Genomic DNA, 57,671 nt, shown 5'->3' with positions numbered 1-57,671 from the left:
TCCACATTGATTCTGTTTTCGGTGCCTTCCAATTGTGATTGCAGTTCCAAAAAGTTTTGACTGGCCTTCAAATCGGGATAACGCTCAACGGTAACCAACAATCTGGATAAAGCTGAGGATAGACCCGTTTGTGCCTGTTGGAACTCAGCCAACTGTTCTGGTGTAATATTGTTTGCATCAATATTTGTGGATGTAGCTTTGGCTCTTGCCTCAATAACATCTGAAAGCGTCTCTCGCTCAAAATCGGCAGCGCCCTGGACCGTTTTGACCAAGTTGCCTATCAAATCGCTTCTACGTTGGTAGGAACTCTCCACATTGGCCCATTGTTTCGTGGCCTGTCCTTTCATGTTGATGAGGTTGTTATTGGTCCTTACATACCAACCCACAATGATTACCCCTAAAATCCCAAGGACAATAATGGCTATGATACCTTTTTTCATTTTTTATTGGTTAAAGTGTTTACAGTTGATCTTTTATCTTGAGAAGCTCTGCTTTTACTTTTTGAAGCTTCTGAATTACTTCAAAATTGGAAAGGGTCTTTTGTTTTTCTTCCTTCAAATGCGTTTTGGCACCTTCCAAAGTGAATCCTCGTTCCTTTACCAAATGATAGATCAATTGAAGGTTCTGGATATCCTGAGGCGTGAACTTGCGATTTCCCTTTGCATTTTTCTTAGGTTGCAATACATCAAACTCCTTCTCCCAAAAACGAATCAATGAGGTGTTCACCCCAAAGGCTTTGGCCACTTCGCCAATGCCGTAATATCGTTTTTCGGGCAGATCTATGTGCATTAATCCAGTGATTGGTTCTCTTGGTTGGCCAATCGGAGCATGTTGTCAAACTCTTCGGCAGATAAACTTCCATAGTAGAAGTTGATAGGGTTGATTCGCTCTCCGTCCTTGAACACTTCGTAGTGAACGTGTGGTGCCTGGGAACGTCCCGTACTGCCAACAAAGCCGATAAGGTCTCCCCTTTTCACCTTTTGGCCAACGGTAACATTGTATTTACTCATGTGCCCGTACAACGAAATGTACCCATACCCATGATCAATACGTACATGCTTTCCATAACCGGAAGATCTATTGTCGGCCCGAACCACTTTTCCGTCACCTGTGGCATATATGGGTGAACCTCTGGGAGCTGTAAAATCCATTCCCCAGTGCATTTTACGTGCCTTGGTAAATGGGTCGGAACGCCAACCGTAACCAGATGCCATCCGTGTTAAGTCTTCGTTGCTTACAGGTTGTATGGCCGGAATGGAAGCCAAAAGTTTTTCTTTTTCCTCAGCCAATTTGGCAATTTCGTCCAAGGATTTGGATTGGATCACCATCTCTTTTTGGATGATGTCCAAACGTTTGGTAGCATCGATAATTATTTCTGAATTATTGAAACCTTCAAGGTCTTTATATCTATTGATACCGCCAAAACCAGCTCTTCGTTGTTCCTCGGGTATCGGGTTCGCCTCAAAATATAAACGGTAGATATTGTTGTCCCTTTCCTCAATATTGGAAAGCACCTGCTCCATTTGGTCCATTTTCCTGTTAAGGATGTCGTATTGCAGTTCATAATTGCGAACCTCACGTTCAAGAGAAAGCTCTTTGGGGGTATTGACCCATCGCGTATTCAAAAGAATAATGAGTCCAAGGAAACCGAATAGGGCGGAACCCAGCAAGAACAAGAAAATATTCCTGTATCTTTTGGACTTCTTCGGCTCGATCTTTCTGTACGAAAGGGTATCCGGATCGTAATAGTACTTTACTTTAGACATGAATGGATTTTATCCTATTTTTGCTCACTCATTTTAATCAGAACAAACAAATATAAAAATTGTTTTGCTTAAACTGTTAAATTTAAGAAAACCCTAGGAATTCAATGACATCCCAAGAAGTTAGAAACCAGTTTTTAAACTTTTTCAAAGAAAAGAACCACAAGATAGTACCATCTGCGCCCATGGTGATGAAGGACGACCCAACCTTGATGTTCACCAATGCCGGTATGAACCAGTTCAAGGAGTACTTTTTGGGGAATTCCGTTCCTAAGAGCAAACGCCTTACCGATACCCAAAAATGTTTAAGGGTAAGCGGAAAGCACAACGATCTCGAAGAAGTGGGGAAGGATACCTACCACCACACCATGTTCGAGATGTTGGGAAACTGGAGCATTGGGGATTATTTTAAAAAAGAAGCTATTGCTTGGGCTTGGGAATTGCTCACTGAGGTCTATAAAATTGACAAGGACAGTCTTTACGTTTCTGTTTTTGAAGGAAGCGAAGATGATAATCTCCCGCTCGATCAAGAAGCATATGATCTGTGGAAGGCCATTGTTCCTGAGAACAGAATTATCAAAGGGAACAAAAAGGACAACTTTTGGGAGATGGGCGACCAAGGTCCCTGCGGCCCCTGCTCGGAAATCCATGTGGATATCCGCTCCAAAGAAGAAAAAGCTAAAGTTGATGGCGCTTCCTTGGTAAACCAGGACCATCCACAAGTGGTGGAAATCTGGAACTTGGTTTTTATGCAGTTCAACCGTAAGGCGAACGGCAGTTTGGAGCCACTTCCCGAAAAGCACATCGATACAGGCATGGGTTTTGAACGCCTTTGTATGGTGCTTCAAGGCAAGCAATCCAATTACGATACCGATGTGTTTACCCCACTCATTCGAGAAGTGGAAATCATCACAGGGAAAAAATATGGTAAGGATGAACAGACCGATATTGCCATTCGCGTAATTTCGGACCATGTTCGGGCTGTGGCATTTTCCATTGCTGACGGGCAATTGCCGAGCAATACTGGTGCCGGTTACGTAATCCGAAGGATTTTGCGCCGAGCCATTCGTTATGGATTTACCTTTTTGGATACCAACAAACCTTTTATTTACAGATTGGTGAAGGTGTTGAGCGAACAGATGGGCAAGGCATTTCCAGAATTGAAAGAGCAACACCAACTGATTGAAAACGTCATCAAAGAGGAAGAAAGCTCTTTTTTGGGCACTTTGGAGCAAGGTTTGGTGTTATTGGATTCCGTGATCAAATCATCAACAGATAAAACCATTGAAGGTGAAAAGGCTTTTGAACTATACGATACCTTCGGCTTTCCTATAGATTTGACTGCACTTATTTTGGAAGAGAAAGGCTATCAGCTGGACACAGAAGGCTTTGAAAAGGCATTGAAAGCACAAAAGGACCGTTCCCGGGCGGCGTCAGAAGTATCCAAGGACGATTGGCATATAGTGATGACCGACGCCGAGCAGGAATTTATCGGTTATGATAGTTTGCAAGCCAACGTAAAATTGGTCAAGTATCGTAAAGTCACCAGTAAAAAAGAGGGTGATCAGTATCAATTGGTGTTCAATTTGACCCCTTTCTACGCCGAAGGAGGTGGACAGGTAGGGGATAAGGGCTATCTGGAAGCTCCAAATGGCGATGTAACCTATATTGTAGACACCAAGAGAGAGAACAACGAGATTGTCCATTTTGCTAAATCGTTACCGAAAGAAGTTTCAGGAACCTTTAAGGCGGTAGTGGACGAAAAACAACGCAGAAGAACGGAGAGCAACCATACTGCTACGCACTTATTGCATCAGGCATTGCGGGAAATTTTGGGTACCCACGTAGAACAGAAAGGTTCCGCGGTACATTCCAAATATCTACGTTTTGACTTCTCTCACTTTTCCAAATTGACCACGGAAGAACTTCGGGAAGTGGAAAATTTCGTGAATGCTCGTATCGATGGACACCTTCCTTTGGAAGAAAGCCGGAATGTTCCTATGCAAGAGGCTATAGAGCAAGGTGCCATGGCGCTCTTCGGGGAAAAATATGGTGATACGGTACGGACCATCCGCTTTGGGCAATCCATTGAGCTTTGTGGAGGAACCCATGTAAAGAACACGGCTGATATTTGGCACTTTAAAATTGTTTCAGAAGGCGCTGTTGCCGCTGGAATCCGACGAATTGAAGCCATTACGTCTGATGCTGTTAAAGAATTTTACTTCAACAATAACCGAATGCTCTTCGAGATCAAGGATATATTGAAGAACTCCCAAGACCCGGTAAAATCCGTTGCTAGTCTACAGGAAGAGAATGCTGCCCTTAAAAAGCAGGTGGAGCAATTATTGAAGGACAAAGCCAAAGGACTCAAAAACGAGTTGATAGCCGAATTGCAAGATTTGGGGGGTGCCAAATTCTTGGCGAAAAAAGTGGATTTGGATGCAGGTGGCATTAAAGATCTTGCCTTTGAAATGGGCGGTCAGGTAGATAAGCTCTTCCTGTTGATGGCTTCTGAAAATGATGGTAAGGCTGTATTGTCTTGTTATATCTCCAAGGATTTGGTGGCTGAAAAGAATTTGAATGCCGGGACCATTGTCCGTGAACTGGGCAAATATATCCAAGGCGGTGGAGGTGGACAACCGTTCTTCGCCACAGCGGGGGGTAAAAATCCTGCGGGAATCCCCGAAGCCCTAGAGAAGGTGAGGGAATATTTGAAATAATTTTCTGAGAATTCCTTTGTCACATCGAGCGCAGTCGAGATGTGGTGTCATGTTGTTCTCGACTGCGCTCGAACTGACATTTTTAGCAAATCAAATGGAACTACAAACAAAGATACCTTTAACGCCCAGCGATAATCACATCGATTATCAAAGTAAGTTGGTGCTGTTAGGGTCTTGTTTTGTGGAAAATATAGGCGCAAAACTGGACTACTTTCAGTTTCAACGCTTGCAAAATCCCTTTGGGATATTGTTCCATCCGTTGACCATAGAGAATTTGGTGCAAAGGGCCTTTAAAGGGGAAAATTATCAGCAAGCGGAAATTTTTGAACAGGATGGGATTTGGCGTTGTTTTGATGCCCATTCCGATTTGCGTTCAGATAATCCAGAAGCCTTCTTGCATCTGCTTAATCAAAAGTTGAAGGAAACCAAGGAAAGTCTGGAGACAGCATCCCATATCATCATCACCTTGGGCACCGCTTGGGTGTACGAGCATAATTTATCAGGTAAAACGGTTGCCAATTGCCATAAGGTTCCGCAAAAGCAATTCACTAAAAAGTTATTGAGCGCAGCCGAAATTGAGTTGAGTCTTCAAAACATAATAAGCTTGATTCAAAGAGTGAATTCCAGTGCGCAAATCATATTTACGATTTCACCTGTTCGTCATATCAAAGATGGTTTTGTGGAGAATCAAAGGAGCAAGGCTCATTTAATAACTGCTGTTCACTCCGTTTTGTCATCTCGCGCGCAGTCGAGAGAACGGCACTACTTTCCATCCTATGAAATTATGATGGACGAGCTTCGTGATTACCGTTTTTATGGTACGGATATGGTGCACCCCAATCAGTTAGCAGTAGATTACATTTGGGGAAAATTTAAATCGGTCTGGATTTCTTCAAAATCAAATGCCGTGATGGATAAGGTGGACGCCGTTCAAAAAGGATTGTCGCACCGTCCGTTCAACCCCGATTCCGAAGGCCATCAAAAGTTCAAAACATCGCTCCGAGCAAAAATTACGTATCTTCAAGAAAGGTTTCCTTTTATGAAATTTGAATAAATGAAGAGAATATTAATAGGAGCGGTTATAGCGTTAGCCTCGGTTTTGATCTATAGATCCTGTGCCGATGACCGCGAACAAAAAACCATATTAGAAGAGAGTTCCATGCTCATTCAGCAGGAATTGAAGAATGTATCCAAATTGGTGGTTACCGAAGGGCATTTTGCAGAGGTGTACAATTACAAGGATTCTAAAGATCTGTTCGGTCCGTTGATCACTGCCCATAAAAAAGCACTGGTGGTAGTTAATGCCGATGTGACCATTGCCTATGACCTGTCGCGAATCAATTATGATGTGGACGAAGAGAACAAGATGCTGACCATTACCCAAATTCCAGAGCCCGAAATCAAGATCAGTCCCGATTTTGAATATTACGATGTAACGGCGGATTATTTGAATCAGTTCAACGCCAATGATTATAATGCCATTAAACGGAATGTGAATGCATCATTGATGAAGAAAATAGAGGCTTCCTCACTTAGATCTAACGCAGAAAATCGTTTGGTGAGCGAACTGTCGCGAATCTTGGTACTGACCAATACCATGGGTTGGACCCTGGTGTACAACAATACTCCGGTTGAAAATTCGGAACAGTTGAAAACTTTTTTGGATTAATCTGTCACATTTCTAGATTTGATGCGTCTATAAGATACATCAATCAATCAATACCATGTTTAAAAGAGTACTGCTAACCGCCCTTTTATCCACTTTTCTATTTTCCTGTCAACAAAAGCCCGAATCGGATATCAGTTATGAAATTTCTTCCGTAACGGTGGACAGCATCCCGCAACTTAAAATAAAAATGACATTGGCCGCCGATAAGGACGGGACCACAACCTTATCTTTTCCCGATGAAGCTTGGGGCGAGGAAGGCCTCTACAATTCGTTGGGCAAAATGCAATTGTTGAATGTGGAGGGAGCCGTGGAAAAGGACGCAGATAGCAGTCGTATTGTTCTGATGCATCCCAAAAATGTGAAAAAGCTGGTTTTTGAGTATCATCTAAAACAAGATTTCGATGGGGATATAACTACCAAGGAAATCTACCGTCCCATCATCAACAACGATTATTTCCATTTGTTTTCGCATAATATGTTCATGATTCCAGAGGATGCTTCGGATAGTGATGTTATGGATATTCTGCTTGATTGGACTTTCTTGCCGGAAGAATACACCGTCCACAACAGTTTTGGTAGCAAGGAAAAGGTGCAGTTGCTTAAAAGCCAAAACATTGGATTGTTCGGTAGTGCCATCTTTGTCGGAGGCGATTTTAGGGTATTCCATGGTGAGATAGCAGGGAATAAAATCAGTTTGGCCACAAGGGGCGAATGGATTCCATTTACGGACGAAGAAGTTTTTAAGGTTTTGGAAGAGACCCTCACGTACCAACGTAATTTTTGGAACGATCACTCACAGAAATATTTCACGGTAACCATGCAGCCATTCCCACAGGAGAACGGAAGCAGTTTTCAAGGAACCGGGCTTACCAACTCGTTTGCGACTTCAGTTTCGAACAATGATCACACGGATATAGGTCAAATGGTATATCTCTTCAACCACGAATTGATGCACAATTGGATTGGGCACACCATCAAGAACGATAACGAAGAGGAACAATATTGGTTCAGCGAAGGGTTTACCGAATATTACACGTTCAAAAATATCGCAAAGAACAAGATCAATGGATTGGATGGCACTTTTTTTATAGAGGAACTGAACAGGACCATTCGGGATTTGTACGCATCATCCGTAGCAGAGGCACCAAATGTAGAGATCAATTACGATAATTTCTGGACCAACTATGAGTACTCCAAATTGCCGTACTGGCGTGGGGCTATTTTCGCTTTTTATCTAGATCAAAAAATACAACGGATCAGCAGTGGCTCAAAAAGTTTGGATGATGTGATGCATCAGATTTATACTGATGCCATTGAAAAGGATCAAAAAATGACCCATGATTATTTTATTGGGGTGATGGATACGTTTTGGGACAATGATTTTGAAACCGTTTTCCAAAAACATATCGAGGAAGGTCAAAAAGTAGATTTAGCGGCTCTGTTTGATGAACTCAAATTGGAATACAGCCCGGAAAGCGATATTTATGAACTTGGGTTTGAATTTACCGAGGACAGAAAGGGAATTGCCAACGTAGTCGAGGGTAGCCAAGCATGGCAAGCCGGTGTGCGCGAAGGCGACAAAGTGTTTTCTCGTAGCGTTTGGCAAGGACAAATTGATCATGAAGTAGAATTGGGCCTAGAACGTGATGGGGAAAAGTTGAATATTACTTTCTACCCAGTCACCAAAGCAGCAGTACCCCAGCTGAAGTCGACTCCCGAAAATGTTGAAAAACTAGGGTTTTAACTTACCAAGTTCGCATCGACCAATTGGAGGCCGTCATCAATTAAATGGCCTACTTTGGGATTGTCCCGTTTAATATGTTCCAAGTGGTCCAAAATCTCTTGTTGAAATTCCAGATTGTTGTCTTGCTTGGCCAATTCATACAATTCCACGGACAATAGCCAATCTTTCGGATGATACTTTTTTAATGCTTGGAATACTTTGTTTCTAGAAATGGTAGTGTTCTTTCCTTCCCTAAAATGACGTATTTGTTCGTAAAGAAGTTCAAGTTGTGCACGCGTTTCATCTTTTTTCGATTTGATGGTGCTTCCGGTTACTTTATGCGTAATCAGGTCAAAACTGTTAAGGTCAGCAGGGCCGTTGTAGGCCGAAACAATGTGTTGTCCCACAGCCATATGGTATAATCCCCATTCAGGTTGGAACAGCACTTGGTCGTTATGGGTAACCGTGCAATTCTCAAATGTGATCAGAATGATTTTTCCCATCAAATTCCTAGTTCCGGTGATGATGGTTCCTTCCACTTTAATGCCGCCTTCAAACTCAAGAACAATTTGCTCCCCTTCATAAATTTTATAGGCTTTGAGGTCACGAGGCCCCATATCTTCGATGGCGATGTTGATGCCTTTCAATTTACCGATAGGGGAACCGAAGCCATCCTTATGGTGGGCAATGCTATGCCCCACCAATTCTTTTTCGCGGTACGCCAGTGCGGTACCTCCTGTAGTCTGAATGTAAATGGGCTTGCCATCATTTTCAATGACATTGCTGAACTCTCCCGAGATTTGAAGTCCAGTGCTCAGTTCGATGGTTCCTAGCGCTTGGGACCCAATCAACTTTTTGATGCCGGATAACCCGCCTGTTCGAACGGCCATGGTATTGGCAAAATCTTCGAGGACTTGACTCAAAAAGGCAAAATCGGGGGTTACGAATAATTGGGGTTGGGGTTTGGTGATGTCAAACTCGGTACGCGCCGCTTCAATGGAGTAGGGAATCTTCTTCACCTTGTCCGTCATGCACCACGCACTTTCCCCAATGGAGGAAAGCAATCCCGCCCCATAAATTTTTGGGTTGTCCACAGTGCCTATCAAACCATATTCCACCGTCCACCAATGTAGATTTCGAATAAGTGCCATTTCACTGGGTTCGCCCATATTTTGCTGCAGATGCTCGATGTGTTTTTCCGCTTCCTCAATTTCATCTTGAGGGGTGCCATTTGCTTCTTTAATGATAGAAAGATGCCGCACCGCATTGTACAGTTCGTAATCCTTGGCGCTGGATATGGCCTTGCAACCAATCTCCCCAAACCTACGTAGGTATTCTGCATATTCTGGATTGGCTATGATAGGAGCATGTCCTGCTCCCTCATGAATAATGTCCGGTGCAGGTGTGTACTCAATATTTTCAAGCTGACGAATGTCCGAAGCAATCACCAAAACATTGTATGCTTGGAACTCCATAAAGGCAGAAGGCGGGATAAAACCATCTACGGCAACCGCAGCCCATCCAATTTCCTTTAGGATACGGTTCATGCCGTACATGTTCGGGATATGATCTATGGAAATCCCAGTCTTTTTTAATCCATCCACATACGATGTATGGGCTACTTGGCTGAGGTAATCCACATTTTTCCGCATCACATACCGCCAAACTGCTTGGTTTATGGCAGTGTACTCCTCATAATTCTGTGGTTTGATGAATTGCTTGAGGTGCTTTGGAAGTTTGTCCAGTATGGGATTGGATTCGTAGCTCATAGATTAATTTTTGTGCGAATTAAAGATACGAAATAGAGAATGGAAATTCTCTTAAGGAAAGTTAAGGGCAATAAAAAACCGCCCATTGGGCGGTCTGTATTTTAGTTGGAGGCCACCGTCATTTGTGGTGGATACTCCTCAAGGATCTGCGCAACAAATTCTTGGATGCGTTGTTCCTTTTTCTCAATATTCGAGGTATTGTTCAGTGTGCCTACACCACGACCTTGCCATACCAATTCCTTTTTGTTGGCATCGATAACGTCAATGTACAAAGAACCTTCGGTGCGGGTGCTCACATTGTTGCCGCCCCAGCCCCAGCCCCAACCGGGACCCCAGGCCCAAGGACTATAGAAACCGCCCCAGCCCCAGCCGTAGTTGTTGTATACATCGACACGTTCGCGTTCCTTGGTAAAAATGCTGATCAAAACATCTGGGTTGTCGGATTTCACAAATCCGCGGGAACCCAATTCAGCCTCGATCGCCCTCAAAATTCTTTTCTTGTCCAAATCCGAGATTTGGGCCTTGTCTATCCCTGTTTTATAAAAAGCATAGCTTTTGTAGGTATTGAAGTTGGCTTTTTGATCATAATCAGAGACAACCCTCACAGAGCTGCAAGAAGCCAATAAGCCAAAGGAGAAGGCAATGAGTGCTAAGTGTCGTAATCTTTTCATAGTACATTTTTTTTTAAATTCTTGAGATGTAATCAATTAAGCCACAAATATTATGCCGAAAAACTAATTTTGGGTGTTCGTTTTTGAATTATATCCATAGGGGCAATGTCGACAGCCACTCTCACAGCAATACCCGCGTTTAAGGAGGTATTTTTCGGTAAACACCCGGTACCCTTGTTCCGATAAGTAATAATCACCCTCTTCCAAGGGAATGCGTTCTTTCATGTAAGGCACTGATTTTGCTATCTAAATGTAAGGCTTTCAAAAGAAAAGGACGAAAGTTTTAACCTTTTCAATACAAGGTTATTCACCGAAAATGTTAATCTTATTTTCAATCGGGTCAAATTTTCGGGCTTTTTTGAAGTTATATTTGTTGTGAACCTATTGATAACGAGCAGGTGATATTAGTCTTTAAACATTTCTTCTATAAAAATTATGTGGGCCTATCCCTTTGGCCGTTCATATTCCTAAAGGAAGATTCCCTTAAGGCCGATGAGGTGCTCATCAACCATGAGCGCATCCACCTAAAACAACAGCGCGAACTGTTGATTTTACCGTTTTATATCCTATATATTTCTGAATGGCTTTTTCGAACAGTACTTTATCTGGATAGTTATCGTGCCTACCAGAACATCAGTTTTGAACGGGAGGCGTATGCGAATGAAAAGGATATGCAGTATCTTTCCAAACGGAGATTTTTTGGATTTTTGCAGTACCTGACCCGTTAATTATCTGGATTGAACATAACCAATGATCATATTGATATGCCCCTTCTGCGTGAAAAGGGCATCGACCTCTATTTAAAACGGGAGGACACCATTCATCCCCATATCTCTGGTAACAAATACCGAAAGCTCAAATACAATCTACGTGAAGCCAAAAAACAAGGAAAAGACACTTTGCTCACCTTTGGTGGGGCATATTCCAACCACATTGCGGCTACGGCCTACGCTGGACATAAACAAGGGTTAAAGACCATTGGCGTGATTCGCGGCGAGGAATTGAAAGGTAAATGGCAGGATAATCCTACCCTTAATCTGGCCCACGAGCATGGCATGCAATTCCATTTTGTGTCCCGAAGCGATTACCGGCTCAAAAACGAAGCAGCTTCTTTTGAACGGTTAACGGATACATTTGGGGATGTCTATATGTTGCCCGAAGGGGGCACGAATGCCTTGGCGGTAAAAGGTTGTTCCGAAATCTTGACGGAGGAGGATAAAAAGTTCGATTACATCTGCTGCGCTGCCGGAACAGGGGGCACCTTGGCAGGATTGATCAATGCCGCGCAACCGCATCAAACGGTTTTGGGGTTCCCTGCGTTAAAGGGTGATTTTTTAATCGAAGAGATTCGTACATTTGTTCATAACGACCGTTGGCGACCGGTAACCGACTATCATTTTGGAGGTTATGCCAAAGTGGACCAACAGTTGATAGATTTCATCAACCTCTTTAAAAGTAAAACAGGGATACCCCTGGACCCCATATACACGGGAAAAATGCTTTTTGGTATTTTTGACCTTGTAAAAAAGGGTGTGTATCCACCTGAAACCCGAATTTTGGCCATTCATACGGGTGGTCTGCAGGGAATTAAGGGGATGAACCAAATACTGAAAAAGAAAAATTTACCGTTATTGGACGTATGATCAGGCGAATAGGATATGTATTGATTGTGGCTCTTTTGCTCTCTAGCTGTGGTGCCAAAAAAAGAAGGTCGACTCAAAAAAAAGGTGCTCCCGTTGTGGTAAAGACGGAAAAACCGACGACTAAAACTACGAACGATCTTGATACCGAAGAGACCCTCGACCTTTTTCCCATGCCAGAGGATACCGGCCGCTTTGAACGCTTCCCCATCTCTGACACCGAGGATTATATTGACAATTTTGCCGAAATTGCCCAATACGAGATGCGTGCTTTTGGCATTCCTGCCAGTATCACGTTGGCGCAGGGCATTTTGGAAAGTGGCTCCGGTCGCGGGGAATTGACCCTAAAAACCAACAATCATTTTGGTATTAAATGCCATACAGGCTGGCAGGGCGAGTTCGATTTTCATGATGACGATGCCAAAGGGGAGTGTTTCAGAAAATACAACCACCCTATGTACTCATTCCGAGATCATAGTATATTTTTATCCACCCGCTCCCGCTATGCCTTTTTGTTCAATTATCGAAGAGATGATTATAAAAAATGGGCACACGGATTGAGACAGGCTGGCTACGCGACCGACCGAAAGTATCCAGAAAAATTGATTGCCATTATTGAACGCTACGACCTGCACGAGTACGATGAGGCCGTTGTAGAAACTGGTCTGTCCACGGTACGCCAACCCAAGCAGTACGATGTATTCACCCACACCGTGGAAAAAGGCGATACGCTCTATGCGATATCTAGGCGGTACGATATTTCGGTGGATGAGCTTCGTAGACTCAACAACTTGAACGATAATATTATTTCTATCGGACAGGTGCTGAATATTCGGGTTTCGCAATAAGGACTTGATTTTTGGAAGGTTTGATCTCTGGATGGTTGGATTATATTACGTCGTACTTCCTTCTTTGTATTTTTGTCTCGTACGGAACGCTTAATTGTCATCCCGAGCGAAGTCGAGGGGTGCTTAACTGGATTTTTGACACCATGTCGTTCTCGACTGCGCTCGAACTGACATAGGATTTGTGCCCTGAGCTGAGTCGGAAGGTGCAAGACAAAATCATTTCCCAAAAAGTTTTATCCTCATTACCTTTGCGTAGCGCAAGTCTAATCGGATTTGTTTTGTCACATCGAGCGCAGTCGAGATGTGATGATGCGGTTCTCGACTGCGCTCGAACTGACATAGGATTTGTGCCCTGAGCGGAGTCGAAGGGCGCTGAACAAAATATACTAAAATAGATTCCTGTGTCCGCACGGGAATGACACAACACAAATATGATCTACCAACGAAGTAGTGCCCTGTTCGCAGAGGCCAAAAAATACATTCCCGGAGGCGTAAACTCACCAGTACGAGCTTTTAAAGCCGTAGGGGGCGACCCTATTTTTATCAAGGAGGCCAAAGGGGCTTACCTGTACGATGAGGACGGCAACCAACTTATCGACTACATTGCTTCGTGGGGGCCGCTAATTTTGGGCCATGCGTATGAGCCGGTGATCAATGCGGTAATCGAAAAGGCCAAAAAAGGAACTTCCTTTGGAACGCCCACCGAAATTGAGACGGAACTTGCCAAACTGGCGGTGTCCATGGTGCCGAACATTGACAAAATCCGTTTTGTGAACAGTGGTACCGAAGCCTGTATGAGTGCAGTGCGCCTCGCTCGCGGGTACACGGGCAAGGACAAGATCATCAAATTTGCAGGTTGCTACCATGGCCACTCCGACTCCTTTTTGATACAAGCGGGAAGCGGTGCCGTAACTTTTGGTAGCCCCAATAGCCCTGGGGTAACGCAGGGCACGGCCAAGGACACCTTATTGGCCGATTACAATGATTTAGAAGGCGTAAAAGCCTTGGTGGAAGCCAATAAAGGCGAGATTGCCGCCATTATTTTGGAACCCGTAGCGGGAAACATGGGCTGTATTATCCCCAAGAATGAATTTATACAAGGATTGCGCGACATCTGTACTCAAGAAGGCATTTTGTTATTGTTTGATGAGGTAATGACCGGCTTTCGCCTCGGTAAAGGAGGCGCACAGGAAGCCTTGGGCATTGATGCCGATATTGTAATGTTCGGAAAAGTAATCGGGGGCGGATTGCCCGTTGGGGCGTTTGCGGCCCGAGCCGAGATCATGTCACATTTGGCGCCCGAAGGACCCGTGTACCAAGCAGGCACCTTAAGCGGAAACCCCTTGGCCATGAGTGCCGGACTGGCCATGCTCACCGCCCTGAACAACCAGCCTGAAATTTTTACCAGCTTGGCCGAAAAAACGGAGTATTTGCACAAGGGCATTGCCACGGTACTGACCAAAAAAGTCGTAACACACCAAATTAACCGCTACGGCAGTATGATCTCTGTACACTTTACGGACGAACCTGTGGTGGACTTTACCAGCTCGGCGAAAGGCAATAACGATACTTTTAAGAAATACTTCCATGGCATGTTGGAGAACGGTGTGTACTTACCGCCCTCTGCGTTTGAAAGTTACTTTTTAAACGATGCGCTTAGCTATGCTGATTTAGATAAGACGATTGAAGCAGTGGGGAAGGTGTTTTAATTAGGACTTTGTAGACATCAACAATTCCCGAACGTCCACATCCAGAATCTTTGCGATTTGTCGTAAAATAGGAATACTGGGCTGCTTTTTATTGTTGCAATAATTGGTGACCACTACGTAGCTTTTGTCTAATTGCTCCGCAAGCCACATTTGGCTTCTACCCTGTTGTTTTAATACCTCTTTGATTCTGTTCATAAGAAAAAACAATACAGGAACATATTACTTTGTAATATATATGTTTAATGTATTGTAATCTGTTTATTTAGAGTATAGCAAAATACAATACAAAAAAGTATTGTAAAATATTATAATATGATATATATTTATGTTGTATTATAATAATTTTATTGTGATTGACAAGTCCCAAATCATACATCTGATACAGCAAGATTTAAAACACAGCCAACTCACCGAAGCCTTACGAAATTTAGGTTTGGATGATGGTGGACTGTACACTTTGGATTTGATGTCGCTGGTTGCCCAATTAATGCAAGTGCCGTCAGAGCACATGGAAAACTTTGCCGAAATCTATGGTAGTTGCTTGGATAAAGCTGCCGAGTATCCAGTTACCTATTTGGGAGAACATCTTTTGCCTGTTGCTGAAGCATGTTATTTTAGGCTTATGGGTGGTAAAGATGATTGAAGTGGTGGGTAGTGTGCTTTGAAAACATCCAAATAGGGAAAGAGATTAACACTTTTAATTACCGCTAAACCTGGTTATCATTTTTTGATTTATTAATTCTTCAAAAGGACCTGATTTCGAGATTGAAGAATGGCTTGTTGTTGCAGAGTTAGTACCAAATTCCGAAATTGTTTCTTTTAATATATCAACCGAGGTATTAAAAAGTTCATCTGTAAAATTTGACAGATCCAATTCAGAAAGCTCTTTTTGATTTGGATGAGATTTTCCTGTCATCTCCGATACTGCAATTCTTGCCGTATGATATGTAAAAGTTCTAACTAAACTTTTTTCAGATTTTGTAAATTCCGAATTTTTGATTTTGGTTTCAACACTCCTCACCACTAAACAACAATTTAAATAAGATTGAAAATTTTGATTTGGTCGAAATATGGTTTCATAGCTGTCAGTGGTTTTAATTAAAGTTGTGGGTTTCGCTCTTGACTCACTAGGCTTTCTATTAAGAATCGCATGAATGGATTGCGCTGTAGATTGAATCGCAAATATCTTTGATATTGGTTTTCCTTGGTTTTTATAGAAGTTTTTTCTCCGATCATAATAATAACCTTTTTGTTCAAAGTAAAGTTCCAATTTTCTTTGAATGTCATCGGTAGCTCTTAACAATGCTGGATTTACTGGAGTTTGCCTATTGGTTGCAGAAATAATTTTATCTATGGTTTCTTTATCAGTGCTTTTTACAATTTTAACTAAAACAGATCTTGTATCGGAATCGTTTTTTTCATAATTTTTTCCAATTGTATAAGATGTCTGGAGACCGTTAACAATTTGTACACCATCAACCTGTAGTGTTTTGGCCATGGGACGTACATCCTGAGCAATTATTGTAATCCCATTGTTGAGCCACCAAAAATCTGTTTCATATTCATTAGACAAGGATTCATTAATTTTCTTATTAACATCTACTTCACCTTGATAATGGCGGACATTTTCTTCAAATATTGATTCTCTGATCACTCCTTCTTCATCCGTTATAAAATCATAATAATCAGGTAATTTAACAACACCAATAAACCCAATATTATTACCACCGTAATCAATAGTACTCGGTTGTTCTTTAAATTTAAGTTCAAGGTGAACTTCCGTTTTTTGGCTATGTAAAGCTAACAGTTCTTCTGCGCTATATAAATCAAAAGAAACGGAGGCCTGGTGTACCTTTTCAGTAGCCTGTTCAACAACTTTCTCTTTTTTGCTCCGAAAGCCGTCACTTTCGTTAATCTCATTTGAAATGCAGCCATAATAAAAATGAATATTTATTCGTGCACCTTTAACAATGGCTTTTTTCCATAGGGTTCTGACCCATGTGATTCTTTCAACCAATTGTTCATTAAATGTCTCACTCAGTTGTTCTTCAGTTAATTCTAGGTTCCATACAGAATCCATAGAAATGAAGAATTTATTTACTACTTCTTCCGAAAATCGATTGTTAAATTTTGATTGACCTATTGTAACTTTCAATGTAGAGTCTGAAGAAATATTGATGGACTCCAAATCCTCTTCTGAATTGACCACAAATTCATCAACAGCAATTAAAAAAGTATCAATACCACCATCACTACTTCCATCAACAACGGCGTTTAATAAATCCTCTGCACCAAGGTTGGATTTTTTATTCAATAGGTAGAGGGTATATAATTCAAAAGCATCAGAATCACTTAATGTAATCTCATTATCAACCTTAAATGCAGCTAGACACTCCGTAATCATCACAGTATTATTCATAATATATTACTTTTTTCTAATCGATATCTTGTTATTCGGACATAAAAGATTCTCAAAAACACCCAAAATAGTATGGAGCGGATGAATTTGATTATTATTTCCAACGCATAATAGGTTTATGTAAAGTATGGGAGAATTGATTTTGTTAGCAAATTACCTAATGTTTACAAAACAACATTGGGTGAGAACCTTAAAAAAACTAGGGGTTTTCTGCAATTTGCAATAAACAGTTGACAATTATCAATTTTTTGGGTTACGGGTTACGGGTTACGGGTTACGGGTTACGGGTTACGGGGGAATTGGTTTTCTACCTTTGGTTTGCTCTTCTCGTTTTTTTGAGGCTAGGTAGCCATATCATCACAATTTCAACAATAATCAAGGGCACAAAAGAGAAAATCCATTCATTAACCGTTCTTTCTACTTCTGCATTATCGATTGGGCCATATAAAAAATCCAATGGCAGTATTTGGTACAATCTAACAAAAACAAAAGCCAAGGCGAGGGTATAGCTTCGGGTCATAAATTGTTGGTGGGCGACTATATTTTTCCTGCGAATGGCTATCCAAGCGCACGCGGTGGTCAGTAGAAACAGAACCGATAGTAAAAACAAAGGGTAACGGCATCCAGCGCAATCGTTGATCAATGAAAGTCGTAAGGCTGAGATTCCGGCAATGAGCGAGCCAACAATGTATAGTTTGCCGGCCATCCGGTGATAGCGGATATATTTTTTACGAACGGACGGCCAAAACTGCACCGGCCCCAAAAAGAGAGAGAAGGTGGCTCCTACCATGTGGGCAACGAACCAAATTTGATTTGTGAACAGGGTAGTGCCAAATCGTTCGTTCCTATAACCATAAAAATAGGCAAAGACGTTATAGTAATAGAAATAAACGGAAATAGCTATAATGACTGTCCAGAAAATGAAGGTCAACATTCTTTTTGCTTTCATAGAACAACCGTTTAGTTGGATAGTAAGGTGAACGAACTAGCAATGTACCGACATCGTTATGTAAGGTATTATAGGTCTATTTTTGAAAATAAAGGAAGGGGAATTGTTTTCAAGATACTAATAATCAGTGAAATGAATATATTTTTTGACCTTAAAAAAAAACTAATGATTTTCTATACTTACGAAGTGTGATGTTGAATGGCAAAGGTAAAGAATGTACGGTTGAAGGGTTAAGGGTAAAGCTTTTACTTTTCTTCTTTTTGCTCGTTCGCCTTTTTCTGCACATTTTTAAACTCGATATCATCGTCTATGATGCCTTTGAACGCCTTGATCCAGGCATTTTTAAAGATGTTGGTCACGGTGGGCCATGTTTTGGTCTTAACGTTCTTTAGATCTCCCTCAATGGGCACCTTGGTGGCGAGCGTATTTTCCTTGTGGTTTTTTAGGATAAACTTAAAAAAGCCCACAAAGCCTTCCCACAGGATTTCCAAAAAGGCATCTTCCTTGCCAATGAGCTTGGCATCTTTGATAATGGGTTTTATATAGCCTTTCAGGTAGCCATCGGCTATGGCCATTTCGCTATACAGGTTAAAATTGCCCTTGTCAAAATCGAGTCCTGCGTAGTGGTTCGTAAAATCGTTGAGGGATGTGGCGTTGGCATTCTCCAACGTCAGGGAAAGGTCCATATCGGGAATCTGCTTTACCAAATCCATTTGACCTTCCAAATGCAGGTCGCCACCACCAATACTTACCGCATCGGCAGATAGGTTGCTGGGCAATCGCGCTTCTTTCCGGACCACATTGCGAAGGTTGATTGCATAGAGCTCCAAGTTTTCCAGATGTAGGTCAATGTTGGGGTCGGCTGTCAACTGTACAAAGGCAACCTTGCCGTTGTGTATTTCCAGCTTGTTGATGTCGATGGGTACCAAATCGGTAAGTGCCTTGGACCAATCCTCCACATCGGCATCTTCGGGCGTTGCCTTTTGTTGGTCCTCGAACACATAAATCATCTCGGGGCGCGTCATGTTGATTTCGCTCACCACTTTTCCCTTTAAAAGGGAACTCCACTCTATGGAAATATTGGTTTTTTCAAAATGGAGAAAGGGAATTTGGGAGCCCGCGTTTACCTTGTTCAAATACAGTTGATGAATGGTGTAGGCGCCCGTAATCAAAGAGAGGTCAATATCCTCCACATGGCCATAGTGGCCGGGAATATCGGCCAAAACCTTGTTCACATAGTTTTTTACAATGTAGGGAAGTGCAATCCGGAGACCTATCAGCAAAATGAGAATGATCAAAGGGACCAGGTACCGCTTCCGTTTGTATATTTTCTTTTTGGCCATCCTATTTGTCACGTTTTTTACCGCGGCCGGTCATGGTGGACACCAAGCCTTCCTTTAGGTTGATCCATAAATAATTGAAGAAGGATTTATCTTGATTTCGACTTACTTTGAAATTTCCATATCGGAAACCGTCTTCATCGGTCTTGTCGCCCTTGTTGGCAAACAGGTTTACTACTGCGGTCAGTAATTTGTTTACGCCCAGGCGGTCTTTTTTTAGGACAATGAATTCAAAATCCTCATATTTCATCTTCATATCGCCTTGGGACTCGAGTTCATTTCCGCTAATGGTAAAATAGAGTTGTTGCACGTTGCCTTTGACCTCTGCCCCTAAATTGGATTTTAAAAATGGATTAATGCTCTGGGACTGGAAATTGGACAGAGAACCTTTTACCACAAAGTTATTGGCCTTGCTTTGGGGGTCAAAAGACCAATCCAAGGTAAAGGGACCATTGTCCATAAGTTTGGCATTGATATCAATATCCATATTGCCCTGACCACGACTGTGCAGGTTGCCAATGGTAGCATCAATATTGGTGAATATTAGATTGTTGGGCTCTATATCTTCCTTAACTCGTTCTTCGTAACCTATTTTTCCATTTAAAATTTGGACCGAATCCACTTGAAGGTCCAATGGTAGGTTTCTAAGCGCTTGGTTGTACATTTTTTTGTGCGTGGTATCGTCCGGCAATAGCTTATCCCGATAGACATAAAAAACAGGATGCTTTAGCTGCATTTCTTCCAAATGGAAATAGGGGAGCTGTTTTTCAATATCAAAATCCCAGTTTTTCAGTGCAATTGTATCAATGGTAAGATCATAATGATCGTGCTCCACGGCAAGTCTTCGCGAGAGTTCGGACTTAGAGTACTTGGTACGCAGTACAAATTGTTGAAAACCGCCACTGTCCGGAGTCAATTGCATTTTCTGGAACTCAATAAATTCAAGGGGGCTCATGTTGAAATAGCCTCTTTCGGTGTTCAATTTGTAACCCCCGTAGGCAAAGGGAATTTTTTCTTTGGCCGTGTTTTCGTCAAAATGGATATCGGATAGGTCAAAGTTAATTCCCCGAACAGTAGTGGTACTGTCGCCATCCTTGTTCAGCATTTGAAAGCGTCCGTTTTTAATACGAAAGTTTTCTACTTTATATTTTTTCTTAGGACCTACTGTTTTCTTTTTCGAAGTAGTATCCCGCTCTTTTTGACGATACACAATATTTGGTGATACCAAATCGAGTTCACCTATGGTTACGTCCCCATTTTGAAGCAGAGGCCAATATTCCAGCCCTGATATGGTAATGGATTCTGCCTTAAAATCCATGGAGTTGTCCGGGTCGTTGCCACTAATTTGGGTCAGACTGATTTTCCCCGAAAACACATTAGTGCTGATATCACCATAGGTGAAGTTGAGTTTTTTTGGGATCTTTTCATTCAGGATAGTCTTTACTTTGCTGGAGAAAAACAATTGTGCCGCAACTGAGGCCAAAATCAATACTAAAACGATTCCGACCCCAATTTTTAAAATGCGTGATTTTTTGTTTTGCGGCATATATGTGTTAATGGTGTGTTTATAACATGTGGGAGGGGGAGTGGAACTCTAGCCTTCCTGTTCTTCCTCTTCTTCTTCCAAAAAGGGCACTACCTCGGAAGGTGTATCAATTTGAATTGCTTTGTCGCCATTTACAATAATGGGCTGCGTTACCACTTTGGGGTTATTTTCCAAGACCTTCAACCAATCGTCCTCGCGTTGTAAATCAGGGTTTTCCCCATATTCTTTAATAAAATCGGCGTGATCGGTATTGATCAGTCCCTTAATGGGCTTGTTCAATAATTCGGCTATTTCTGCCCATTGGGTAGCCGTAACCTTTGTTTTGCAAAGGTCTATGTTCAGCACCTCTTTATTGCTGGATTTAAGGTACGCAAATGTTTGTTGTCCTTTATTGGTATCGCCATTATAGAACAATTGTATTTTTCTGTTATCTGTTGCTATTACTCCCATGTCGTCCTTCATTATGATGTGTTTTAGAATAAAGTAACCGCTTTTTGATGTTTTGCCTTAACGCTATCGATTTTTTTAGTGTCGTAAAAGAGGATAAAAAAAGCGGGGCCAAAAGCCCCGCTCCTCACACAAACTAACTCAAACCGAACCACTCAGGATGATGGGATAACAAAAGGTATGGTGGGTCGAGTTATGAGCATCTGAATAAATGAATTGTTATAAACGTTCGTAGGTAAACTGGTAATGTCCTCTTTCCCCTTCGGCACTGGTGAAGGCGGTAAAGTCGAACTTATAATAGTTACCGTCCACATCTTTAAGTATGTAGTACACATTTTCATTGATCGTACCGTTAAAGGCATCTCTCCAACCACTTCCAACAACGGCTCTGTTATCGTAAACAAAGGAAGATTCATCTACGTCGGCCATTGCAAAGTTGGCGTAGGTAGGTACTCCCTCTTCAATGGTTACTTGATAAAGCCCTGTTCCTCCTAAAGTATTGTGCAGTACATAATCGGAATAGGTTAGTCCAGCCACTAAACCTTGGGAGCTTCCGTAGTAAGAGAATACTCCGCTCAAGTTGATGTCCCACTGTTCTTTGGTGGGCTCCACGCTTACGGTTTCGCCGTTGGTCAAACTAAAAGCGGTAAGGTTGTACGCATCATTTTTGGCAACGGTTACTTCATTGTACGACTCGGTTTCGGCCAAATCTGCATATTGAACGGTGTAACTATTGCCATCGCTCAATACCCTGACCTTCATGTAACCTCTGGGGTCACCAGTGGTCTCAATGCTTCCCACGTCTTCAGCGGGTCCTGGTATTTCAAATCCCAAGCTAACGATGTACACGTAATTTTCTTCCGCTGTGGTGGACACTTCCGAAAAGGCGGTTCCTTCCAAAGTTCCTTCGGCATTATCGGTAAAGGAAATACCTTCATCCAAATTTCCATACTGGTAATAGCTCACGGGCAGACCTTCCAAAAGTTCGGATACGGTACTCACGGTAACGGCTTCTGGCTGGAACATGGCATTTAATCCGTTCAATTCCATTGGGGCGGGCAGGTCGCTGGCCTCGGTAATGGACAAAAGGTCGGTTTCCCCTGTGATTTCAACAGCAGATACGGCCAAGGCAGGATTCAAGAATACGCGGTTTTCCGTTTCATTGAAGAATGCGATTTCCCAAGTGTCACGTTGAACCGCGGTCTGGGTCGCGGAACTAAAATCAAAATAGACTTGGTTGGGCATGTTGGAGCCTCCGTTTTCCGAATCGATGACCCCACTGGTAGCGGCAACGGCTGTGTAACTTACCAAAGTGGACGCTGTAGAGCCTTGTGACCAGTCGGTTTGGTCGAAGCTTTCTATGGAGAACGTTACAGATTTTGAGGATCCCTCGATGGCATTGGACAATTTGTTGAAAGTAAACGAAGCATTTCGGTCACCTGCTGCCACAGAGATAGCAATGGTACCCGATTCACCATTGGGCAATGTCGTAAAATCGGTTCCGTACTCGGCATTGGCACCCGTATAGGTCAGGTTGATGGTCCCCGCCTCGGATGCAGGCCTCGAAAAACTTAAGGTAATCTCTTTTGAAGTGTCCTCTTCTGTGGTGCCAACGGTTTCACTGCTAAAGTTTACTGTAAAGTCTATGAGGTCTTCGCCTTCATCATCGCTACAAGAACTGATGATAAGAAGGAGTGCGATTGCTTTTAAAAGGATAGTTTTTTTCATTGGTTTTAATTAAAATTTAGATTGTATAATAGTTTTAGGTAATATGATCTTCCATTGCCGAACAAACGACTTGGAGCTCCACCGCTCCCGTGGGCCCCGGTGGGTGTATCCGAGGCATTCACCCGAACAATATCGAAGATGTTCCGTGCGCCTAGCGTTAGGCTTAAATCTTTGGTTATGTTGGTACGTGCCGAAGCATCCATCCAAGTAAAATCGTCCGTTTGGCCTACAACAGAGCCATCCGTACCACTGAGTACAACTTGGGACCTGCCAGTGTATTTTAATTGTGCGGACAATGCGGTGTTGATGGAAGGAATGCTATAACTTAAAGCGGATTGCAGATTGAAACTCCATAAAAAGTCACTGCTTATTCCTTCGGAGGCATCTATTGTAGTGGACTCTCCCATGTAGGTCATGCCCAAGGAAGCTTGCCAACGGTTCATCATAAGAGAGTTCTCCAATGAAAAACCCAAGATTTGGGAACGGTCCACATTGTCAAAAGTGAACAGGTTACGGTCTTGGTCGTCGGTGCTTATAATGGAGGCAATCTTACCGTCAATATCAAAATAGAAGGTTTTTAGAGCGGTTTTGAGCATGCTGCTATCGGACAATCGGAATTTTTCCTCCACATTTAAGAATACGGAAAGGCCATCTTCGGGGTCAAGATTGGGGTTCCCTTGTACATTATGGTTGGAATCCACGAAATAGAAGAAGAGCTCCTCAAAATTGGGTGCCCTAAAGGCAGACCCGAATACGGCTTTTACCTTGAATGTATTACTGAAGTCGTAGGTAGAGGAGAGGGACCATATTAATTTGTTTCCGAATTGGGAGTTGTTGGTAAACCTAGCTCCAGGAAACAAGGAAAACCGGTCGTTGATATTAAAATCCATTACTCCAAAAAAGTCATAGTTTTCCAATGTGTTTTCCACCACATCGCTGGAGTATTCACCAGTGGCGATGGCATCAAAACCCGTTTGGTGGTTGAACTCGTATCCCAATTGCAGGTTGAAGAAATCCGTATCGGGAACCATGTTGCTCACGAAGCCTTTGGAGTACCAAATTTCACTGGATTGGCTTAAATCGTCTGAGTTGACAGATTCTATGCCCTGTTGCAAAATGTTGTACACAAATTGCTTGTAATACCGTTTTTGGGTTTGATGGGACAACGAGAGGTTGTAGACCGTAGAGCCTTTTAAAGGCCCTGAGATGTTGAGGTTGTTCATCACCCTTTCTGTATCGAAATTTTGGTCCAAGGCGGTCGGGTTCGGCATGCCTGTATTGCTATCCAACCTACCGTTCACAAAATGGTTGTATACCGGAACGGATTCATCGTAATATTGAATTTTATAAAAGATGTTGTGTTTTCCAATGGATGTATTCAAGTTTCCGTAGGCGGTCAATTGTTCTTTCGGGTTCCATTCCATACCACGAAGGCTGTCGTTCACCACGGCATTATCCTGAATATTGACATAGTTTTTTCCTTGGTAGCCGTTAAAAAAACCAGCATTGTCGTTCCGGGAACCCCCGATGGCAACACTGGTCTTATCACTCAATTTATGGCTAAGTTTTACGTTTTGGATGTGTCGACCTTCATCAAATAGGGCATACTCGCTACCTACGGTTTCTTCCTGCACCGATAGTTGCAATTGCCATTTGTGATTGTTTTCCAATCCTCGCTTCGTTACAATATTGATAACACCGGCAACGGCATTGTCTCCATAGAGAACACCCATGGAACCTTCCACAATTTCAATACGCTCCACATCTTCAAGGTTTATCTGGGTGATATCTATATTGTTGCCCATTCCGTTGTCACTGGCCATGGGGATACCGTCAATAAGCACCTTTACATATTGTCCATCGAGCCCGAACATACTTATGGTGGAACGCCCTGTGGACGGATTCGGTGTAACGGTGATGTTGAGGTTGTAATTAAGTATGTCCGCTAAATTGTTTCCAGCAACCTTGGCAATGTCCTGTTGGTCAATGGTACCGACCGAGAACAATTTCTTGCTCAGGGACATCACTTTGCTTTCTCCGGTCAATACAACTTCGTCCAATTGCTGCATGGACAATGAGTCTTTTTCTTGTTTTTTAGATTCCTGCGCGAGTCCTATTACAGAAAAAAAGAAGGTTAAAAATAAGAGGTTGGTATTTTTATTTAGACTCATTCTATTTAATTTGATGACAAATATATATTTTATTTTTATTCAATCTAAATAAGTTTAGTATTTTTGACCAGAACATTTTTAAAACAATCTAACACACACCAATATGAAGAAATCAATCCTGCCTTTGTTGTTTTTAGCCTTTTCAACAACTTTGGCCACATCACAAGAAAAAAAGCAACTGGACCGCGAAGCCATTTTGGATATGTGCGGCTGCTACGAGGTAAGTTTTAAATACACGGAGACCTTTGCTCCGGAAATTGATTATGAGAAACACCTTGACTACACATCAAAAGCATTGGAGCTTGCGTTGCCCATAGTGGACGAGGACAATAAAATTTCATTGCAACACTTGCTGGTATTGAACGATACCATGGTAATCAAACACTGGAGACAGGATTGGTTGTACGAGAACCAGAAAATTTTCCATTACGATAAGGACAACAATTGGGTTTTCTCTCAGCTGCCTGCCGACCAAGTGAAGGGGCAGTGGACCCAAAAAGTATACCAGGTGGATGATAGTCCCAGGTATGCAGGTTCTTCCACTTGGGTGCATTTTGATGGAAAACATTATTGGGAAAACCAAAGTGATTCGCCACTACCGCGGAGGGAGTATTCCAAAAGGAGCGATTACAATGTCATGAGCAGGGGAAATCGTCAAGAAATCACACCTTATGGATGGATACACGAGCAAGATAATGATAAAATTATCCGTAAAGATAATCAGGATGATGTGTTGCTCGCCCAAGAAAAAGGATACAATACGTATGTGAAAGTAGCAGATGAAAGATGCAAGGCCGCAACCGATTGGTGGGCAAAGCACAAAGATTTCTGGGCCGTGGCTCGCGATGCTTGGGAAGACATTTATGAGAGGGAAGGAGACCTTACTTTGCTAAAGCAAGTTGATGGACAACCTATGTTTATGCAGTTTTATGAGCTGGAGGCCGCTAATGCGAATAAAGATGAAATTTTAGAGTTGATCAACAAATTTGTGACGGATAATGCTTCTAAGGGGAATGCAGGCAAGTAAGTTTAAGAGACATAATGCGGTAGTGATTCTAATCACGTTCTTATTTTTTGGGTTTAAATCGGAAAAGATATCGCCAAAGCTTCAAGAAAAGATTGACAGCGCCATACAGGGAACTTTTGAGGTGGAGGAATTCACTATGGAAAGAATCGAAGTCCCATCTGATTTGAATAAGCAAACTCCATCTGAAATGGGAGGAGAAAACCTTTTTAAAATCACTTCTTTGGGGAAAGAGCTGGGGTACATTTATGTGGGAGTCGCTCCCAGTTTAAAGAAAACCTTTGACTACGTGGTTTTACTCAATCCTGACTTGAACATAAAAAAATCCAAAATATTAATTTACCGTGAAGACCATGGGCGTCAAGTGGGAAGCCAACGTTGGCTAAAACAGTTCATTGGAAGAAAATCCGGTGAAAAATTGGTTTACGGAGAAGATATTGATGGAATATCTGGGGCTACGGTATCTGCAAAATCCATGACGCTTGCCGTAAGCAATGTATTGGAAAGTTTACAGGTTTTAAAAAATGCGAACGTTTTTTAAGCAAGTGTTTCGATTTAATTAGTAGCAGAAAAGGCCATTCTTTAATAGGATGGCTTTTTCGTTTTTTGGGGGGGTTATAGCTGTTCTGCGAGGTACATGTAGCACATTCCCGAAAGTATGGCGAGACCAAAGCTCAATAGTGTCCCGATAAGGACATATTCGGTGAGCTTACGGTTTTTGCCCTTGTTGAGGTCACCAAAACGGAACACGGATTTTGCAGCTATCAACAGGCCGATGGCGGCCCATTGTTGCATCAAGATAAAGCCGAACACAAATATCCTTTCCAGCATACCGATATAGGTTCCTGCATTTTTAAGCGAACCCCCTTCTGTATCTGCATCGTCTTTGGCGACCTCATCAATATAAGGGGCCAACAACATGCGCATTACAATACCGGACACATAGGTCACAAATACCAGAAAAGTAATCAGCAGCAAGGTTTTTTCGGTAAACAAGGTGCTAAAATCCAAAGGAAACGGCGATATCCAATACAGTACACCGGCAAGGACCAGAAGATGCAATACTTGATCTAAGATGAATAGCCAGCGATAGTTTTTGGGATTGGTAAGTGATAATTTGCCCAAGTCGATGAGGAAATGTGTCGCTACAATTATAATGATTGGGACAATATGCTGAAACTGTAGTATAATCAACAGCGCCAGTAGATGTACCCCCACATGAAAATATAGATATTTGGACCGTCCCTTTTTCTCCAATTTATCCTCGACCCAATGTGCTGGTTGAAGGACAAAGTCTCCAATAAAGTGGGCAAGTATAAGTTTTAGGGCCAAAAGCATCATAATTGGGCGAGTTGTGCTTTGTAAAAATGGATCATTTTTTTGACTTCATCAAATCCTGCCTTGTTCAATTCTTCACTGATGTTCCCTTGTGATTTGTTGAGTAGCGATGCCAGTTCTTTTTGATTCATTTCTGGATTGTCCATTGCGCATTGCACAGTTCTGGAGATTGCGGGCGTCCAATCGTCCATGGTAAGAAGGGCCAATTCCAGTAGTAGATTAATGTGCTCATCAAACTTCTCGTTAGGAGTTTTAATGCCCAGATTCTGTTTTTTGAGGTTCTCGAAACGCTCTCCGGAGTTTATAAAGGCGGTGCCGTTGGATTCCGTGATTTTTGGTGAATCATAATTTTTTTCGCCCAAGCCTATGGATATCCTTACATCCAACTGGCGAACTTGTTTGATGCTCGCCTTAATATAGATAGCAGCTTCCAAGGCATTTTCTGGTGAGGTCTGCAGTTGAAAACTGTCACCGCGATAAATTTCCCAATCCTTGGGTTCTTTACCGTATTTGGCCAAGGCTTCCTTTAATAAGGGCATCCATTTGTTGGCCTTGTGTTCCGAGGAGTTTTTAATGTCCCCTGTGAGTATCGCTATCATGATGACAAATATCTGCTTATTAGTAGATATTCAAATATATCTGTAAAATAGCAGATAAAAAAATATATCTGTAAAATAGTAGATAATATGAGTTGTTGTTTTAAGAAAGATAATACTCAATGGTATGGGAACTTTTCCCTGAAATTTGGAGTCAATGATCCCAAATCCCAGGATAGCAGGCAAGTTTCCACATATTCCCGCAGCCATTGGGTTCCTGTAATATAGGTATATGCCTGTTCTTTCTTAAAAATAATTTTTTCGGGGAAGCCTCCCTCTTCATCAGGAAAAATAAATTTTTCCATATAATAAGAGGCGTCTTCGTCTTGGAATTGAGAGAGTTCATATTTGCTCAAAGTTCCTTCAAAAACGAATAAATAAATCCCACCACTTTGATCACCATCATAGTTGGGATGATAATTTACGTACAGTATACCGTCCAAGTTATGCAGACCTCTACTGCCATAGGCTTCAATACTGATATCAGAATTGGAAAGTGGGATTTTTTCTTCACGTAGCGAGCCAAGATAAATACTTCTTATGTTTAAGAATAGTGCTTCATTTTCCTTGGAAAAGTTGAAAAAATAATTGGTGCCATCAATTGTTTGTCGACTAAGAGAAAAAAGTCCTCCAAGGATGTAACCGTTCACGCCTTTGTAATTTACTTTATAAAAAGGAGATTCCAGACCATTATAGCGTTCTGTGGAATCAGTAGTTTCAATAATTTCTACTGCATCTCCCATTTTTAGTAAATCCAACACCTCAGAATCGATTTTAGGTTGAGACCGAGACTTTACATTGTCTCCGAACATATATAGGATATCTCCTTTTTGAAAATAGCATCCATCTTCCCAAGGACAAAATGAGCGATCTTGCGCAAAATTTAAGTTGATAATACAGGAAAAAAATAGAACCGAAAGATAAAAACTCGCCCTCAACATATAGATTGTTATTAAATTAAAAACAATTCTAGGGAGGTTAAAACATTGCGATTGGTTAGAGAATAAATTTTCGCAACGTACCTAGGCAAATTGATTCTGATAAATATAATAAAAAAAGAAACCGCGACCATGGCTGGCGCGGCTTCTTAAATCAACAAAAAACACTATCATCTTCTCCTTCTTTCCTGCATTTTTTTCTTGCCATGCATTTTTTTGCGATTGGAGAACTTTTTCCAAGTCTCATACTGTTCTGTGTCCAGTATCGTTCTCATTTTTTCATGCATTGCGATTTGACGGTCCAAACGTGCGTTTTCCATTTCAAATCTTTCTTCGGGAGTGGGTTTTTCCCATTCGCCACTCTCTTTCGCCGCTTTCATCTCTGCCCATTTTTCCTTTCTAAACTGGGCCTTTTCCAAATTGATTTTGTAGACTTGGTCTTTTTGGTTTTCGGTTAGATCCAATGCCAAGGTCATATGTTTTGTTTGCAATGTGGCCATTTGTTCCGCGGTCATGTCCATTTTTGGACCTTTGCGCATTTTGGGGCCATCATGTCTTTGGGCGGCCATGCTCACTGTTGTCAGCATAACCAATAAAATTGCTAATTGCTTCATATCGTTCAATTTTTAATGATTTGTTTCTTGGACATCTACTTGGTCCAAAAGGTTTAATCATCAAGAAATAGTTTGTGAAGCTTTTAACAGTAAAAAAAGGTGTGTTGTGAAAATTACTTGAGCTCTTCCTCTGGGGTTGTTTTTTCAGAATCATCGATATACTCATCTGCATCTTCGAAATGAGTCTCAACGTAAGTTTTGGAATTTAAATCATCTTTAAATTTATCGTGTTCCTCAATCAAATAGTAGGAAGTAGCGGCTGCCACGAAACAGGAAAAGTAGATTAAGCTTTTTGTCTTGTAGTTCATGAATGTGAGATTTGGATTACTAAAGTAGTGAAAACAACTGGCAATCTCACGTATATGTTGTGAAAGGACTGCTAAGGGATGCGTACTTAAAAAAAAGCAAGGTGTGATCGATGAACAGCAACGATCACACCTTGTTGGTGTTTTATCTATTTAAAAATACCTATTTCGCAGGTTCCAAAATTAGGTCGATACGCTCCATTGCATCTTGCAAATGGTAACGGCTCATGGTATCCGAAATTCTTGCAAGGCCGCCTCTAATATCGCTTTTAAGATTGTTGAGTTCGGCACGTGCCACAGAACGAATATCTGACTGGCTTGTATTGATAGGTGTCGATTTCCTATAACCACCAAAATCAGGTTGTTTACTTTGACTGTCAGCGGTCATCAAGTATTCCAATCGGTCGATATGCGCCTTTTGAAGGTTTCTACGGTAGGTGTCAATGGTTTTGCCACTGCGTGTCTCCGACCAAATCCCTCTGCGAAGGTCGCGCATCATCTCTACCAATCCGTAAGCTTCATCGCCGTTCAAGGTTTCATTTTCGATGATTCGGGCCAATTTCCCCAAATGCAACATGGTGTTCAAGTAACGTTCTTGTGTGGCTCGAATTCGCTCTATGGAACCGGAATATTGTATCTTATTTAAAATATTTTGGTCTATCAACCACTCTGGGGTCTCAAAGAGTTGTTCTTGCATAAACTCCATGGCGTCCTTTTGATGTTCTTTGCTCACATAGGTGTACACTGCACCTTCTTGATCTGCAGTTTTGTGGTATTCATAAACACCTCCAATGTTATTGGATACGTGCCCCATATATCTGCTGAACTGCGCTACTACGTGGCCATACATGGTTTCAAGGTCATCATAGTTTTCACCATCTTCCGTGGTCCATTGCATTAGGTTGGGAACAATTCGCTTCAGGTTCTCTATACCATATAAGCTAGCTTTGATGGCATCATCGCCCAAATCCTCTGTTTGCGAGCTTGGGTCATGGATATCGCCTACCTGTTGGTGACCAAATCGGTACATAGGGTCTCCGGCATGTTCCAAAATCCAACTGTTCAAAATTGGTTTTTCTTCTTTGGCCGTTTTGTCCAAAATAGGCTTATATCCCCATTTGATAGCATACTTGTCATAAATACCGATGTTTGGCATCAAAGCAACACCTTCGTCACCTGGTTGGGCAACATAATTGAAGCGGGCATAATCCATAATGGATGGAGCCGTTCCATATTTTTGGGTGAAACTTGCAGAGCGTAAGGAATCAACGGGGTAAGCAACACTACTCCCCATGTTGTGCGGTAATCCAAGTGTATGTCCAACTTCGTGGGATGATACAAATCGTATCAAGCGCCCCATAATCTCTTCTTTGAACTGTGTTTTTTGTGCTTCAGGGTTAATGGCTGCCGTTTGAACAAAATACCATCCACGTAACAGGCTCATCACATTGTGGTACCAGTTAATGTCCGATTCCAAAATTTCACCGCTCCTTGGGTCGCTTACGTGCGGACCATTGGCGTTTGGAATAGGAGAGGCCAAATAACGAACCACAGAATACCTAACATCCTCGGGAGACCACTCTGGGTCTTCTTCAACCGATGGAGGGTCTTTGGCCAGAATGGCGTTTTTAAAACCGGCGGCCTCAAAGGCTACCTGCCAATCTTCAATACCTTGTTTAATATAAGGAACCCATTCTTTGGGTGTGGCCCTGTCCACGTAATACACAATCGGTTTTTTAGGCTCTACCAACTCACCGGCCTTGTATTTTGCAATGTCCTCTTCCTTTACCTCGAGTCTCCAGCGATCTAGGTAAGTAACCGTCTTGCTTTCCTGTGCCTCAAGTCCGTAATCTACTTGTCCTCTCGCAAACCATCCTACACGTCTGTCAAAATAACGGCGTTTCATGGGTTCTTTGGGCAATAAAATCATAGAGTTATTGATCTCCAAAGAAATAGACCCTAAACTTGAGTTGCTTGGCGGTTCGTTGGATAAGTATGTTTTTACGTGTCTCGCCTCTATGTTCAAAGGATAACTTTTGATGGATTCGATATAGCTACGGTCTCCATCCATTCTTGTTACTTTGTATCTTTTTCGGTACCCATCAGGAAAGCCAAGGGCCTTTACATCATCAGTAAACATAGGGTCGATTTCGATTACCGTTGCAGGGTTCAAAGAATCTTTTTTGTTGATGGCCTTGATATCGAAAGAAAAAAGCACGGGTTCAAAGTTCGAGTTTACCACTGCTTCGTGCACCGGAAGGGAATCTGCTGCTACATTTTCATAAGAGGCAACTCGTACCAATACCTTTTTGTCCTTTTTTTCCCAGCGTAGTACCTGTGTATTGATTTTTCCTCCACCAAAACCGATGCCTGTTGCCGTTTTGGAGATACGGCTCACCATTAGCATTTCACGATTGAAAAGGGAATCTGGAATTTCGTAGTAATGTTTGTCATCTACAGTATGCACACGGAAGAGACCTTCGTCGGTCTTTGCATCTTTGGTGATGACCTTATCATAAGGTTTTATATCACCCGGTTTAGATTTGTCTTCCTTTTTTTGTTCGGTCTGTTTCTTTTTCTTTTTGAAAAGTTGGGCGTCAATGTTTTGAACGGTGCCCAATAAAATAAAGACTACAAGTAGTCGAGGTAGTAAATTTTTGATCATTATATGTCCGTTTGAATAACTATGAAGATTCAAAGAACCTAAAAATCATGAGATTTAACTGTTAAATAAATATTAACGGCTGTTTTTTTAACGCTATGTCTCAACCTTTGGGAATCCTGCCTTTTACTGAGGGTTTGGAGGAAATTGCCCCGTATAACTGGGCTTAACGGGTGTTTGGAATTTGTGAAAATTTCCTAAAGACTGTAACATTTTAGATTTTGGTCAGTCTTATAAGCATATCATCAATCACAAAATTCAATCAAAAAATGAACAAGTTATTATTAATTTATGGTAGTGTATTATTGAGTAGTACAGCCATAGCCAACGACCAACAAAATACCAAGGTTGTCCAGGTACAATCTGAGACACCGGGTAGTTTAGAGAACAGTTTAACCACGTTGAGCATCAGTGCTGAGTTAAACAATTCAACTTCAGAAATGGCAGATTATGCCTGGTATGAATTGAATTTAAATGAAATAGTGTATTTGGAGGAAGAGCCAGAGGTACATCTAGGTTTTGATACCGCGGATTATCTTCCAGAAGGTTTTAACCCCTACAAAAGCTATTTTGATTTGAATTCCATCATATATCTCGAAAATAATGTTGATTCTTCTTTGGGTTTTGATGTCCAAAAGTACTTGCCGGAGAATTTCAACCCTTACACGGATGTGGTGGATGTACATTCCATCAACTATATGGAGGAAGAGGATATGGATCTAGGTTTTGATACCAAGGATTACTTGCCAGAAGGCTTTTCTCCTTACGAGATGTACGTGGATTTAAAGTTGATTTCTTACTTGGAGGAAGAAACCGAACTGGTATTGGGAATCAATAGCGAGTATTTGTTGCCAGAAGGTTTTGATCCTTACACGGATGTAATAGCCATTACTTCGGTAAACTACATGGAGGAAGAAGATATGGAATTGGGGTTTGATACCTCCAAGTATCTCCCTGAAAATTTTGATCCATACTCAGGATCAATGCAGTAAAATGTTCTCATTTTACAACTTATTTGAGTTAGCTATGAAAACCCCTCAATTGAGGGGTTTTTGTTTTGACAAGACCTTTCTTTTGTTAAGAAAATCTAATAAGTGACTGGTTAACAAAAAAATAACACCAGTATATATGGCATTGGTATTTGTAGCAAAATAGCTGTTATTGTAAGGATAATTCAGTCATTTGGATGTTTTGATAAAATTACTTCAGCAAATGGCGAAAACTGTAAAAATGGATAGACCCTTTAGATTCTTATTGTGACGTTAACAAAAGACTAATTATAATAATCTTCACAAAAAAGGGTTATAACTTTGTGCCTAACAAAGAGTTACGCTTCGCTTGTCAAGAGTTGAAGCGTTAGTTAAGTTAGTTTCTTACATTTTTTTGAGTTAGTTAGTTTGTGAAAATGCCCTTCCGCCCGGAGGGGCATTTTTAGTTTAGAACAGCAACGGAATCACAAACTGGAAAACCAAAATAAGTAAAACAACTGCTATCAGATTCAGAATAACACCGACCCGTGCCATTTCTGGAATTTTCACATAGCCACTGGCAAATACAATAGCGTTGGGCGGTGTTGCCATGGGCAGCATAAATGCACAACTACTGGCAATGGTTACAGGGATCAATAAGTAAAGCATCGGAACATCGAGGCCAATGGCAATACCCGCCACTACTGGAGCCAATACCGCAACCAATGCTACATTGCTCATCAGTTCTGTCATAAAAAGCATTAAGAATATCAATAATGCAGCGGTGAACAAAACACTTATTTCGCTCTGTGCTATGGCGTTGGCTACCATATCCACAATACCACTGGTCGACATCCCTTGTGCTAAAGCGAGCCCTCCACCAAAAAGGATTAGAATTCCCCATGCCAGTTTGGAAGTATCTTTCCAAGTAATGATAAAATCCCCCTTTTTCATATTATATGGAATGGCAAAAAGGGCGATTGCTGCAAAAATACTTATCATGGTATCTGTAAGCCCCAAGCTTGGAAAGATGCTATTGATCAAGGTCCTGAAAATCCACAGGAAAACCGTTACACCAAAAATCACCAACACCATTTTTTCCTTACCAGTTGTAGGTCCTAATTTATGTAGCTCAGTTTGTATAACTTCTTTGGATGCATTGAATTTTAAATCTTTGTTGGGGAACATCCATTTTACTAGGACCAAATAGCAAATTCCTATCATAATGATGGAGAAAGGCAAACCTATGGTCATCCATTTTAAGAAGGAGATTTCCGTATTGTATTCGTTTTCCAATAGTCCTATTAAAACAGAGTTCGGTGGTGTCCCGATTACCGTGGCAATGCCACCTGCATTGGCAGAAAAGGCGATGCCGAGCATCACGCAAAGCGCAAAATTCTGATCGTTCTTGGTAAAACCATCCTCGTCATTGATCAATAGGTTAATTACGGAAACGGCTATGGGCAACATCACCACGGTGCTTGCCGTGTTGCTGATCCACATGCTCAAAGTGGCCGTGGCGATCATAAAACCTAAAATTACCTTGTTCGGTGTGGTTCCGGTGAGTCTGATAATATTTAGGGCTATTCTACGGTGCAAGTTTACCTTTTCAAGGGCAAGGGCCATAACAAAACCTCCAAAGAAGAGGAATACAATGGGACTTCCATAATTGGCACCAACCTCTGCAATGGGCAGAATCTTTAAAATAGGTAACAAAAGTAAGGGTAGGAGTGCGGTAACAGAAATAGAGACAGCTTCGGTGATCCACCATGTCAGCATCCATGCCGCTACTGAAATTACAGGGTCGCCTTTTTCTGAGACCATTTCAAAAGGCAACAAGTTCAATACAAGAAAGATAACCGGTCCAAGGACCAGCCCAATTTTTTTGCTTAGTTCCATCGGGGTTCTAAGCTATGCTTTTTTGTTAAAAGATAAAAATAAAGAAGCCCCTTGCCGGGGCTTCCAAATAAATTAATAAAAGAAAATTGTATTTATTTGATTTTGAATGTCAGTCGACCGAAAACGTATCTTCCGTTCTGGCCGAACTGTACAGAACGTCTTGAATAAATGAATCTGCCTTCGGAACGAAAAGCGGGATCGTTCTCATCTGGATAAACATCCAAAAGGTTGTTTGCACCAATGGTTAGTTTGGCACTATCCGTAAAATTGTAACCGATGGTTAAATCGGTCACTATTTTTGCACCAAATGTGTAATCAATAGTAGGGTCAACTTCATTGGTAGCTTCCCTAACTTCACCAAAATAACCGTTTCTTAAAAAGAAACTCCAATTATCCCCAACTTTTAGATTGTGAGACAGGTTCCCCTTTGTGGTGGGAACGGCTGATTCCAAATAGATTCTGCTTGTTGGGTCGAAATAGGTGTCGCTCAGCCCTGCATCGGCAATTGCCTCGGGAACTTTCACCTTTTCAACGGTTGTTTCGGATACTGTCATGGCCAACGTATTGGTCAGGGAAACATTGTCCGAAATGTTCGCTTTATGGTCTAAAACAAAATCCAAACCTTTGGTTTGTGTATCCACCGAGTTTGCAAAGAAAGCAGCCTGTGTGGCATTGGCCTGTTGGAACAGGTTTGCCAATTCGGCATTGCCGTTATCGCCAAACTGTCCGGTGAGGATTACTCGATCATCGATATTGATGAGGAATCCGTCCAAAGTAAACTTTAGGTTGGCACTGGGCACCCTTGCCGTAAATCCGGCCGTTGCACCTACCGATGTTTCCTCTTTCAAAGGTTCTATACCCAACAGTCGGGCAACCCTTGAAGTGTTTGCAAAAGTGCCAACTTCTTGAGGACCATCCTCATCGAATATTGTTGATACAGAATTAAAATGTATTTGATGTAATGACGGAGCCCTAAAGCCCGTTTGTCCACCTCCTCTAAAGTTAAAGTTTTCGGAAATTTTCAATCGTGTGGCCACCTTAAAGTTCAAGGTTCCCCCAAAATCGGAGAAGTTTTCATACCTGACCGCTCCACTGAGCAAAATGGATTCGGTAAAATCAGCTTCCACATCAAAATAGCCTGCAATGGTGTTTCTGAAGGCATTGACTTCATTTTCTGGTTTGAAGCCTGGAAAAACTTGAATCCCACTATCTCTAGTGTTTCCAAAAAAGTCAGTAGGTACCATTGAATCTGGATCGGTGGGATCGTGTGGAACACCCAAGGTGTTGTACTGTGTATAGGAGATTTCCTCTCCTGCAATAATTCCATAATTTTCTACACGGTATTCCGCGCCAAACGCAATATTCAATCCTGCCATGGTATCTTCATAAAATCGGCTCATGTCAAAATTGGTGGTGTTTTCGCTATAGTTGAACCCACCCGAATTTGCTTCAAATGGAGTTGCATTTTCCATGGAGGCATTGTTGGAGTTGGTCACATGATACATAAACTCATTCTTTCCGTAGGAATTACTAAAGTCAACGTTCCAATCGCCTATCATTCCTTTGATTCCGAATGCAGCGGATTTATCCACAATATTGGAATTGATTTCTGGCAAAAAGCCGTTGGGATAAGCAGGGGAGTAGGTGCGCGACTGGTTGGGCAAGCGGTAAAAACCACCGGCATTACCATTTTTAAAGCTCAATCCGCCAAATCCATAAATCTCCAAGTTTTCATCTAACGGAATGGAGAGGTTGGCAAAGAACTGTGCGCCTCTGAGTTTGGATTGACCGACTCTCATGTTGAAATCGCTCCGCTGCAGACCTCTTGCCAATAATTCTGATTCGGTTACATCAGCGCTCAAGATGTCTTGAAGTTGCTCTTTGGTTTCATCCCCATTCAGGGCAATTCCAGCAGCTGATGCATATTGGAATATATCGGCCAAATCATCGTCAAGTAATAGGGATGTATCGTAATTATCGGCCGCCGCGACTCTTTCAATGGAATTATAGCTATTAAAAATCGACCCTTCCCATTCCTGCATACGGTTGGTCCATCCGCGGTGGTTAAAATTACCGGTAAAGTTGATAAAACCACCATCTTTTCCAATAGGCAATCCGTAGTTAAGCCCCAGACTTACTTTTTCACCATCGATTTTCTTTTGTGGACTGTGATCGCTGGTAAAATGGGCTCCGGTGTTAACATCTACCTGCAATTCGTTCACGGTATTCTTCAAAACAATATTGATGACCCCTGCAATGGCATCGGAACCGTACTGCGCAGCAGCACCGTCGCGAAGAATTTCTATTCTGGAGATGGAGTTGGAAGGAATCGTGGTCATGTCCGTTCCAACACTTCCACGGCCAAATGTTCCGTTTACGTTGACCAACCCTGTTTTGTGCCTTCTTTTTCCGTTGATGAGTACCAAAACCTGATCAGGGCCAAGTCCGCGCAATGAAGCGGGGGCAATATGGTCTGTACCGTCGGAAATAGTCTGTGGGTTAGATGTGAAGGATGGTGCCGCATAATTCAGGATTTCGGTTACGGTAACCTGAGGGGCAGATTGTACCAATTCTGTAACATCCAGCACATCTACGGGCACTGGCGAGTCGGTAGAGGTTCGGTTGGCGTTTCTGGATCCAACAACTACAACATTTTCCAGTTCGAGTCCGGCTTGTAGTGTAACGTCCAAAGTACTGCCGGTTACGGTCGCTTCTTGTGTGTTGAATCCAACGTAGGAGAATACGAGGACATCCCCGGTGCTAGCTTCGATTGAATAGTTGCCATCAAAGTCGGTGATGGCTCCCGCGGTTGTTCCTTTAACTTGGACCGAGGCTCCCGGTAAGGGTACATTTTGGTCGTCATAAACGGTTCCTGTTACCTCTTGTGCCATTCCGGTAAACGATACCAACAGCACGAAAAGGAATGCTAATTTCATTCTTCTCATATAAGTAGATTTTAGTAAGATTAGTGGGGTAAGCTGCTGGAAATCTTCTTCCGTTAGGGATGAAAATCGGGGTAAGATAGAAATTTTTTTAAAAACGAAACCCCTGAGCCGGTTTTGAGGCTCAGGGGTTTATATTTAGTAAGGATAAGATTTTATGCTATCCCGTATATTTTACCAAAAGATTATTTTCGGTTTTTTCCACTTTGATAAGTCCGTGTTTGGTAAGACCCTTAGTGCTCTTGTCCCATTTTTTACCACTTAAGTCAGCCTTTTCTTTAAGGTCGGACAAAGACATTTCACCAACGGGTTTTATAATGTCCACAATAATTTTTTCCTCTTCGGTCAACTCTACTTTTTTCTTCTCGGGACGCATTTGCGGGAAGAACAATACTTCTTGGATAGAGGAGTTGTTCGTCATCAACATCACCAAACGATCTATTCCAATACCGATTCCCGAAGTCGGTGGCATTCCGTATTCCAAAGCACGCAAGAAATCCTGGTCGATGAACATGGCTTCGTCATCCCCTTTTTCGGAGAGTTTCAGCTGATCTTCAAAACGTTCGCGTTGGTCAATGGGGTCGTTGAGCTCGGAGTAGGCATTGGCCAATTCCTTACCGTTTACCATCAATTCAAAACGCTCGGTAAGTCTTGGGTTACTCCGATGTTCCTTGGTCAATGGGCTCATTTCCTTCGGATAATCAATAATGAAAGTTGGCTGGATGTAGTGGTGCTCACATTTTTCACCAAAGATTTCATCAATCAATTTACCTACGCCCATGGTATCATCCACTTCGATGCCCAATTTTTTTGCCACTTCGCGTAGCTCGTCCTCTTCCATGCCGGAAACATCATAGCCTGTATGGATTTTAATGGCTTCCAAAATGGGAACCCTTGGGTAAGGAGCCTTGAATTCAATTTCGTGATTACCCACTTTTACTTTGGAACTTCCTGTGGCATCTACGGCCACTTTTTCCAAAAGTTCTTCGGTGGTGTCCATCATCCAGTTGTAATCCTTGTAGGCTACATAGAGTTCCATTACGGTAAACTCTGGATTGTGGGTGCGGTCCATTCCCTCGTTACGGAAATCTTTTGCAAACTCGTACACACCGTCAAATCCACCGACAATCAATCTTTTTAGATAGAGTTCGTTGGCGATTCGCAGGTACAAGGGCACATTCAAAGCATTGTGGTGTGTTAAGAACGGCCGAGCGGCCGCTCCACCTGGAATGGGTTGTAATATCGGTGTTTCCACCTCCAAGTATCCTTTTTGGTTGTAGAATTCCCGTATACTGGTGGTAATCTTTGTTCTTTTGATGAAGGTGTCCTTAACGTGCGGGTTTACTACCAAATCCACATACCGCTGGCGGTAGCGTAGTTCCGGGTCGTTGAAAGCATCGTATACTTTTCCTTCGTCGTTTACCTTTGGTAAGGGCAATGGCCTTAAACTTTTGCTCAACAGCGAGAAGTTTTTCACCATTACGGTTTTCTCACCGACTTGTGTTTTGAACAGCTCTCCTTCAATACCGATAATGTCCCCGATGTCCAACAATTTTTTGTACACATCGTTGTACAAAGTTTTATCATCATCCGGGCAAATTTCGTCACGGTTAAAGTAGACCTGAATGCGTCCTTCGCTGTCCTGAAGTTCGGCAAAGGAAGCCTTTCCTTGAATTCTGCGCGACATCAATCTACCGGAAATAACCACTTTCTTTCCTTCTTCAAAATCATTCTTGATGCTCTTGGAGGTGGCATCAACAGGATACAGTGCTGCGGGATATGGGTCGATGCCCATTTCCCTGAGTTTGGTCAATTTTTCCCTTCGAACGATCTCTTGTTCCGATAGTTGCATAGTCTGTAAAAAATTTAAAGCGCAAAATTACACTTTTGCGCTTTAAATCCTTGCCTTGTCCAAACTTAATATGCATAATTGGGCACATAGTTCTTTTTGAACATGATTTGGGCAATATCTTCTTCCAAAGTTTCCAGTGGACTTTCCACAATTCGGTTGATTTCTTCTCCGTCTTTAAAAAAGATGATAGTGGGCACTTTTATAATGTTCAAACCCTTTTCTTCGCCTGTGGGACTGGTTTTGTATAATCCTTTGCGGTAATCCAGCGCCACAATTTCCAGTTGGTCCATGGGAAAGTCGGCAGCTGTCAATATTTTAATGAATTTGGGACTTTCTCGCTTACTGTCGCCACACCAAGTTCCCAAAAATAGTTTGATGTCGTATTCCGCCAATTTCTCTTTGAAAAGTGCAACCATGGTTTCATCTGGATAGTAGTTTTCATATCTGTTCTGGAACCAATTGACGTAGGGCTCGGATTGCAGACCTTCCAAATTGATTTGCCCGACCAAGAATTGTTGTCCATTTTCCGTTTTGATTTCTTTGTTGAATTCTTGGGCAGAAGCACAGGTAATGCATAGCATGAGGAATGCGAATAAAAGATGTTTCATGATTTTATGTGATTTATGGTTTGAAGGACAAATTCACTAAAATCAATGGCTGAACGAACTTTTCTGCGTTGGATATGGGTACTAGACCGGGGGTTGAATTTTACTTTTTGAAAAGGAGCGCCATCTCGTCACGCGAGGTTACATCCAATTTTTTATAGAGATTGTTGATGTGCGTCTTTATGGTACTAACGCTAACGAAAAGCTCCGAGGCAATTTCTTTATTGGTCTTGTTTTGTAAAATCAAATTGACGATTTTTTGCTCTTGGGGAGTCAGTTTTTCAAGTAATTCTGAGGTGCTGTCCTTTTTTCGTTTACCAAGAAAGAATAGGAAATTGCCCAATAGCGATACTGCCAAAAGTGCGATAATGGTCCGGTTCCATTTAGAGGATTGTGGACGGCTGAAACTCGCCAAATCTTCGTCTGTGGTTATTTCGGCTTGGTACTGTTGGGTAAACTCGGCTTCGGGATAGGTGTTTGATAATCGTTCAGACAAATTATCGTAGTAATCGTTTATGGTCAGGTCTTCCAGATAAAATCGAAAAGTTTCGTTCCTTTTGTCCGACAAGAAATCGTAAATGTAAAGTTCTGCAAGAGGTTCGTTTACTTCTTTGCCAAAGTTGTGCAGGGTCTGGAACCATTTGTCCAGATTCAATTTTTTATTGGCCTCGCTAGGATAATCGGCAAAATCGTATGCCATATGTTCCTTTAAACCATCAATTTCCAATAAGAGCCCGGATTTTGGGTTAGTGGACGTTATGGTGCATAGCGATTGGTCTTCAAAAGAGGTGGGAAAGCTAACGGTATCTTTATTATTGGCGATAAACAACACATTTTTACTGTTGTTGCATCGGCCCAAAAAGTGATTACTGCCCGTATTGTCCGAACAGCCATCCAAATGAATACGATAGATACGGTTTTGGTCATTAAGGTTGTTGCCCTCAAAGGAAAAATGACCCAAAGAGTCCACTTCTGATTTTTGCACGATTTGATCCAAGTAAACTCGTCCAGATTTACGATAATCCTCAACCAATGACAGATAAATGGAATTACCATTGTTCTCTGCGGAAACTTGGCCCGAAAAATGATATTGTCCAAAAAGGACAGTTGACTGAGCTAAAAGTAGAATTAGGACTAAAAACCGCATTTTTTAACCGATTTTGGCTAAAAATAGTGCTTTTCTGTAACAAAGCATGTATTTAGGCTACCTATAAGTATCATCAATCAAAATCAAAAAAAAATGAGTTTCTGGAGAGTTTTATTGGCAATATTGTTTCCACCCTTGTCGGTCATCGGAAAAGGTTGTGGCTCTGTACTTATTGTATTACTTTTAACCCTGTGTGGTTGGGTTCCCGGAGTAATCGGGGCCTTGGTCATACTAAACAACACTAACTAAAAGTCTTATGAAAAGAGTCCAAATCTTGCTATCGGCAATGTTGATTGCCCTTGCCAGTGCATGTAATTTTACCGAAGAAATACACATTAATGAAGATGGTTCAGGGAAACTGTCCATCAACTTTGACGGTTCCGAGATGATGGAAATGGCCGGGGAAGAAATGGCCAAAACCAATGAAAAGCCAATTGACTCCATAATTTCTTTTAAAACATTTTTAGAAGAGAAGAAAGATAGTATCGCACAGTTGCCCATTGAGGAACAAGAGAAACTGAAAAAACTGGAACCGTTCAACATGCGAATGGTAATGAATCCTGAAAAAAAGGAGATGATGTTCGATTTGTTCAGCGAGTTTAAAAACGTGAGCGAGGTCAACGATGCTTTTGGAGCTTTTCAGGATGCAAGTACGATAGGTGGTAAATCCAATCCTCAGCAGGGACCAATGAAGCCTTCCGAGCAGCCCACCGAGGTAAATTATTCCTTCCAGAAGAACAAGTTTACCAGAACTGCCAAAATTGTAGATCAAGAGTTGTTCCAACAGCAATTGGACAGCTTACAGGGAGCAGAGATGTTTCTTTCGGGATCTACGTACACTTTAAAATATCACTTCCCTAAAAAGATAAAATCAACCACTGCTGAAGAAGCGACCTTTAGTCAAGATGGTAAAACCTTAATCTATGAAGTGAATTTTATGGAGTTGATGAAGAATCCATCAGTCTTGGATTTGGAGGTGGAACTGGAGAAATAGTTTTCCATTGGCATGCTTCGTATCTTTGTAGCATGAACAAGAAAGTTACAGTACAGGATCTAGGATTAAAGGATTACAAGGAAACTTGGGATTACCAAGAGCTTCTCTTTAAGAACATTGTGGACACCAAGATTAGAAACCGTCGTGAGGAGGCCAATCTTGATACGCCCAATCATTTCTTGTTTGTGGAGCACCCGCATGTGTATACCTTGGGAAAGAGTGGTGACATCAACAATTTGTTGGTGGACGAAAACAAACTTGCTGAAAAGGGCGCTACTTTCTATAAAATCAACCGTGGGGGAGACATTACTTACCACGGACCTGGACAAGTGGTGGGATACCCAATTTTGGACTTGGATAACTTCTTTACCGATATCCATAAATACCTTCGATTTTTGGAGGAAATGGTGATTTTGACTTTGGCCGAATACGGTCTTAAAGCCGAACGCTCCAAGGGTGAAACCGGTGTTTGGTTGGATGTGGGCACTCCGTTTGCCCGAAAAATATGTGCCATGGGTGTACGTGCCAGTCGTTGGGTAACTATGCACGGTTTTGCACTTAATGTAAATGCCGATTTGGGCTATTTTGATATGATGATTCCCTGCGGCATCAGAGACAAAGCGGTTACTTCTTTGAATGTGGAATTGGGTCAGAAGGAAGTGGATATGGAAGAGGTGAAGCAAAAACTGCTCAAGCATTTTACCGCACTTTTTGAGGCGGAGTTGGTGAAGGAAGGGGCACAAGTTTAAGCATACTGAAATATTCATTTTGAATTCGTAAATAATGGGTATCTTGATTTAAGAATAAACCTTTGCAATGAATAGCTCTTACATATGAATCTTTTGCAGAAAAAACTTTTCTTGGTCCGAGAATTTACTTTGGAAAAAGGATTTTTGAGAATTCAATTTAGAAATTTAACTAGCTCTGAAGAGTTCAATATTCCCTATGAGGAAATAGATTTTTCGAAAACTGTTTGGCAAAGGGAAACCGATAACGTGATGTTAATTGTTACTTTGGTATTTGGTGCTTTTTTTCTAATTAACATATTCAATCCTGATAACTATCCCGACGGGAGTGGTTTAATAGGTGTTTCCATATTCTTATTCATTGTTACTTGTCTTAGCGGGCTTATCACATATATAAAGTCAAAAAATGTGTTGTTGATTCCTACCCATAATAACGGTTATTTGGAGTTCATTAAAAACAAGCCTAACAAGGATGAATTTGAAGCATTTATTAAAAAACTGTCTGATGAGATAACCCTGTTCTTAAAGTCAAAGTATGCTAAAATCGATTTAGAGATGCCGGTTGAACCTCAATTGATGACCCTTGGATGGCTTAGGGAAAAGGATATTATCTCTGAGGAAGAGTTTGAAAATCTTAAACATAATTTGGTTAATAAGAAAAAAGGGGGAGCTAGTATCGGTTTTAGTAAGTGATACTTCAAATGAACTTTTATTTGAATTAATAATTGATTTGTGAAAGAGTACGATGTTCTTGCCCACATTATGTTGTGCGGTAAAATTTTTTTAACGTTATCGATAGCCCTCTAAATCCAATTTAAACCATTAACTTACTACTGCACAGCATAACTACTTATTGAGTTCATGTCGGCAAAACCAATTTTTGCACTCGATGTTGTTGTATGCAACTAAATTCAACGCACCATGAAAAGATTTCTCTTAGTACTTGTATTGACAGGAACCTTGCTTTCCTGCAAGAACACCAGCGAAAACAAAAAAGATGGGGACGATTCCGCAACAGTGGAAAGCAATACGGTTGATAAAGTCCAAACCCACTACGTTCCCATTGACTCCGACGAAGCATTGATTGCTGCATCACTCATGGCAGCTCCAGAAGAAAGCCGAGATGGGTGTAAAGTGATTGGTTATAACATGGTCGGTGATTTTGTGACGCTCAGAGAGGGAGATAATGAATTTATTGTCCTGGCCGATAACCCAAAACAATCTGGATTTAATGCGGCCTGTTATCACAAAAGTCTGGAACCTTTTATGGCAAGAGGTCGGGAATTACGGGCTGAAGGCAAAACAGGTCCAGAGATTTTTGATATTCGCGAGGAGGAAGCAAAATCGGGCAAACTCGATATGGGACAATTTGGGGCCACCTTACATATTTATTATGGGGAAAGTAACCAATACAATCCTGAGACCCATGAAGTGGAAGGGGCCCATTATCGTTATGTGGTGTATTTGCCATTTGCCACGGCAGAATCTACAGGACTTCCCGAAAAGCCTTTGGGTTCAAACCATCCTTGGATCATGGATCCAGGGACGCATAAGGCTCACATAATGATTTCTCCTTTACGGAAAGAATAGAAGAATAATGAAAAACCGAGGCTCGCACCTCGGTTTTTTGTTTTTACAAAGTAAATCTACTATTTGCTATACTGGGTCAAGACCATGCTGCCCATCAATTTTCCATTTTTGTTGTAGGATTCCTGTTTGATCATGCCAACTCCTTCGGCCAGCCAAATGCGTGAAGGAAAGGTCTGGTTGGTCATCATCATTTTGGTTTTGGTCTCGCTGTAGATTACATAACAGTCAAAAGTCCCAGCGGGAGTTGTCACACTTTCCTGTTTTTCAACTTTTCGGTTCAAGGTCTCAATATTGGTGTTCATGTTGATGCCTCCGCCCATTTTCATTTTCACCTCCATATTGGCATCCGGAAGCTCCTGTCCTACAGATAGGTTGTTGGGCAATTCCACATCGGTACCCGAGATATCCATTTCTACATCGCCCATTTGACTGAGCATCTGTTCGTTCATCAAGGATTTAAAATCAATTTTTATCACATCGCCTTCGCAAGTAACTTCATAATCGGATGTGTAGGCTCTTCCTTTTTTATCCGTCATTTCCATCATCATGATGGCGTTGGTAGTGCTGCTGCTACTTTGTACATCTGTTACCTTGTAAGTGATTTGGCCATCTTCCTTACCTTTTTTATCATAATTGGTGTATTGAAAATTGGCTCCGTCAACCAGTGGGTAATAACTGCTGCAATTGGATTGAGCTTGGGAAAGATGGATCGCAAAAAGGGCTATTAGGCCTAATACTATATATTTTTTCATAGTCTGCGGTGCTATTTTTTAATGAATTCTACTCTACGGTTCTGTGCCTTGCCTTGGGCTGAATTGTTGTCGGCCACAGGTTCCGCCTCTCCTTTTCCTTCGGAACTTAGTCTATCCGAAGAGATACCATATACGGATATCAATGCCTTTTTTACAGCTTCGGCCCTGTTTTCGGATAGAGATAGATTACTTTCATCCGAACCATCAGAATCTGTATGTCCAACAATATTTAGTTTAATGGATTTGTCTTGTGTCAATACTTGGGAAATCTGTCTGATGATTCCCATGGATTGGGGCAGAATATCGGCCGAACCAGAATTGAAGAGAATACCATTGGTGGAAATTTTTCCTTCGGACATCAATTTTCTGCGAAGATCAACACCACCTTCTGCAATTTTAAGGTTGCCAATCAAAACTCTTTCCTTATTGCCTTGTTCGTCTATATTGGACACATAGAATTTTGGATAATTAATCTGATTGGGACGAACAACAAATTGAGGAAGATCCACGATTTTGGTCTCGTTGATCCAAAGGCGATACCGGTTTTTGTTCACGGCTATGGAAATATGGGCCACATCTTTGAACACTTCCCTCAAATCTCGTTGAAGGGTGTTTGTAATGGGGGAAGGGTCGTCTCTAAAGTCGTTGTCGACCTTTACCCCGACAGCAATATATTGGCAGAAATTCAGTGTTGCCATTACATTGCTCTCGCTGGTAGTAAGGTTGGGCGTTTCTGAAAGATAGATGTCCAAAGTGGCCAAAGAACTGGTGTTTCTTGTCAAATTGGTCACCTTTAAGTCAAACTCCATCGTGAAGTCTTCTGGGAGCTGGCTCCCAAGATTGGGTAGGGTAAGGCTCCTATTGGCAATGGAGTACCATTTGCCGGGCAAGCCGTCCACGGTCACAACTTCTCCGGAACCGTTGGTGTTCCACTTGGATGGGAAATCACCCATGAAATCGTCGTTGAAATCGTCGTAAAAAATAGGTTTGTCCCCGGGAACATAATCAAATTTACTGTAAACCTCTATGGTTTTGGGGCCGGCAGTAACAGGACCGTTGGATGTCCCGTTTTCGTTTACTGTGCCACCAGGATTCCCATTTCCTTGCGGATTTCCAGGAGATTGTTTTCCTCCCGAGCCAGGTTCAAGGATACTGTCCAGTGCTTGATCTGTCTTTTTTGTAGTTTCTCTATCTACTCGTCTTTCAACTGTGCGTTCAGCTGCTTTTTCCGCTTTCTTGGCCAATTTTTTGAAAAACTGTGCTTCTCCGCTGGTAGCCATCAATAAGGCAAAGGACAAACAGTAGAATAGTTTGTTCGAGGTTTTCATTTAGTATTTTTTTAGTTGTTGATAAAGCAATTCTATCCAAACTACTAAAATGTAAGCCTCTATATGTCTAAAAATGTATGTGTTGCATTAACTAATGTATGACTGACCGTATGTTGTCCTGCTAGTTTATTTTGTAGACAATCAGGGAGTTGTCTTGATCTTTTGCAACAAGTTCCAACTTTTTGTCGTTGTCCATATCCGAAAGATCGATCAAAGAACTTCCGAAGACAGGGAAATTGGAAATGGGTTCCGCTTGGCTGTCGTACAAATAAATTTGATGATTTTGCAAGTCCGTCACTGCAACATAAATTTTGTCATAGATATAAAAGATTTTAGGTTTAGAATAAACCCCAAGCTCCAGTTCCACCTTTTTTCCTTTTATGGTGAGTACGTTGTCATCCATAAGTACCAAAGTGTTGGTCGTGGCATAAAATCCGTGGTCTGGGTTTAGGTTGAAGTTTGTGGCCGTCAATTTTCCGTTGGTATCAATCTGGTGGAGCACGCCTGTTTTGTTGGTTACGGAGAATTTGTTTTTATAGAGGAAAACATCATTGTTGGAAAAGTCTATTTTTTCAGGAATTTTAATTCGGTCGCTACCTACACGGTGCAGAATCCTAAGGGTACTGTTGTCCTGTTTAAAGACGAGATAATCTTTGTTGCCCACCCTAAAATGTTGAGGAGTGCCCAAGATATTGCTAGGGGCATCGGTAAAGGTAAACCCACGGACTATTTTACCTTGGTTATTGTACATGAATACTTTACTACCCTGTGTAACAACAAAGCGGTAGTTCCGACTGCCATCATAATCAAATACTGCTAATGGATTCAGGTTTCCGGCCTCAAAATCAATATTGAAAGGGGCAACTTCGTCCCCATTTCGGTCCAAGATCAAAAATTGGTCGTTTGTGGTGAAGGCGAGCTGTAGTTTTCCGTTTTTATAAATGTCGACTTGTTGTATGGATCCCTGTATTCTGCCGTCCAATTGTTTGGTCCAAAGCACTTTTCCATCGGTGGAAATCAGGTAGAGGACATTGTTCTCGTCCTGTACTACAATTTCCTGTTGTTTGGTCCTGTGGTTTTTTACAAACTGTGGTTCTGTGGCCAAGTCAGTGTTCAGTTCCAAGGTGAATAGTGGCGAAACTGTGTTTTTCTCTTGGTTCTTTTCAATTTTTGAAGCAATTATATTGAAATGGCCAAAACCATTGTCCATCACCATTTGTGAAGCAAAAACCTGTCCGTTCAGGTCTTTTTCTTTGATGTCTTCCGCCAGTTCCAAGGAAAGTTCCTGTTCGGCAAAAAAGTCGATGCCCGAAGCATTGGAGACCATCAGGATGCTGGATTCGCTAGCTAGGGAAGCTTTTGCTGTTTTGTATCCTTGGTCGTTATCGAAAGACGAGGAGCTTTTATGATTACTGATTATGGTCTGCAAGGCTTCCTTGTTTTCTGAAAAAATAAAACTGTTCTCCAGTATTGTGCAAAAGTTGGATGTAAAATTCTTTATTAAAGGGGTGAAGTTTTGTTCTATTAAATCTGGAGCGTCCAAAACCAATATTTCACTTCCTTGATAATCTTCTGAGCTAGTTTTTCTACTGCTAAGGTAATCGTATAGGCCTTCGGTGCCAAAAGATTTCAACAATGCTACTTTCTCATTATTTAAAAAAATCAATCCAACTTCCTCTATGGTGTTAAAAAGGGAATCGGTTGGTTTTACCCTGTCCAGATAGTTGTTCTGGTTTTTTGCGAAAATTTGGTAATCATCAAAAGTATAGGAAATGATCGCTTGCGAGTTCAATGGGGCATAAGAAGGTGTTCTATTGGCAAGCGGGGAGGTGCCTTTGAACAAGTTGATGAAATTTTTAGTTGAATCTGGAGCCATGGCCACGCCGTTCAGGTTGACCTCGTCCGAATTCGCGGTAAAATCCAAAGAAACCCATGAAGAAAATGGGTTCTTTCTGGATTCATTTTGTTCCTTGAGGGCCAGAAGGGAAGTATTTCCACTTGGGTCTATATATAAGGTGGCGGATTTGTCGGTAGAACTCGCTTGGTACAATTTTTTTAATGTAGGGTCCACCGGTGTGTTCTCGTTTGTCCTTATGAGGTTTTCCATCAGCATCATGGAAGAACTCATTAGGATATCATTTTCTTTTTCAAGACTGAACATTTCCAAGCCGTCGATATTGTACTTTGTGACGTTTGCGCCCTCATAAGTCAATGTTTCCACTGTTTTGTTGGCCACGCTGTCCACATTAAAAAGTCCCGAAACGTTTTTAGTGGCCATTATGAAATCATAATTATCCTTGCCAACTTCATAAAAAGCAAGCACTATTGTTTTATTGGTTTTCAGGTAATTTAGTCCTTGGGTCTTGTTGGAGATGTCCTCAATATGAGCAAAGCCTTCAATATTTTTAAGGATAGAATTGTTTTTAAGTTCGCTTTTGAAGTTGCCGAGGTTGTTGATTTTTAGAACGAGTGCCGGATTCGGAGGTAAATGTTCCAAAAGAGAGTCTTTGGTCTTCACCTCTTTCGTACATGATGCGATAAGTATGGGGAGCAAACAAAAAAGTACCTTTAATCTCATTTTAGCAGTTTGACACAAAGTTAGGATTTTTAAATATCCAGTGTCAATTGTTCTGGGAGTTGTCTAAAGCTTTTTCTGTGATATTTGGTGATACCGTATTTTTTGATGGCCTCCCTATGTTCTTTGGTAGGGTATCCCTTGTTTTTTTTCCAGTTGTACATAGGGAATTCTTCGTGGATTTTTGCCATATACTCGTCCCGGTATGTTTTGGCCAAAACCGAAGCGGCGGCAATGCTCATATATTTTCCGTCCCCTTTAATTATGCATTCATGGTCTATGTTGGGATAGGGCTTAAAACGGTTTCCGTCAACTATGATAAAGTCGGGTGTAGGCTGCAATTTTTCTATTGCTCGGTGCATGGCCATAAAAGAGGCGTTCAAAATGTTTATTTCGTCGATTTCGTCTTCAAAAACATGACAAACAGAGAAAGAAATGGCTTTTTCTTCCAAAATCGGCTTCAAAAGATCACGTTTTGTCTCAGAAAGCTGTTTGGAGTCGTTTAAGATGATGTTGTTGAATTTTTCCGGCAAGATTATGGCTGCAGCCGTTACCGGACCTGCCAAACAGCCCCTTCCAGCTTCATCTGTCCCTGCTTCCAACAATGATCGGTAACACGATTTTAACATACATCTTAAAAATTTAACAGTTGAAAATTAAAGAAAAACATATTTGCTAAGGAAAAGTTAAAAAAATCTTACAAGTCTAATAAACGGGGTTGTTAGTTGTGGATAATATGTTAAAATTATCAAAATTATTGATTAATACTTCAGTAACATAGAGGCTGCAAGGTTGTTAATTTTTTTGAATATTAACTTTTTATATTGATTTTTGAGCGGACTAATTCAAAAAATGAAATAAATGAAAGCTAAGTTAGCATGGATGCTGACACCTATTTTGGTGTTGTGCATGTCTTTCTCTTTTGGACAAGAGAAAACAGTTTCAGGTAACGTGACGGACCAAAACGGTCTGCCTCTTCCTGGTGTTTCCATTATGGTTGTTGGAACATCCAATGGAACACAAACCGATTTTGATGGTAATTACACCATCTCAGCTTCCCAAGGACAAGTGTTGCAGTTCAGTTACATTGGTCAGAGGACCGTGGAAAGAACTATTGGTGCTTCGTCTACAATCAATGTTCAGATGGAAGATGATGCCCAGGCCTTGGAAGAGGTTGTAGTTACCGGGTATACTTCGCAAAGAAGGTCTGATATTACAGGTTCTGTAGTTAAGGTGGATTCGGAAAAGCTGAGCGAAGTAATTACTCCTTCGGTGGATCAAGCACTTCAAGGCAACGTTTCCGGTCTTACGGTTTCTGCTACTTCTGGGACGCCAGGTTCTACGGCAAATATCAGGATCAGGGGTGTTAGTTCGGTTACTGCGGGAAATGAACCATTGTATGTAATTGATGGTGTGCCGGTAAATAGTGGCAGTGTGGGAGCTGATGGGGCTTATTCTTCACTTTCAGCCTTAGCTGGTATTGATCAGACTAATATTGAGTCGATTACCGTTTTGAAAGATGCTTCCGCTACAGCACAGTATGGAGCAAGAGGGTCTAATGGTGTAATCCTTATTACAACCAAAAGCGGACGTGCTGGAAAAACAATGTTCAGTATTAACAGTAGTTACGGTTTTCAGAACGATGCAATAACAGGTCCAGTACCATTGACGGTAGCTGAGCGATTGGAGCTTGTTTCTGAGGCATATTTTAATGATGGTATCTTTGGTTCTACACAAGAGGCTAGGGATGCATTGTTGGCTGGCCCTTATGCAGAGTGGGACGCGAATGGGCGTCCAGAAGCTCGTTGGGATCAAGCTGTTGCCAACCGTGATGCGGTAATCCAACAGCATAGTTTCTCCGCTTCAGGTGGTGGAGAGGGGCATACGTTCTTCGCGTCATTGGGATACATGCAGCAGGAAGCAACTGTAGTAGGGTCTGAGTTTGAAAGAATTTCCGGATCTCTTAATTTTTCAAAGGACTTGACGGATAATATAACCTTTACCACCAATAATCAGGCTTCTCATATGTATCAGGATGCCTATTTGGAAACAAGTGCTTATTTTGAAAGCCCAAGAACGGCTAAGTTTTTCCTTTCGCCTTTGTTGACTCCTTTTAATCCTGACGGCACGCCTAACCAATTTTCAGGTTCTACTCCAAACCCACTTTATTTGGTGGATAATAATGTGAGTGATAATAGATTGACACGTATAGTGACGAACAATAGCGTGACTTGGGATTTTGCAAAGGGCTTTACTTTTGGTTCTACATTCAATGTGGATTTACAATTGTACAACTTTAGAACGTACTCCAATCCAGAGTATGGATATGGTGAGCCGACAAGTGGTGATGCAAGTCAGTATGATAGAACCAATGTGTTCTATGTATTCCAAAACTATTTGGATTATGCTTTGGAGTTGAATGATGATCACAGATTTGATTTTAAAGTGTTGCAGGAATATCAAGCAAACCGTCGTTATTTTGTAGGTGGTGCTGGTCAAAGTTTTGCGGACGGTGGTCTTCAGAACCTAGATAACCTGGGTACTCCTACCTCTATCAGCTCTTCTTTCAACGACTGGTATGTTGGTGCCTATTTGGGTATGGTTAAATACTCTGCCTTTGATAGTCGCTACGTGTTGGACTTGTCTTATAGAAGAGAAGGGAACTCTAGGTTTGGAAGAAAAAACCGTTGGGGTAATTTCTGGTCTGTTGGTGCTGCGTGGAACTTGAACAAGGAAAGCTTTTTGGCAGATTCAGAATGGATCAATGCTCTTAAACTACGCGGATCTTACGGTGTTACCGGTAATGCACTAATTGATATCAACCAATTCCAACCTCTTATTGGGTATTCCAATGATTATGGTGGAGAAGGTGCAGGGTATTTGGATACCTTTGGTAATGACGACTTAACATGGGAAACTTCTCATACCTTGGATGTTGGTGTAGATTTTGGTCTATTTAACAATGTGGTAAGCGGTAGTTTTGCCTACTTCAATAGAGACTCCAAAGACCTTTTATTGGAAGTTCCACTATCAAGAACTACTGGTTTTACAAGCCAAATACAAAACATAGGTGAGTTGAACAATAAAGGTTTTGAAGTTGATGTGAACTTTAACATCGTTAATACTGAGGATGTAAGTTTTAGCCTTGGTGGTAATATTTCAAAGGTTAAGAACGAGATTACAAAATTACCTACCGATCCTAACGGAGTGGAAAGTACCATTACGACAGTTCGAACAAGAATCGAGTCAGGTCACCCGGCATATGCATGGTATATGCCAACATGGGCAGGTGTGAATCCTGATACAGGTGATGAGGAGTGGTATATAAATGGAGTTGATGGTGAAACGACCAATAATTTCAATGAGGCCGAAGCTGTATTCCAAGGAGGAAATGCTGTGCCTACGACTACTGCTGGTCTTAACTTGAACTTTGCATTTAAAGGCTTTTTCTTGAATGCCACTGGTTACTATGCTGGAGGGCATAAAGTTTATGAGGGATGGCATCTTTACTTGCATCAGAACAATGGATATCCTCTAACGGTTTATAATGGATATAATACATTGTTGGATCGTTGGCAACAACCAGGTGATAATGTTCGTTATGGTGCTCCAACCACAGGAGGTGAACCATGGCAAAGACACTCCAAGTTCTTGTACGATGCCGACTTTATTCGTTTACGTTCGCTTACTGTTGGATATGATGTTCCTTCAAGAGCGTTGGAAAGTGTAGGTTTGACCAAGTTGAGATTTTATGTAAGAGGAAACAATTTACTTACATGGGTGAAAGATGATAACCTGCTTTACGACCCAGAAGTAGATGTTGATAGTCAGAATGGTACGGTTGATCCAGGTGAGATAGGTCTTGAAACACCTCCAGCTCGTTCAATTTCCTTAGGTGTAAATATTAATTTCTAAGAAGATGAGAAAAAGTATAAAAAATAAGTTCAATTACATACTGTCGGCAGTAGCAGCAATAAGCATTTTGGCTGCCTGTACTACTGATAGTTTAGATCCAACCCTTTCGCAAGAAAAAAACTCTGAAGGTAGTATAACTAAAGTGAGTAACCTATATAGTCTTTTAAAAGGTGCGCACAATGTACTGACCGGAGCTGGTTACTATGGAAGGGATATGATTGCCACCAACGAAGTTCGTTCAGATAACGTTTTCTCCAATGGTAATTCAGGTAGGTTCACTACCCAAGGTGAGTTTGCTTACAATTCAAACACAGGTTTTATGTGGGAGGAAGCTTATGAAGTTATAGCAAATGCCAATGTTATTATCAATACAGATCTTTCTACTCTTGAAGGAGATTTGGCATATGGAGAGCACCTTCAAGGAGGGGCCATGATTTTGCGTGCGCTTGCTCATTATGATTTGCTTCGTGTATTTGGACAGCAACATGCTGAGGGAGGAAATCTTGGAGTTCCAGTAGTGACTGAATTTAAAGGTGAAGATTTGTATCCTTCTAGAAATACCATAGATGAAGTAAAAGCTGCTATCTATGATGATTTGGAGACGGCTTTTGATATGATGGATTCCAGTTATGACACTTCAAATATCTTTGTCTCAAAATTTGTGGCAAAAGCATTGGAAGCACGTGTTGCAGTATATTTTGGAGATTGGGACCGTGCAGTATTGGCATCTGAGGCTGTAATAGGCTCAGATATGTACTCCATTATTGGTGCCGATGCATTTGTTAGTAGTTGGGAAGGAAGCGGAGGAGCTAACGTAATCTTTGAGTTGGCTTACAGTGATGCTGATAATCAGGGCCCCAATGCATTGTCGTACATATATAGATATCCTGGGGATGCTCCAAACGGTTATGGTGACCTGCAGGTTGTAAGTACTGTAATTGATCTTTTTGAGGAAGATGATGTTCGTATTGATATATTGGGTTACCAAGATGAAGGTACACGTTTACGTAATATCGGTAAATATCCTGATACAGCTGTTGGCGCTGATAATATACCATTGTTCAGGTATGAAGAGGTTATTCTAAACTATGCAGAAGCATTGTTGGAAACAGGAGGTGATGCTCTTACGCAATTAAACTTGATACCAAGCAATAGAGGGGCGACACCGTATGTTTCGGCTACAAAGGAGAACATTCTTTTAGAGAGACGTAAGGAGCTTATGTTTGAAGGTTTTCGTTTTGATGACATGATGAGAACAGGTCAAGACGTGCCTTATTGGAATACTACTGAGACTCTTTTGGGTACTCAGACTTATCCGAATAATTTGTTTGCTTATCCAATTCCTTTAGGAGAATTAAATGCAAACTCTAATATGGAGCCAAATGAAGGCTACTAAGCGTAGTTTACTATAAGTTTTAAAACCCCGCCCAATCGGCGGGGTTTTTTTATGGCTCAACTTTTCACATTTCTTTAGAAACAAAACTTTTACCTTTGCCCAACCAATATCATGGAATGAGATATTTAGCATTGACCCTACTTTTATTGATTGGCCAATCAGTCTTGGCGCAACAAGATTCGATTCCTCCAAAAAAAGAGGGAGACTCTATAAGACTACAGGAAAAAGATACCCTTGCGTTACGGCAAAAGGATTCGGTTGCCGTAGATTCAATGCCTGCAAAGCCCAAAAGAAGAGATTCTGCTAAATTAGAGGCCAAACAAAAAGATTCTGTGGGTATAAGGGATTACAAAATAATCTCATATTATGGCGACACTACTATAGTTGATACGACCCTTACCATCAGAAAAGATTACATCTACAATTATTTAAGAAAAGATGATTTTGAACTAATGCCCTTTGCTAATATGGGGCAGCCCTATAATGAGCTCGGTAAAAGCTTTTCTTCCATGCCGTATTATCCTCGGATAGGAGCTAAGGCCAAACATCCTGGTTATTTTGAGAAGGAGGACGTGAATTATTATCATGTCCCTACCCCAATGACGGAGCTTATGTTCAAGACCACATTCGAACAGGGTCAGTATCTGGATGCATTGCTAACCTTTAATGTGTCCGAACGATTCAACATGTCGGTTGCTTACAACGGATTCAGGTCACTTGGAAAGTATAGGTATGAGGAAGCTCAGGATGGAAAGTTTAGGACAACATTCAATTACATAACTAAAAATGGCAGGTACGCTCTGAGGGGGCATATAGCGGCTCAAGAAATGCAGAGCGAAGAAAGTGGAGGTTTACGGAACAAGAGTCAATTTGAGGACGACCTGCCCGATTTTCAGGATAGGGCAAAGATTGATTTGTTGTATACCAATGCTAATAATCGAATTTTGGGCAAACGCTATTTTTTGGATCATCAATTCAAATTGGTCAACCATAAAAGGGACTCTACGGATGTATCTCCTACAACATTGGCCATAGGTCATGAGTTCAGCTATGAGACCAAAATGTACGACTTTGAACAAACGCAGCAGAACGATGCCTTTGGACAAGACCCATTCTTGGTTCCTATAGAAGATAGAGCAAGATTGAAAACAATGTTCAATAAAGGATCTATAGAATTTTCAAACAAGACTCTTGGCAGGATCTCAGGTCGGGTGTCATTGTTCAACTATAATTATTTTTTCAATAGTGTATTGTTCACCGATGAAGGTGTTATACAAAATAAGCTGCAAGGGGAAGAAATTGTGGTTGGGGGTAGTTACCATAACCGCATAGGGCCTTTATATTTGGAGGGAAGTGTCGATTATACGGTGGTAGGCGAACTTACGGGGAATAAGTTCGATGCTATGGCAAGATATACATTGAATGAAGGTAATTCATTATTGGGGTCTATCCATATATCATCTAGAATGCCTGATTTTAACTACTTGTTGTATCAAAGTGATTATCGAAACTTCAATTGGCAAAATACGGACACCTTTGATAACATTCGTACAAAGAGTATACAATTTGGTTTTGATTCCAGAAGCTACGGCCTTTTGAGTGCTGAGTACAGTACGCTGGATAATTATATATATTTTGCATCCACGGCAACAGAGGAAGAAATAGGGTTGGGTCAGGAAACGGCATTCGTAAGGCCATTTCAAGAATCCGGCACGGTCAACCACTTAAAAGTTAAATATGAAAAAGAAATAAAATGGAGAAAGTGGGCATTAATGAATACGGTAATGTATCAAGAGGTAGATCAAGGAAATCAAGTGCTCAATCTTCCACAGGTGGTTACACGGAATAGTCTATACTTTTCAAGTGATGTATTTAAAAAAGCGATGTTTCTGCAAACAGGGGTAACCTTTAAATACTTCACATCATATAATATGGATGCATACAATCCACTGTTGGGGGAATTTTATATTCAGAACAATGAAGAATTGGGAGGGTATCCTTTATTGGATGTATTTATAAACGCCAAAGTGAAACAGACCCGTATTTTTTTAAAGGCAGAACACTTGAATTCCATTTTTTCAGAGCCTAATTATTACTCTGCCCCAAATTATCCTTACCGTGATTTTGTCATCAGATTTGGGTTGGTCTGGAATTTATTTTCATAAAATTCGTTAAGAAGTAAAAAACGAAAACCTGAAAAACAAGTAGTTATAAATTAATTGATTTTTTTTCGAAAAAAATATCGAAAAACATTTTGCGGTAAGAAAATAACGTGCGTATATTTGCACCCGCTTAGCTGATAAGGCAGGGCGCTTTCGAAAGGCCGAGAGGCTGAAAAACGAGAGAAAAAACAAAGAAGTTCATATACATATT

The 57,671-nt window shown here is 41.4% G+C and carries 49 protein-coding genes (1 of these 49 running past the window's edge); 20 read left to right on the top strand and 29 right to left on the bottom strand.

The window, feature by feature from the left end; genetic code table 11:
* The 3 genes in view from DCK90_RS14320 to DCK90_RS14310 are tightly spaced (at most 19 nt apart) and all read right to left on the bottom strand, a layout consistent with a single transcriptional unit that may run on beyond the window.
* On the bottom strand, positions 1 to 440 hold the 5' portion of the coding sequence (locus DCK90_RS14320; RefSeq protein WP_108246891.1) for a LemA family protein. 160 nt of this gene lie to the left of the window's left edge; the window shows 440 of its 600 coding nt (coding positions 1–440); its start codon is at positions 438 to 440; the stop codon falls past the left edge of the window.
* A gap of 19 nt (positions 441 to 459) precedes the next feature.
* Positions 460 to 789, bottom strand: coding sequence for a MerR family transcriptional regulator (locus DCK90_RS14315; protein WP_108246890.1), 330 nt, complete (start codon positions 787 to 789; stop codon positions 460 to 462).
* Positions 789 to 1,766 (bottom strand): M23 family metallopeptidase, encoded by a 978-nt coding sequence (locus tag DCK90_RS14310; RefSeq protein WP_108246889.1) that lies wholly within the window; start codon positions 1,764 to 1,766, stop codon positions 789 to 791. The genes DCK90_RS14315 and DCK90_RS14310 overlap by 1 nt, the downstream gene beginning before the upstream one ends.
* Before the next feature lie 104 nt (positions 1,767 to 1,870).
* Here DCK90_RS14310 and alaS point away from each other — a divergent pair, with 104 nt between their 5' ends.
* The 4 genes from alaS (at position 1,871) to DCK90_RS14290 (ending at position 7,896) form a co-directional block, all read left to right on the top strand.
* On the top strand, positions 1,871 to 4,483 hold the full coding sequence (gene alaS / locus DCK90_RS14305; RefSeq protein ID WP_108246888.1) for an alanine--tRNA ligase: 2,613 nt from the start codon (positions 1,871 to 1,873) through the stop codon (positions 4,481 to 4,483).
* Between the two features lie 94 nt (positions 4,484 to 4,577).
* Positions 4,578 to 5,537 carry a GSCFA domain-containing protein gene (locus DCK90_RS14300; protein WP_108246969.1) on the top strand — a complete coding sequence of 320 codons (960 nt, stop codon included), beginning with the start codon at positions 4,578 to 4,580 and terminating at the stop codon, positions 5,535 to 5,537.
* Positions 5,538 to 6,152: a DUF4230 domain-containing protein gene (locus tag DCK90_RS14295; RefSeq protein ID WP_108246887.1), complete on the top strand. Its 615-nt coding sequence runs from the start codon at positions 5,538 to 5,540 to the stop codon at positions 6,150 to 6,152. It begins immediately after the preceding gene.
* A 55-nt stretch (positions 6,153 to 6,207) separates the two neighbouring features.
* Positions 6,208 to 7,896: a M1 family aminopeptidase gene (locus DCK90_RS14290; RefSeq protein WP_108246886.1), complete on the top strand. Its 1,689-nt coding sequence runs from the start codon at positions 6,208 to 6,210 to the stop codon at positions 7,894 to 7,896.
* Here the strand turns inward: DCK90_RS14290 and DCK90_RS14285 are convergent.
* The 3 genes from DCK90_RS14285 to DCK90_RS17020 form a co-directional block, all read right to left on the bottom strand.
* Positions 7,893 to 9,644, bottom strand: coding sequence for an aromatic amino acid hydroxylase (locus DCK90_RS14285; RefSeq protein WP_108246885.1), 1,752 nt, complete (start codon positions 9,642 to 9,644; stop codon positions 7,893 to 7,895). The genes DCK90_RS14290 and DCK90_RS14285 overlap by 4 nt on opposite strands.
* 101 nt (positions 9,645 to 9,745) lie before the next feature.
* Positions 9,746 to 10,315, bottom strand: coding sequence for a DUF4136 domain-containing protein (locus DCK90_RS14280; RefSeq protein ID WP_108246884.1), 570 nt, complete (start codon positions 10,313 to 10,315; stop codon positions 9,746 to 9,748).
* A 63-nt stretch (positions 10,316 to 10,378) separates the two neighbouring features.
* The gene (locus DCK90_RS17020) at positions 10,379 to 10,540 is read right to left on the bottom strand and encodes a DUF5522 domain-containing protein (protein WP_159075855.1); all 162 of its coding nucleotides are present in this window, start codon (positions 10,538 to 10,540) and stop codon (positions 10,379 to 10,381) included.
* Positions 10,541 to 10,713: 173 nt separating this feature from the next.
* On the opposite strand from DCK90_RS17020, the gene DCK90_RS14275 reads away from it, so the two are divergent.
* The 4 genes from DCK90_RS14275 (at position 10,714) to hemL (ending at position 14,512) form a co-directional block, all read left to right on the top strand.
* Complete coding sequence (locus DCK90_RS14275; RefSeq protein WP_108246883.1) at positions 10,714 to 11,043, top strand: hypothetical protein; 330 nt, start codon at positions 10,714 to 10,716, stop codon at positions 11,041 to 11,043.
* Positions 11,044 to 11,079: 36 nt separating this feature from the next.
* On the top strand, positions 11,080 to 11,958 hold the full coding sequence (locus DCK90_RS14270) for a 1-aminocyclopropane-1-carboxylate deaminase/D-cysteine desulfhydrase (protein WP_108246968.1): 879 nt from the start codon (positions 11,080 to 11,082) through the stop codon (positions 11,956 to 11,958).
* Positions 11,955 to 12,803 carry a glucosaminidase domain-containing protein gene (locus DCK90_RS14265; protein ID WP_108246882.1) on the top strand — a complete coding sequence of 283 codons (849 nt, stop codon included), beginning with the start codon at positions 11,955 to 11,957 and terminating at the stop codon, positions 12,801 to 12,803. Before DCK90_RS14270 ends, DCK90_RS14265 begins: the two co-directional genes overlap by 4 nt.
* A 431-nt stretch (positions 12,804 to 13,234) precedes the next feature.
* The gene (gene hemL, locus DCK90_RS14260) at positions 13,235 to 14,512 is read left to right on the top strand and encodes a glutamate-1-semialdehyde 2,1-aminomutase (RefSeq protein ID WP_108246881.1); all 1,278 of its coding nucleotides are present in this window, start codon (positions 13,235 to 13,237) and stop codon (positions 14,510 to 14,512) included.
* On the opposite strand, the gene DCK90_RS14255 is transcribed toward hemL, so the two are convergent.
* On the bottom strand, positions 14,513 to 14,707 hold the full coding sequence (locus DCK90_RS14255; RefSeq protein ID WP_108246880.1) for a helix-turn-helix transcriptional regulator: 195 nt from the start codon (positions 14,705 to 14,707) through the stop codon (positions 14,513 to 14,515).
* Between the two features lie 154 nt (positions 14,708 to 14,861).
* Between DCK90_RS14255 and DCK90_RS14250 the strand changes: the two genes are divergently transcribed.
* The gene (locus DCK90_RS14250; protein WP_159075854.1) at positions 14,862 to 15,155 is read left to right on the top strand and encodes a hypothetical protein; all 294 of its coding nucleotides are present in this window, start codon (positions 14,862 to 14,864) and stop codon (positions 15,153 to 15,155) included.
* 54 nt (positions 15,156 to 15,209) lie between these two features.
* On the opposite strand, the gene DCK90_RS14245 is transcribed toward DCK90_RS14250, so the two are convergent.
* From DCK90_RS14245 to DCK90_RS14215, 7 genes are all read right to left on the bottom strand, one after another.
* Complete coding sequence (locus tag DCK90_RS14245; protein ID WP_108246878.1) at positions 15,210 to 16,931, bottom strand: AIPR family protein; 1,722 nt, start codon at positions 16,929 to 16,931, stop codon at positions 15,210 to 15,212.
* A gap of 307 nt (positions 16,932 to 17,238) precedes the next feature.
* Positions 17,239 to 17,880 carry a DUF2306 domain-containing protein gene (locus DCK90_RS14240; RefSeq protein ID WP_108246877.1) on the bottom strand — a complete coding sequence of 214 codons (642 nt, stop codon included), beginning with the start codon at positions 17,878 to 17,880 and terminating at the stop codon, positions 17,239 to 17,241.
* A 245-nt stretch (positions 17,881 to 18,125) separates the two neighbouring features.
* Positions 18,126 to 19,223 carry a DUF748 domain-containing protein gene (locus DCK90_RS14235; protein ID WP_108246876.1) on the bottom strand — a complete coding sequence of 366 codons (1,098 nt, stop codon included), beginning with the start codon at positions 19,221 to 19,223 and terminating at the stop codon, positions 18,126 to 18,128.
* A gap of 1 nt (position 19,224) precedes the next feature.
* Complete coding sequence (locus DCK90_RS14230; RefSeq protein ID WP_108246875.1) at positions 19,225 to 20,766, bottom strand: AsmA family protein; 1,542 nt, start codon at positions 20,764 to 20,766, stop codon at positions 19,225 to 19,227.
* Between the two features lie 48 nt (positions 20,767 to 20,814).
* Entirely contained in the window at positions 20,815 to 21,228 is a 414-nt protein-coding gene (locus tag DCK90_RS14225) for an arsenate reductase family protein (RefSeq protein ID WP_229418430.1), read from the bottom strand.
* Positions 21,229 to 21,432: 204 nt separating this feature from the next.
* Positions 21,433 to 22,941: an HmuY family protein gene (locus DCK90_RS14220; protein ID WP_108246874.1), complete on the bottom strand. Its 1,509-nt coding sequence runs from the start codon at positions 22,939 to 22,941 to the stop codon at positions 21,433 to 21,435.
* Positions 22,942 to 22,946: 5 nt separating this feature from the next.
* The gene (locus tag DCK90_RS14215) at positions 22,947 to 25,112 is read right to left on the bottom strand and encodes a TonB-dependent receptor plug domain-containing protein (protein WP_108246873.1); all 2,166 of its coding nucleotides are present in this window, start codon (positions 25,110 to 25,112) and stop codon (positions 22,947 to 22,949) included.
* Positions 25,113 to 25,215: 103 nt separating this feature from the next.
* On the opposite strand from DCK90_RS14215, the gene DCK90_RS14210 reads away from it, so the two are divergent.
* Positions 25,216 to 26,139 carry a DUF6607 family protein gene (locus DCK90_RS14210; protein WP_108246872.1) on the top strand — a complete coding sequence of 308 codons (924 nt, stop codon included), beginning with the start codon at positions 25,216 to 25,218 and terminating at the stop codon, positions 26,137 to 26,139.
* The gene (locus DCK90_RS14205; RefSeq protein ID WP_159075853.1) at positions 26,126 to 26,677 is read left to right on the top strand and encodes an FMN-binding protein; all 552 of its coding nucleotides are present in this window, start codon (positions 26,126 to 26,128) and stop codon (positions 26,675 to 26,677) included. Before DCK90_RS14210 ends, DCK90_RS14205 begins: the two co-directional genes overlap by 14 nt.
* Before the next feature lie 74 nt (positions 26,678 to 26,751).
* Here DCK90_RS14205 and DCK90_RS14200 read toward each other — a convergent pair whose 3' ends face one another.
* The 6 genes from DCK90_RS14200 to DCK90_RS14175 form a co-directional block, all read right to left on the bottom strand.
* The gene (locus tag DCK90_RS14200) at positions 26,752 to 27,477 is read right to left on the bottom strand and encodes a DUF3307 domain-containing protein (protein WP_108246870.1); all 726 of its coding nucleotides are present in this window, start codon (positions 27,475 to 27,477) and stop codon (positions 26,752 to 26,754) included.
* Positions 27,474 to 28,073, bottom strand: a complete 600-nt coding sequence (locus tag DCK90_RS14195; protein WP_108246869.1) for a transcriptional regulator — start codon at positions 28,071 to 28,073, stop codon at positions 27,474 to 27,476. The genes DCK90_RS14200 and DCK90_RS14195 overlap by 4 nt, the downstream gene beginning before the upstream one ends.
* Before the next feature lie 116 nt (positions 28,074 to 28,189).
* Entirely contained in the window at positions 28,190 to 28,882 is a 693-nt protein-coding gene (locus DCK90_RS14190) for an SH3 domain-containing protein (RefSeq protein WP_159075852.1), read from the bottom strand.
* 296 nt (positions 28,883 to 29,178) lie between these two features.
* Positions 29,179 to 29,622, bottom strand: coding sequence for a hypothetical protein (locus DCK90_RS14185; RefSeq protein ID WP_159075851.1), 444 nt, complete (start codon positions 29,620 to 29,622; stop codon positions 29,179 to 29,181).
* A gap of 113 nt (positions 29,623 to 29,735) precedes the next feature.
* A complete protein-coding gene (locus tag DCK90_RS14180) occupies positions 29,736 to 29,930 on the bottom strand; it encodes a hypothetical protein (protein WP_108246866.1) in 195 nt (64 codons plus the stop codon).
* A gap of 160 nt (positions 29,931 to 30,090) precedes the next feature.
* Positions 30,091 to 32,592, bottom strand: a complete 2,502-nt coding sequence (locus DCK90_RS14175; RefSeq protein WP_108246865.1) for a zinc-dependent metalloprotease — start codon at positions 32,590 to 32,592, stop codon at positions 30,091 to 30,093.
* Positions 32,593 to 32,858: 266 nt separating this feature from the next.
* On the opposite strand from DCK90_RS14175, the gene DCK90_RS14170 reads away from it, so the two are divergent.
* Entirely contained in the window at positions 32,859 to 33,581 is a 723-nt protein-coding gene (locus DCK90_RS14170) for a hypothetical protein (protein ID WP_108246864.1), read from the top strand.
* A gap of 444 nt (positions 33,582 to 34,025) precedes the next feature.
* Here the strand turns inward: DCK90_RS14170 and DCK90_RS14165 are convergent, their stop codons facing one another.
* The 5 genes from DCK90_RS14165 to DCK90_RS14145 form a co-directional block, all read right to left on the bottom strand.
* Positions 34,026 to 35,456: an SLC13 family permease gene (locus DCK90_RS14165; protein WP_108246863.1), complete on the bottom strand. Its 1,431-nt coding sequence runs from the start codon at positions 35,454 to 35,456 to the stop codon at positions 34,026 to 34,028.
* Positions 35,457 to 35,548: 92 nt separating this feature from the next.
* On the bottom strand, positions 35,549 to 38,401 hold the full coding sequence (locus tag DCK90_RS14160; RefSeq protein ID WP_108246862.1) for a TonB-dependent receptor: 2,853 nt from the start codon (positions 38,399 to 38,401) through the stop codon (positions 35,549 to 35,551).
* Positions 38,402 to 38,558: 157 nt separating this feature from the next.
* Positions 38,559 to 40,250, bottom strand: coding sequence for a lysine--tRNA ligase (lysS, locus tag DCK90_RS14155; protein WP_108246861.1), 1,692 nt, complete (start codon positions 40,248 to 40,250; stop codon positions 38,559 to 38,561).
* A gap of 65 nt (positions 40,251 to 40,315) precedes the next feature.
* On the bottom strand, positions 40,316 to 40,858 hold the full coding sequence (locus DCK90_RS14150) for a thioredoxin family protein (protein ID WP_108246860.1): 543 nt from the start codon (positions 40,856 to 40,858) through the stop codon (positions 40,316 to 40,318).
* Positions 40,859 to 40,958: 100 nt separating this feature from the next.
* Entirely contained in the window at positions 40,959 to 42,002 is a 1,044-nt protein-coding gene (locus DCK90_RS14145; RefSeq protein ID WP_108246859.1) for a response regulator transcription factor, read from the bottom strand.
* Positions 42,003 to 42,095: 93 nt separating this feature from the next.
* Here DCK90_RS14145 and DCK90_RS14140 point away from each other — a divergent pair, with 93 nt between their 5' ends.
* The 5 genes from DCK90_RS14140 to DCK90_RS14120 all read left to right on the top strand — a co-directional run bounded on the left by DCK90_RS14140 (position 42,096) and on the right by DCK90_RS14120 (position 45,332).
* Positions 42,096 to 42,251 (top strand): YqaE/Pmp3 family membrane protein, encoded by a 156-nt coding sequence (locus tag DCK90_RS14140; protein WP_108246858.1) that lies wholly within the window; start codon positions 42,096 to 42,098, stop codon positions 42,249 to 42,251.
* A gap of 7 nt (positions 42,252 to 42,258) precedes the next feature.
* On the top strand, positions 42,259 to 42,996 hold the full coding sequence (locus DCK90_RS14135; RefSeq protein WP_108246857.1) for a hypothetical protein: 738 nt from the start codon (positions 42,259 to 42,261) through the stop codon (positions 42,994 to 42,996).
* A gap of 32 nt (positions 42,997 to 43,028) precedes the next feature.
* Positions 43,029 to 43,745 carry a lipoyl(octanoyl) transferase LipB gene (gene lipB, locus DCK90_RS14130; protein WP_108246856.1) on the top strand — a complete coding sequence of 239 codons (717 nt, stop codon included), beginning with the start codon at positions 43,029 to 43,031 and terminating at the stop codon, positions 43,743 to 43,745.
* 93 nt (positions 43,746 to 43,838) lie between these two features.
* On the top strand, positions 43,839 to 44,435 hold the full coding sequence (locus tag DCK90_RS14125) for a hypothetical protein (protein ID WP_159075850.1): 597 nt from the start codon (positions 43,839 to 43,841) through the stop codon (positions 44,433 to 44,435).
* 228 nt (positions 44,436 to 44,663) lie between these two features.
* Positions 44,664 to 45,332, top strand: coding sequence for a hypothetical protein (locus tag DCK90_RS14120; RefSeq protein ID WP_108246854.1), 669 nt, complete (start codon positions 44,664 to 44,666; stop codon positions 45,330 to 45,332).
* A 59-nt stretch (positions 45,333 to 45,391) separates the two neighbouring features.
* On the opposite strand, the gene DCK90_RS14115 is transcribed toward DCK90_RS14120, so the two are convergent.
* The 4 genes from DCK90_RS14115 to DCK90_RS14100 all read right to left on the bottom strand — a co-directional run bounded on the left by DCK90_RS14115 (position 45,392) and on the right by DCK90_RS14100 (position 50,616).
* Positions 45,392 to 46,084: a TapB family protein gene (locus tag DCK90_RS14115; RefSeq protein ID WP_108246853.1), complete on the bottom strand. Its 693-nt coding sequence runs from the start codon at positions 46,082 to 46,084 to the stop codon at positions 45,392 to 45,394.
* 11 nt (positions 46,085 to 46,095) lie between these two features.
* On the bottom strand, positions 46,096 to 47,412 hold the full coding sequence (locus DCK90_RS14110) for an OmpA family protein (protein ID WP_108246852.1): 1,317 nt from the start codon (positions 47,410 to 47,412) through the stop codon (positions 46,096 to 46,098).
* A gap of 121 nt (positions 47,413 to 47,533) precedes the next feature.
* A complete protein-coding gene (locus tag DCK90_RS14105) occupies positions 47,534 to 49,990 on the bottom strand; it encodes a ribonuclease HII (protein WP_108246851.1) in 2,457 nt (818 codons plus the stop codon).
* Between the two features lie 29 nt (positions 49,991 to 50,019).
* Entirely contained in the window at positions 50,020 to 50,616 is a 597-nt protein-coding gene (locus tag DCK90_RS14100) for a ribonuclease HII (RefSeq protein ID WP_108246850.1), read from the bottom strand.
* Positions 50,617 to 50,848: 232 nt separating this feature from the next.
* On the opposite strand from DCK90_RS14100, the gene DCK90_RS14095 reads away from it, so the two are divergent.
* From DCK90_RS14095 to DCK90_RS14085, 3 genes are all read left to right on the top strand, one after another.
* Positions 50,849 to 53,902, top strand: coding sequence for a SusC/RagA family TonB-linked outer membrane protein (locus DCK90_RS14095; protein WP_234414766.1), 3,054 nt, complete (start codon positions 50,849 to 50,851; stop codon positions 53,900 to 53,902).
* A gap of 142 nt (positions 53,903 to 54,044) precedes the next feature.
* Complete coding sequence (locus DCK90_RS14090; RefSeq protein WP_234414765.1) at positions 54,045 to 55,298, top strand: RagB/SusD family nutrient uptake outer membrane protein; 1,254 nt, start codon at positions 54,045 to 54,047, stop codon at positions 55,296 to 55,298.
* Positions 55,299 to 55,414: 116 nt separating this feature from the next.
* Positions 55,415 to 57,463 (top strand): putative porin, encoded by a 2,049-nt coding sequence (locus tag DCK90_RS14085; protein ID WP_199912695.1) that lies wholly within the window; start codon positions 55,415 to 55,417, stop codon positions 57,461 to 57,463.
* Positions 57,464 to 57,671: the final 208 nt, after the last annotated feature.

Source organism: Muricauda brasiliensis (assembly GCF_003057865.1).
GTDB lineage: Bacteria > Bacteroidota > Bacteroidia > Flavobacteriales > Flavobacteriaceae > Flagellimonas > Flagellimonas chongwuensis.
The sequence above is the reverse complement of the archived record's forward strand: the minus strand, read 5'-3'. Positions and strand labels throughout refer to the sequence as shown.

What these genes read in the sequence shown, in the direction of transcription:
- DCK90_RS14220 (WP_108246874.1), bottom strand. Translation starts at nt 22,941, where the DNA reads ATGAAAAAAACTATCCTTTTAAAAGCAATCGCACTCCTTCTTATCATC.
- DCK90_RS14280 (WP_108246884.1), bottom strand. Translation starts at nt 10,315, where the DNA reads ATGAAAAGATTACGACACTTAGCACTCATTGCCTTCTCCTTTGGCTTA.
- DCK90_RS14135 (WP_108246857.1), top strand. Translation starts at nt 42,259, where the DNA reads ATGAAAAGAGTCCAAATCTTGCTATCGGCAATGTTGATTGCCCTTGCC.
- lysS (WP_108246861.1), bottom strand. Translation starts at nt 40,250, where the DNA reads ATGCAACTATCGGAACAAGAGATCGTTCGAAGGGAAAAATTGACCAAA.
- DCK90_RS14230 (WP_108246875.1), bottom strand. Translation starts at nt 20,766, where the DNA reads ATGCCGCAAAACAAAAAATCACGCATTTTAAAAATTGGGGTCGGAATC.
- DCK90_RS14110 (WP_108246852.1), bottom strand. Translation starts at nt 47,412, where the DNA reads ATGAAAACCTCGAACAAACTATTCTACTGTTTGTCCTTTGCCTTATTG.
- DCK90_RS14235 (WP_108246876.1), bottom strand. Translation starts at nt 19,223, where the DNA reads ATGGCCAAAAAGAAAATATACAAACGGAAGCGGTACCTGGTCCCTTTG.
- DCK90_RS14295 (WP_108246887.1), top strand. Translation starts at nt 5,538, where the DNA reads ATGAAGAGAATATTAATAGGAGCGGTTATAGCGTTAGCCTCGGTTTTG.
- DCK90_RS14150 (WP_108246860.1), bottom strand. Translation starts at nt 40,858, where the DNA reads ATGAAACATCTTTTATTCGCATTCCTCATGCTATGCATTACCTGTGCT.
- DCK90_RS14140 (WP_108246858.1), top strand. Translation starts at nt 42,096, where the DNA reads ATGAGTTTCTGGAGAGTTTTATTGGCAATATTGTTTCCACCCTTGTCG.
- DCK90_RS14255 (WP_108246880.1), bottom strand. Translation starts at nt 14,707, where the DNA reads ATGAACAGAATCAAAGAGGTATTAAAACAACAGGGTAGAAGCCAAATG.
- DCK90_RS14205 (WP_159075853.1), top strand. Translation starts at nt 26,126, where the DNA reads ATGCAGGCAAGTAAGTTTAAGAGACATAATGCGGTAGTGATTCTAATC.
- DCK90_RS17020 (WP_159075855.1), bottom strand. Translation starts at nt 10,540, where the DNA reads ATGAAAGAACGCATTCCCTTGGAAGAGGGTGATTATTACTTATCGGAA.
- DCK90_RS14160 (WP_108246862.1), bottom strand. Translation starts at nt 38,401, where the DNA reads ATGAGAAGAATGAAATTAGCATTCCTTTTCGTGCTGTTGGTATCGTTT.
- DCK90_RS14095 (WP_234414766.1), top strand. Translation starts at nt 50,849, where the DNA reads ATGAAAGCTAAGTTAGCATGGATGCTGACACCTATTTTGGTGTTGTGC.
- DCK90_RS14270 (WP_108246968.1), top strand. Translation starts at nt 11,080, where the DNA reads ATGCCCCTTCTGCGTGAAAAGGGCATCGACCTCTATTTAAAACGGGAG.
- hemL (WP_108246881.1), top strand. Translation starts at nt 13,235, where the DNA reads ATGATCTACCAACGAAGTAGTGCCCTGTTCGCAGAGGCCAAAAAATAC.
- DCK90_RS14300 (WP_108246969.1), top strand. Translation starts at nt 4,578, where the DNA reads ATGGAACTACAAACAAAGATACCTTTAACGCCCAGCGATAATCACATC.
- DCK90_RS14210 (WP_108246872.1), top strand. Translation starts at nt 25,216, where the DNA reads ATGAAGAAATCAATCCTGCCTTTGTTGTTTTTAGCCTTTTCAACAACT.
- DCK90_RS14200 (WP_108246870.1), bottom strand. Translation starts at nt 27,477, where the DNA reads ATGATGCTTTTGGCCCTAAAACTTATACTTGCCCACTTTATTGGAGAC.
- DCK90_RS14265 (WP_108246882.1), top strand. Translation starts at nt 11,955, where the DNA reads ATGATCAGGCGAATAGGATATGTATTGATTGTGGCTCTTTTGCTCTCT.
- DCK90_RS14215 (WP_108246873.1), bottom strand. Translation starts at nt 25,112, where the DNA reads ATGAGTCTAAATAAAAATACCAACCTCTTATTTTTAACCTTCTTTTTT.
- DCK90_RS14185 (WP_159075851.1), bottom strand. Translation starts at nt 29,622, where the DNA reads ATGAAGCAATTAGCAATTTTATTGGTTATGCTGACAACAGTGAGCATG.
- DCK90_RS14145 (WP_108246859.1), bottom strand. Translation starts at nt 42,002, where the DNA reads ATGCGGTTTTTAGTCCTAATTCTACTTTTAGCTCAGTCAACTGTCCTT.
- DCK90_RS14120 (WP_108246854.1), top strand. Translation starts at nt 44,664, where the DNA reads ATGAAAAGATTTCTCTTAGTACTTGTATTGACAGGAACCTTGCTTTCC.
- DCK90_RS14225 (WP_229418430.1), bottom strand. Translation starts at nt 21,228, where the DNA reads ATGAAGGACGACATGGGAGTAATAGCAACAGATAACAGAAAAATACAA.
- DCK90_RS14310 (WP_108246889.1), bottom strand. Translation starts at nt 1,766, where the DNA reads ATGTCTAAAGTAAAGTACTATTACGATCCGGATACCCTTTCGTACAGA.
- DCK90_RS14285 (WP_108246885.1), bottom strand. Translation starts at nt 9,644, where the DNA reads ATGAGCTACGAATCCAATCCCATACTGGACAAACTTCCAAAGCACCTC.
- DCK90_RS14175 (WP_108246865.1), bottom strand. Translation starts at nt 32,592, where the DNA reads ATGATCAAAAATTTACTACCTCGACTACTTGTAGTCTTTATTTTATTG.
- DCK90_RS14170 (WP_108246864.1), top strand. Translation starts at nt 32,859, where the DNA reads ATGAACAAGTTATTATTAATTTATGGTAGTGTATTATTGAGTAGTACA.
- DCK90_RS14105 (WP_108246851.1), bottom strand. Translation starts at nt 49,990, where the DNA reads ATGAGATTAAAGGTACTTTTTTGTTTGCTCCCCATACTTATCGCATCA.
- DCK90_RS14115 (WP_108246853.1), bottom strand. Translation starts at nt 46,084, where the DNA reads ATGAAAAAATATATAGTATTAGGCCTAATAGCCCTTTTTGCGATCCAT.
- DCK90_RS14180 (WP_108246866.1), bottom strand. Translation starts at nt 29,930, where the DNA reads ATGAACTACAAGACAAAAAGCTTAATCTACTTTTCCTGTTTCGTGGCA.
- DCK90_RS14290 (WP_108246886.1), top strand. Translation starts at nt 6,208, where the DNA reads ATGTTTAAAAGAGTACTGCTAACCGCCCTTTTATCCACTTTTCTATTT.
- DCK90_RS14245 (WP_108246878.1), bottom strand. Translation starts at nt 16,931, where the DNA reads ATGAATAATACTGTGATGATTACGGAGTGTCTAGCTGCATTTAAGGTT.
- DCK90_RS14195 (WP_108246869.1), bottom strand. Translation starts at nt 28,073, where the DNA reads ATGATAGCGATACTCACAGGGGACATTAAAAACTCCTCGGAACACAAG.
- lipB (WP_108246856.1), top strand. Translation starts at nt 43,029, where the DNA reads ATGAACAAGAAAGTTACAGTACAGGATCTAGGATTAAAGGATTACAAG.
- DCK90_RS14315 (WP_108246890.1), bottom strand. Translation starts at nt 789, where the DNA reads ATGCACATAGATCTGCCCGAAAAACGATATTACGGCATTGGCGAAGTG.
- DCK90_RS14085 (WP_199912695.1), top strand. Translation starts at nt 55,415, where the DNA reads ATGAGATATTTAGCATTGACCCTACTTTTATTGATTGGCCAATCAGTC.
- DCK90_RS14165 (WP_108246863.1), bottom strand. Translation starts at nt 35,456, where the DNA reads ATGGAACTAAGCAAAAAAATTGGGCTGGTCCTTGGACCGGTTATCTTT.
- alaS (WP_108246888.1), top strand. Translation starts at nt 1,871, where the DNA reads ATGACATCCCAAGAAGTTAGAAACCAGTTTTTAAACTTTTTCAAAGAA.
- DCK90_RS14190 (WP_159075852.1), bottom strand. Translation starts at nt 28,882, where the DNA reads ATGTTCGGAGACAATGTAAAGTCTCGGTCTCAACCTAAAATCGATTCT.
- DCK90_RS14240 (WP_108246877.1), bottom strand. Translation starts at nt 17,880, where the DNA reads ATGAAAGCAAAAAGAATGTTGACCTTCATTTTCTGGACAGTCATTATA.
- DCK90_RS14100 (WP_108246850.1), bottom strand. Translation starts at nt 50,616, where the DNA reads ATGTTAAAATCGTGTTACCGATCATTGTTGGAAGCAGGGACAGATGAA.